The organism is Halovulum sp. GXIMD14794 (genome assembly GCF_054457455.1).
The window spans coordinates 1-56,867 of the sequence record NZ_JBTLNF010000005.1 but is presented as its reverse complement, the minus strand read 5'-3'; the positions used below and the strand labels follow the sequence as shown (position 1 = coordinate 56,867).

49 protein-coding genes (1 of these 49 running past the window's edge) are annotated in these 56,867 nt (G+C 62.9%); 13 read left to right on the top strand and 36 right to left on the bottom strand.

Translation table 11 applies throughout. The annotated features are described in order from the left end of the window. The 4 genes in view from ACW9UR_RS12035 to ACW9UR_RS12020 are tightly spaced (at most 13 nt apart) and all read right to left on the bottom strand, a layout consistent with a single transcriptional unit that may run on beyond the window. Positions 1-454: the 5' portion of a phospholipase D family protein gene (locus ACW9UR_RS12035; protein ID WP_458917234.1), read on the bottom strand. The gene continues 1,142 nt to the left of window position 1, outside the view; the window shows 454 of its 1,596 coding nt (coding positions 1-454); it begins with the start codon at positions 452-454; the stop codon falls past the left edge of the window. A 13-nt stretch (positions 455-467) separates the two neighbouring features. Further along, positions 468-2,192 carry a sensor histidine kinase gene (locus tag ACW9UR_RS12030; RefSeq protein WP_458917233.1) on the bottom strand — a complete coding sequence of 575 codons (1,725 nt, stop codon included), beginning with the start codon at positions 2,190-2,192 and terminating at the stop codon, positions 468-470. Continuing rightward, on the bottom strand, positions 2,189-2,773 hold the full coding sequence (locus ACW9UR_RS12025) for an RNA polymerase sigma factor (RefSeq protein ID WP_458917232.1): 585 nt from the start codon (positions 2,771-2,773) through the stop codon (positions 2,189-2,191). The genes ACW9UR_RS12030 and ACW9UR_RS12025 overlap by 4 nt, the downstream gene beginning before the upstream one ends. Next, positions 2,770-2,937 carry a NepR family anti-sigma factor gene (locus ACW9UR_RS12020; protein WP_458917231.1) on the bottom strand — a complete coding sequence of 56 codons (168 nt, stop codon included), beginning with the start codon at positions 2,935-2,937 and terminating at the stop codon, positions 2,770-2,772. Before ACW9UR_RS12020 ends, ACW9UR_RS12025 begins: the two co-directional genes overlap by 4 nt. Positions 2,938-3,035: 98 nt before the next feature. Between ACW9UR_RS12020 and ACW9UR_RS12015 the strand changes: the two genes are divergently transcribed. Beyond that, positions 3,036-3,848: a response regulator gene (locus ACW9UR_RS12015; protein WP_458917230.1), complete on the top strand. Its 813-nt coding sequence runs from the start codon at positions 3,036-3,038 to the stop codon at positions 3,846-3,848. Between the two features lie 84 nt (positions 3,849-3,932). On the opposite strand, the gene ACW9UR_RS12010 is transcribed toward ACW9UR_RS12015, so the two are convergent. The 3 genes from ACW9UR_RS12010 to ACW9UR_RS12000 all read right to left on the bottom strand — a co-directional run bounded on the left by ACW9UR_RS12010 (position 3,933) and on the right by ACW9UR_RS12000 (position 5,162). Then, a complete protein-coding gene (locus ACW9UR_RS12010; protein WP_458917229.1) occupies positions 3,933-4,205 on the bottom strand; it encodes a hypothetical protein in 273 nt (90 codons plus the stop codon). 157 nt (positions 4,206-4,362) lie between these two features. Beyond that, entirely contained in the window at positions 4,363-4,860 is a 498-nt protein-coding gene (locus ACW9UR_RS12005) for a Dps family protein (RefSeq protein WP_458917228.1), read from the bottom strand. 128 nt (positions 4,861-4,988) lie between these two features. Continuing rightward, on the bottom strand, positions 4,989-5,162 hold the full coding sequence (locus tag ACW9UR_RS12000; RefSeq protein ID WP_458917227.1) for a DUF1328 domain-containing protein: 174 nt from the start codon (positions 5,160-5,162) through the stop codon (positions 4,989-4,991). A gap of 168 nt (positions 5,163-5,330) precedes the next feature. Between ACW9UR_RS12000 and ACW9UR_RS11995 the strand changes: the two genes are divergently transcribed. Together ACW9UR_RS11995 and ACW9UR_RS11990 are read left to right on the top strand one after the other, a co-directional pair. Further along, positions 5,331-5,621: a DUF883 family protein gene (locus ACW9UR_RS11995; RefSeq protein WP_458917226.1), complete on the top strand. Its 291-nt coding sequence runs from the start codon at positions 5,331-5,333 to the stop codon at positions 5,619-5,621. Positions 5,622-5,629: 8 nt separating this feature from the next. After that, complete coding sequence (locus tag ACW9UR_RS11990; protein WP_458917225.1) at positions 5,630-5,947, top strand: hypothetical protein; 318 nt, start codon at positions 5,630-5,632, stop codon at positions 5,945-5,947. Between the two features lie 18 nt (positions 5,948-5,965). Here ACW9UR_RS11990 and ACW9UR_RS11985 read toward each other — a convergent pair whose 3' ends face one another. From ACW9UR_RS11985 to glpD, 8 genes are all read right to left on the bottom strand, one after another. Next, a complete protein-coding gene (locus ACW9UR_RS11985; RefSeq protein ID WP_458917224.1) occupies positions 5,966-6,628 on the bottom strand; it encodes a hypothetical protein in 663 nt (220 codons plus the stop codon). A gap of 136 nt (positions 6,629-6,764) precedes the next feature. Beyond that, positions 6,765-8,489: an ABC transporter substrate-binding protein gene (locus ACW9UR_RS11980; RefSeq protein WP_458917223.1), complete on the bottom strand. Its 1,725-nt coding sequence runs from the start codon at positions 8,487-8,489 to the stop codon at positions 6,765-6,767. A gap of 73 nt (positions 8,490-8,562) precedes the next feature. Next, positions 8,563-8,835: a DUF2160 domain-containing protein gene (locus tag ACW9UR_RS11975; protein ID WP_458917222.1), complete on the bottom strand. Its 273-nt coding sequence runs from the start codon at positions 8,833-8,835 to the stop codon at positions 8,563-8,565. Between the two features lie 12 nt (positions 8,836-8,847). Continuing rightward, positions 8,848-9,660, bottom strand: a complete 813-nt coding sequence (locus ACW9UR_RS11970) for a carbohydrate ABC transporter permease (protein WP_458917786.1) — start codon at positions 9,658-9,660, stop codon at positions 8,848-8,850. Positions 9,661-9,701: 41 nt separating this feature from the next. After that, positions 9,702-10,574: a carbohydrate ABC transporter permease gene (locus ACW9UR_RS11965; protein WP_458917221.1), complete on the bottom strand. Its 873-nt coding sequence runs from the start codon at positions 10,572-10,574 to the stop codon at positions 9,702-9,704. Further along, complete coding sequence (locus tag ACW9UR_RS11960; protein WP_458917220.1) at positions 10,574-11,662, bottom strand: ABC transporter ATP-binding protein; 1,089 nt, start codon at positions 11,660-11,662, stop codon at positions 10,574-10,576. Before ACW9UR_RS11960 ends, ACW9UR_RS11965 begins: the two co-directional genes overlap by 1 nt. Positions 11,663-11,672: 10 nt before the next feature. Further along, entirely contained in the window at positions 11,673-12,761 is a 1,089-nt protein-coding gene (locus ACW9UR_RS11955) for an ABC transporter ATP-binding protein (RefSeq protein WP_458917219.1), read from the bottom strand. 56 nt (positions 12,762-12,817) lie between these two features. Continuing rightward, positions 12,818-14,410 carry a glycerol-3-phosphate dehydrogenase gene (glpD, locus tag ACW9UR_RS11950; protein WP_458917218.1) on the bottom strand — a complete coding sequence of 531 codons (1,593 nt, stop codon included), beginning with the start codon at positions 14,408-14,410 and terminating at the stop codon, positions 12,818-12,820. A gap of 277 nt (positions 14,411-14,687) precedes the next feature. On the opposite strand from glpD, the gene ACW9UR_RS11945 reads away from it, so the two are divergent. Next, positions 14,688-15,455, top strand: a complete 768-nt coding sequence (locus ACW9UR_RS11945; RefSeq protein WP_458917217.1) for a DeoR/GlpR family DNA-binding transcription regulator — start codon at positions 14,688-14,690, stop codon at positions 15,453-15,455. Positions 15,456-15,465: 10 nt separating this feature from the next. Here ACW9UR_RS11945 and ACW9UR_RS11940 read toward each other — a convergent pair whose 3' ends face one another. Together ACW9UR_RS11940 and ACW9UR_RS11935 are read right to left on the bottom strand one after the other, a co-directional pair. Beyond that, the gene (locus ACW9UR_RS11940) at positions 15,466-18,894 is read right to left on the bottom strand and encodes a chemotaxis protein CheB (protein WP_458917216.1); all 3,429 of its coding nucleotides are present in this window, start codon (positions 18,892-18,894) and stop codon (positions 15,466-15,468) included. A 58-nt stretch (positions 18,895-18,952) separates the two neighbouring features. Next, the gene (locus ACW9UR_RS11935) at positions 18,953-19,507 is read right to left on the bottom strand and encodes a PAS domain-containing protein (protein ID WP_458917215.1); all 555 of its coding nucleotides are present in this window, start codon (positions 19,505-19,507) and stop codon (positions 18,953-18,955) included. Positions 19,508-19,669: 162 nt separating this feature from the next. Between ACW9UR_RS11935 and ACW9UR_RS11930 the strand changes: the two genes are divergently transcribed. The 3 genes from ACW9UR_RS11930 to ACW9UR_RS11920 are packed head-to-tail and all read left to right on the top strand — an operon-like array spanning position 19,670 to position 22,932. Then, a complete protein-coding gene (locus tag ACW9UR_RS11930; protein ID WP_458917214.1) occupies positions 19,670-21,865 on the top strand; it encodes a PAS domain-containing sensor histidine kinase in 2,196 nt (731 codons plus the stop codon). Continuing rightward, complete coding sequence (locus ACW9UR_RS11925) at positions 21,840-22,208, top strand: response regulator (protein WP_458917213.1); 369 nt, start codon at positions 21,840-21,842, stop codon at positions 22,206-22,208. Before ACW9UR_RS11930 ends, ACW9UR_RS11925 begins: the two co-directional genes overlap by 26 nt. Before the next feature lie 43 nt (positions 22,209-22,251). Beyond that, positions 22,252-22,932 carry an SDR family oxidoreductase gene (locus tag ACW9UR_RS11920; protein ID WP_458917212.1) on the top strand — a complete coding sequence of 227 codons (681 nt, stop codon included), beginning with the start codon at positions 22,252-22,254 and terminating at the stop codon, positions 22,930-22,932. A gap of 54 nt (positions 22,933-22,986) precedes the next feature. Here ACW9UR_RS11920 and ACW9UR_RS11915 read toward each other — a convergent pair whose 3' ends face one another. The 10 genes from ACW9UR_RS11915 to pobA form a co-directional block, all read right to left on the bottom strand. Continuing rightward, positions 22,987-23,931, bottom strand: coding sequence for an ABC transporter substrate-binding protein (locus ACW9UR_RS11915; RefSeq protein ID WP_458917211.1), 945 nt, complete (start codon positions 23,929-23,931; stop codon positions 22,987-22,989). Positions 23,932-23,961: 30 nt separating this feature from the next. Then, a complete protein-coding gene (locus tag ACW9UR_RS11910) occupies positions 23,962-24,966 on the bottom strand; it encodes an ABC transporter permease (RefSeq protein ID WP_458917210.1) in 1,005 nt (334 codons plus the stop codon). Beyond that, positions 24,963-26,483, bottom strand: coding sequence for a sugar ABC transporter ATP-binding protein (locus ACW9UR_RS11905; RefSeq protein ID WP_458917209.1), 1,521 nt, complete (start codon positions 26,481-26,483; stop codon positions 24,963-24,965). Before ACW9UR_RS11905 ends, ACW9UR_RS11910 begins: the two co-directional genes overlap by 4 nt. Continuing rightward, positions 26,480-27,616, bottom strand: a complete 1,137-nt coding sequence (locus ACW9UR_RS11900) for a Gfo/Idh/MocA family protein (RefSeq protein ID WP_458917208.1) — start codon at positions 27,614-27,616, stop codon at positions 26,480-26,482. Before ACW9UR_RS11900 ends, ACW9UR_RS11905 begins: the two co-directional genes overlap by 4 nt. A 3-nt stretch (positions 27,617-27,619) precedes the next feature. Next, positions 27,620-28,672: a sugar phosphate isomerase/epimerase family protein gene (locus ACW9UR_RS11895; protein WP_458917207.1), complete on the bottom strand. Its 1,053-nt coding sequence runs from the start codon at positions 28,670-28,672 to the stop codon at positions 27,620-27,622. A 26-nt stretch (positions 28,673-28,698) separates the two neighbouring features. Continuing rightward, positions 28,699-30,003, bottom strand: coding sequence for a xylose isomerase (xylA, locus tag ACW9UR_RS11890; RefSeq protein WP_458917206.1), 1,305 nt, complete (start codon positions 30,001-30,003; stop codon positions 28,699-28,701). Then, the gene (locus tag ACW9UR_RS11885; protein WP_458917205.1) at positions 30,000-31,061 is read right to left on the bottom strand and encodes a LacI family DNA-binding transcriptional regulator; all 1,062 of its coding nucleotides are present in this window, start codon (positions 31,059-31,061) and stop codon (positions 30,000-30,002) included. The genes xylA and ACW9UR_RS11885 overlap by 4 nt, the downstream gene beginning before the upstream one ends. A gap of 98 nt (positions 31,062-31,159) precedes the next feature. Further along, positions 31,160-31,810 carry a DUF6639 family protein gene (locus ACW9UR_RS11880; RefSeq protein WP_458917785.1) on the bottom strand — a complete coding sequence of 217 codons (651 nt, stop codon included), beginning with the start codon at positions 31,808-31,810 and terminating at the stop codon, positions 31,160-31,162. Positions 31,811-31,839: 29 nt separating this feature from the next. Beyond that, entirely contained in the window at positions 31,840-32,601 is a 762-nt protein-coding gene (locus tag ACW9UR_RS11875) for a hypothetical protein (protein WP_458917204.1), read from the bottom strand. Between the two features lie 104 nt (positions 32,602-32,705). Beyond that, complete coding sequence (pobA, locus tag ACW9UR_RS11870) at positions 32,706-33,872, bottom strand: 4-hydroxybenzoate 3-monooxygenase (RefSeq protein WP_458917203.1); 1,167 nt, start codon at positions 33,870-33,872, stop codon at positions 32,706-32,708. 84 nt (positions 33,873-33,956) lie between these two features. Between pobA and ACW9UR_RS11865 the strand changes: the two genes are divergently transcribed. Then, complete coding sequence (locus ACW9UR_RS11865; protein ID WP_458917202.1) at positions 33,957-34,796, top strand: helix-turn-helix domain-containing protein; 840 nt, start codon at positions 33,957-33,959, stop codon at positions 34,794-34,796. Here ACW9UR_RS11865 and ACW9UR_RS11860 read toward each other — a convergent pair. The 4 genes from ACW9UR_RS11860 to hmgA form a co-directional block, all read right to left on the bottom strand. After that, positions 34,793-34,996, bottom strand: coding sequence for a DUF2783 domain-containing protein (locus ACW9UR_RS11860; RefSeq protein WP_458917201.1), 204 nt, complete (start codon positions 34,994-34,996; stop codon positions 34,793-34,795). The two genes, ACW9UR_RS11865 and ACW9UR_RS11860, sit on opposite strands and share 4 nt — an antisense overlap. Positions 34,997-34,999: 3 nt before the next feature. Further along, complete coding sequence (locus ACW9UR_RS11855; protein WP_458917200.1) at positions 35,000-36,616, bottom strand: FAD-dependent oxidoreductase; 1,617 nt, start codon at positions 36,614-36,616, stop codon at positions 35,000-35,002. Between the two features lie 62 nt (positions 36,617-36,678). Next, on the bottom strand, positions 36,679-37,629 hold the full coding sequence (locus tag ACW9UR_RS11850; RefSeq protein ID WP_458917199.1) for an MBL fold metallo-hydrolase: 951 nt from the start codon (positions 37,627-37,629) through the stop codon (positions 36,679-36,681). A 20-nt stretch (positions 37,630-37,649) separates the two neighbouring features. Next, the gene (hmgA, locus tag ACW9UR_RS11845) at positions 37,650-39,011 is read right to left on the bottom strand and encodes a homogentisate 1,2-dioxygenase (protein WP_458917198.1); all 1,362 of its coding nucleotides are present in this window, start codon (positions 39,009-39,011) and stop codon (positions 37,650-37,652) included. Positions 39,012-39,166: 155 nt separating this feature from the next. Between hmgA and ACW9UR_RS11840 the strand changes: the two genes are divergently transcribed. Further along, positions 39,167-39,607, top strand: coding sequence for a MarR family winged helix-turn-helix transcriptional regulator (locus ACW9UR_RS11840; protein ID WP_458917197.1), 441 nt, complete (start codon positions 39,167-39,169; stop codon positions 39,605-39,607). A gap of 73 nt (positions 39,608-39,680) precedes the next feature. Then, entirely contained in the window at positions 39,681-41,330 is a 1,650-nt protein-coding gene (locus tag ACW9UR_RS11835) for an FAD/NAD(P)-binding protein (protein ID WP_458917196.1), read from the top strand. A gap of 58 nt (positions 41,331-41,388) precedes the next feature. Here ACW9UR_RS11835 and katG read toward each other — a convergent pair whose 3' ends face one another. Then, complete coding sequence (gene katG / locus ACW9UR_RS11830; protein ID WP_458917195.1) at positions 41,389-43,596, bottom strand: catalase/peroxidase HPI; 2,208 nt, start codon at positions 43,594-43,596, stop codon at positions 41,389-41,391. Between the two features lie 220 nt (positions 43,597-43,816). Between katG and ACW9UR_RS11825 the strand changes: the two genes are divergently transcribed. After that, positions 43,817-44,737, top strand: a complete 921-nt coding sequence (locus ACW9UR_RS11825; protein ID WP_458917194.1) for a LysR substrate-binding domain-containing protein — start codon at positions 43,817-43,819, stop codon at positions 44,735-44,737. Here ACW9UR_RS11825 and ACW9UR_RS11820 read toward each other — a convergent pair. Continuing rightward, positions 44,734-45,984, bottom strand: a complete 1,251-nt coding sequence (locus ACW9UR_RS11820) for an MFS transporter (RefSeq protein WP_458917193.1) — start codon at positions 45,982-45,984, stop codon at positions 44,734-44,736. The two genes, ACW9UR_RS11825 and ACW9UR_RS11820, sit on opposite strands and share 4 nt — an antisense overlap. Positions 45,985-46,170: 186 nt before the next feature. Here ACW9UR_RS11820 and ACW9UR_RS11815 point away from each other — a divergent pair, with 186 nt between their 5' ends. Continuing rightward, the gene (locus tag ACW9UR_RS11815) at positions 46,171-47,814 is read left to right on the top strand and encodes a thiamine pyrophosphate-binding protein (RefSeq protein WP_458917192.1); all 1,644 of its coding nucleotides are present in this window, start codon (positions 46,171-46,173) and stop codon (positions 47,812-47,814) included. 14 nt (positions 47,815-47,828) lie between these two features. Here ACW9UR_RS11815 and ACW9UR_RS11810 read toward each other — a convergent pair whose 3' ends face one another. The 3 genes from ACW9UR_RS11810 to ACW9UR_RS11800 all read right to left on the bottom strand — a co-directional run bounded on the left by ACW9UR_RS11810 (position 47,829) and on the right by ACW9UR_RS11800 (position 54,785). After that, complete coding sequence (locus ACW9UR_RS11810; protein WP_458917191.1) at positions 47,829-49,658, bottom strand: capsular polysaccharide export protein, LipB/KpsS family; 1,830 nt, start codon at positions 49,656-49,658, stop codon at positions 47,829-47,831. 73 nt (positions 49,659-49,731) lie between these two features. Next, positions 49,732-53,619 (bottom strand): capsular polysaccharide export protein, LipB/KpsS family, encoded by a 3,888-nt coding sequence (locus tag ACW9UR_RS11805; protein ID WP_458917190.1) that lies wholly within the window; start codon positions 53,617-53,619, stop codon positions 49,732-49,734. Then, positions 53,616-54,785, bottom strand: coding sequence for a glycosyltransferase (locus ACW9UR_RS11800; RefSeq protein WP_458917189.1), 1,170 nt, complete (start codon positions 54,783-54,785; stop codon positions 53,616-53,618). Before ACW9UR_RS11800 ends, ACW9UR_RS11805 begins: the two co-directional genes overlap by 4 nt. Before the next feature lie 1,298 nt (positions 54,786-56,083). Here ACW9UR_RS11800 and ACW9UR_RS11795 point away from each other — a divergent pair. Further along, positions 56,084-56,716 carry a sulfotransferase family 2 domain-containing protein gene (locus ACW9UR_RS11795; RefSeq protein ID WP_458917188.1) on the top strand — a complete coding sequence of 211 codons (633 nt, stop codon included), beginning with the start codon at positions 56,084-56,086 and terminating at the stop codon, positions 56,714-56,716. Positions 56,717-56,867 lie beyond the last annotated feature (151 nt).

The following is a 56,867-nucleotide window of genomic DNA, read 5'->3' as shown; positions in this document are numbered from 1 at the left end:
GCCAGAACACCAGCCGCGGGATCGGCGCGACCGCCGCGGGATGCAGGAGCGGGCGCACGATGAGCGGTGCGGCCCCCGGTCCCGCCAGTTCCCGCACGCCGGCCAGAACGCGCATGCTGTTCCAGCAGGTGCGGTGCAGTTCGGTCGCCATCAGCGGATCGAAGTCGCCGAGGTAGAGATCGACCTTCACACCGCGCGCCAGCGCGTGGGCCAGCAGATCGGCCCAGTCGCGCCCGACCGCCTTGCCCTGCGCGGACCGCAGCAGAGTGCGTGGATCGAAGATGCGGAAGCCCATCGTGATCTGGTCCCGCGCTTCGAGTACCGCCCGCTCGAAGGCGGGGTACGCTTCGCCGGCGGTGACGAGCACCTTCAGATCCCGGGGAGCTTCGCCTTTATCGAATTCTTGTGTGGCGGAAGCCGCAACCGGCTCCGCCATCGTATCGAGATCGCGCATTCTGCCGTCTCCTTCAGGCCGCGCCTTGATCGAATGGTTGCACCGGGAACCGCAGGACGACGACGTAGCTGGCATCCCCGGTCTCGTGCGAGACCGTCCCTTCGAGCTGCGCCGCGAAGGCGCGGATCAGCTGCTCTCCCATGCCGCTTCCGGCCGCTGGCTCCTTGCCGCCGAGGTCCGTCCCCAGCGAGTTGCCAACTTCCAGCACGGCGGTCGTCTCGTCCTCGCGGAAGAGCCTGATGGATATCCAGGGGGCGCCGTCGTCCGGCCTCCCGATGTATTTCAACGCGTTGGTGATGGTTTCGGTTGCAGCGAGAGTCAGTGGAACCGCCTGGTCGGGATAGAGCACCAGCGGCCGGTAATCCTGGGTCAATTCGATGTCCAGCGCCGGGTCCAAAACCGCGCCGGTCACATGATCGACGATGGTCGGCATAAGCTCGTCCATTCGCACGCGCCCCTCGTCGGAGGTCTCGTAGAGATGGCGGTGCACGGTCGCCATGCTCATCACGCGGTGCTGTACGTCCTGCAGCACTCCGCGCGCGTCACGCGACTTGGTTCGTCGAATACGCATGTTGAGGATCGAGGCGATAAGCTGGAGGTTGTTCTTCACCCGGTGGTGAACCTCTTTCAGCAGCACCGTCTTGTCGTGCAGCATGTCCTCGAGTTCGGCCTCGTCGCGGATCACGCTCTCGGCCATTCGGCTCCAGGTCTGGTCGATGTCGCGCATTTCGGACGACACAAGCCGGTCGAACTTCGGGGGGCTGACCTGACGCGAGCGCATGAAGAGCAGCATCCGCGCCCGCAGGTTCCGTGTCGGCCGGATCACCATGCGCCGGACGGCCATGAACGCGACCGCCAGGCTGGCCAGCCACATCAGCGCCGGGAACAGCACCGGCATGATAAGGTTCCGCAAGCTGGGCGCGTAGGCAAGCGCGTCGTCGTCCCAGCTGGAGATCGAATAGACTGTGTTGGTTATCAGCGGCACGACCGCGAATACCCGGCTTTGCCCGCCGCGGGTCCTGTCAGTGAAGGCCACGGCGGGCTCGCCGATAAAATCGGCCAGCTCGAACCCCGCCGGAAGCCGCTGATCGACCTGGTCGAGCCCGGCTTCGGATGACAACACGTTTCCCGCATCGTTGAAGGTCACAACGTCCACGGGCCGCTCGCTCGAGACTTCGTCGAGCCGGCTGAACAGGCGGGTCTGCGGTAGGGCCACGGAAACGTAGCCATCGAACTCACCGCTGTCAGCGCGCATCGGAACGAGGACCACCACCGACGGAACGCCGGCGAGCATATCGCCGCTGACCAGCTCGACTTGCGGACCGTTCGCTTCCAGCATCAGCTGGTGGATGCGGGCGCCGCTGACATCCCGCAGGTGGCCGCCGGAAGAACACAGCATTCCGTCAGGGCTGACATATGCGGCGAAGGAGTAGCTGCCGGAAATGCGGACGAAGTCGCCAAGCAGTTCATGACACGCCTCGGCATCGTCCCGCAGCGCAAGAGACATGGCGCCGATGGCTTGCCCGGCACCGATTGCGGTGCGGATCAGTCCTGCCTCGCGTGCGGCGGCGTCGGATGCAACCGCCAGCAGCGCGTCCTCGGCCTGCGCGTTGGCGCGCGCGACGACTTGCAGGGTCTGATAAACGGCAATGGCCCCGACGGGCAGAAGCGCCAGGGCCAGTAGAACTGCAATCCGGAACGCGAGGCCGCTTGTGACCTCTCGCAGCTGTTTTCTCAAACCTGTTCCTTGTTCGGCATGATGCGTGAGGTCACCACGGCCATCGTTGTCTTGTCCGTCATCTCGAGCGCTTCGTCGTCGCTGAGCTGAAGGATCTCGACCAGCCGCGCACGGCCCCGGTTCACCCGGCTCTTGATGGTACCCATCGCGCAGCCGCACATCTCGGCCGCCTCCTCGTATGAGAAGCCCGAGGCGCCGACCAGCACCAGTGCCTCTCGCTGCTCGTCGGTGAGCTGGGCGAAGGCGCGCTCGAAGTCCGCGAGGGCCAGGCGGCCATCATGTTCGGGTTTCTCGGAAAGCGTTGCGACCATCGCGCCGTCACTGTCCTGCACCTCGCGCTTGGACTTGCGCCGCGCCGAATAGAAAAGGTTGCGCAGGATCGTGAAGAGCCACGCCCGCAGGTTTGTCCCCGGCTCGAACTTCTCGATATTCTGCCAGGCCTTGACCACGGCATCCTGAACAAGGTCGTCCGCCGCCGCCCGGTTCCGGGTCAGGCTCAGCGCGAAAGCGCGCATAGCGGGAAGGTGCTCGACCAACTCTTCACGAGGGTCGAGGATGTCCTTGGCTTTTGCCGTGGTCATTGAGAGCTGCTTTCCTTGGAAAACTGGTTTTCCTGAGCTTTCAGCTTGGACAGAAGGTCCTTGAAACGGTCAGGGACGTCCTCTTCCATGCTTTGCTGGTAAACCCGGCGCAGGTTTTCCTCTATCTGCCGTTCCAGGCCAGACTTTTCTTCTTCATTTCCCATCTGCGATCCTGTCGAGTCACAAAAATCTGCTCTTGTCGGGAACCGAACGCATACTCCCTGCGTTAGGTTCCCGAAAAAATGCAAAAAGGGTCATATTCATGTCCGACGACGCACAAGGTGCCGTTTTCTCCGAAACCGTGGGGCAGCTGCTACCTTATCTGCGGCGCTATGCACGCGCCCTGACAGGCAGTCAGAGCTCCGGTGACAACTACGCCGCGGCCACGCTGGAAGCCATTCTCGAGGACCCGTCGATCATACAACGCGAACTGGCGCCGAAAGTTGCATTGTTCCGCGCATTCCACATGATCTGGAAAAGCGCCGGTGCCCCGGTCGAGGAATCCGAGACCGGTATCATGGAGCGCGCGCAGCGCCGGATCGCGCAGCTGACCCCCGACACTCGCGAGGCGCTGCTGCTGTCCACCGTCGAGGAGTTCACGAAGCCCGAGATCGCTTCGATCATGGAAATCTCGGAAAGCGAGGTCGAGCATCTGATCTCGGTCGCGCACCGCGAGATGGAAGAATCCATGCGCGGCCGCATCCTGGTCATCGAGGACGAACCGATCATTGCGCTCGATCTGCAGAGCATCGTCACCGAGATGGGCCATTCGGTCACCGGTGTCGCCCGCACCCACAAGAGCGCCGTCGAGCAGGTGTCGCGCGAGCGGCCCGACCTGATCCTTTCGGACATCCAGTTGGCCGACGGCTCGTCGGGCATCGACGCGGTGAACGAGATCCTGACATCTGCCGGCGATATCCCGGTGATCTTCATCACCGCCTACCCCGAGCGGCTGCTGACCGGCGACCGGCCCGAGCCGGCCTTCGTCATCACCAAGCCCTACTCCGAGGCACAGGTACAGTCTGCGGTCAGCCAGGCGATGTTCTTCTCGAGCACCGAGACCCTCCAGGCCTGACGGCGACCCCGTGTCGTCTCGGCGAACAGCGCCCCCGCAGATATCTGCGGGGGCGTTTACGTATGCGCGTCCGACTTCCCGAGGCTACTCCGGCGCCTCGCAGGTGAGATAGGCGATGATATCCGCACGCGCCGCTTCGTCCGGGGCATGGTGATCGGTGAGGAAAGTGTCGAGGTAGTCCTCGCCGTGCACGCTCGAACAGCGTTCGACGAGTTCCGGCAGAGACTTCTCGGTGTGGCAGAACGCGCAACGCGCATCGACAAGCCGGGCGCCCATCTCGAGGTCCGGCTCGGTGGTTTGTGCGTTCGTTGTAGCGGGCATCGCCACGATGCAGGCGGCCTTCAGCAGGTATCTCATGCCTCCCCCTCCGGAAACATCTGTTTTCCGGCATATTAACACGGAGGGCTTTGGCGGCGGAGCCCCTCGACGCCGCAGCAAGGGTACGAATGCCAAAGGGGATCGCGTCCAGCCGGACGCGATCCCGTTTTCAGTAAGTCGTACTCGCAGCAGCAGCTTACTCGGCAGCAGTTGCGCGCAGCATCCAGGCGGCTTTCTCGTGAAAGGCGGAGCGCGCAGTCGCCATGTCGGCGGTGACCGGGTCGTTCTGCGCCTCGGACAGCCGGATCAGCGCGTGCAGGCGTTGCGCGACACGTTCGTGATCGCTGGCAAGGTCCCGCACCATTTCACCGGCAGTGGGCGCTTCGACCGTCTCGCCGACCACCGAACCGCCGACGATGTCCGAGATGCTGCCCGGCGCCAGGTGACCCAGAGCACGAATGCGCTCGGCCAGTTCGTCCGTTGCGGCGAAGAGATCGCCATATTGCTCTTCCGTCATCGTGTGGATCGCATGGAACAGCGGCCCCTCGACGTTCCAGTGATAGCTGTGGGTCTTGATCATCAACCGGTACGTGTCCCCGAGCACGCTCGACAGAGCCTCGGCCAGAGTGTCGAAGTTCTTGGGGCCGGTTGCAGGATCGGTCGAAGACGGGGTGATCTGCAGCGGAGTGGTCATGTCTTGCTCCTTTCGGTCAGGGTATACGTCTAAACCGCTCGGCTTCGCGGACGGTTCCTCACGGGGTAATCACGAAAAAAGGCGGCCGGTGGGGCCGCCTTCTTCCGTTGGGGGTATCCGTTGATCCGTCACATCGGCGGGCGGCCACGTACGGCACGGGCGACGAGCGCGATGACGAACAGCAGTATGAACACGAAGAACAGGATTTGCGCGATCCCGGCGGATGCGCTGGCGATACCGCCAAATCCGAACACACCGGCGATCAGAGCGATCACCAGGAAGGCGAGTGCCCAACCAAGCATTGTCGATCTCCTATCATTTCTAGCGACGACTGACCGCCGACATGAACAGAAAACGCCGCCCTCGGTTATTTGTTCCCGAAGGCATGAAATCGGCGTATAAATAAACCCGGGAACTTTTCGCCCGCAGAGGCGTTAACAGAAAAATATTGTGTGCAACGGAGACCAGACATGGCGCGCGCCACCAGCAGCAACAGCGAACCGACCCTCGACGACCTTCAGGCGCAGATCAGCGCACTGAAAAACGACATCGCGACCCTGACCGAGACCCTGAAGGACTACGGCAAGGCGCAAGGCGAGCATCTGGCCGCCAAGGGTGAGGCCAAGCTGACCGAGGCGCAAGCGCAGGCGATGCGCGCCTATGCGGACGCCGAGACGACGGTGCGCGAGCATCCCGCGACGGCCGTCGGGGTTGCCGCCGGGCTGGGTTTCCTGGTCGGATTGATGACGGGCCGGCGCTGAGCAGCGCGGTGGGCCTCGGCAAACGCTTGCTGCGGCGCGGGCTGCTGGGCATTGCCGGCGGGCTGATGCTGGCGGTTGGCCTCGGGATCATGACCGCCGCCGCCTGGATCGCTTTGGCCGCCGTAGCTGGCCACCTCGTGGCTGCGCTGGCGATCGGGCTCAGCTATTCCGGCGTCGGGTTGATCCTGCTGGCGTTGGCCGGTGAGGAGGCACCCCCAACGCAAGAGACCCCGCCACCACAGCCGGACCTTGTGCAGGCTTTCTTCCGCGGTGTGGGCGCGGGGGCCGCGGCGCGACAGGGGTACAAGAAGGGGCGCAAGGGCTAGCCTGTTGGGATTCTTCCCTCACGCCGCCCGGCGTTCGTCCTCCCGCTCCTGAGCCTGCTCGCTTTCGAGGCGCAGGTTCGCCTCCATCCGCTTCTGGATATGCCGCCGCTTGCGCATGCTGCGCAGTTGGGTCGTCAGCATGCTCTGGGCAATGAACTTGTGCCGCCCGTCCTTGTGGGTGACGACGTAGTACTCCTTCTCGGCCGCGGCGATCTGATTTTCGTGCCCGGCGACCACCACCGTCAGTTTGAGCGTGTCGATTTCGTCCTGACAGTCGTTCAGGTCGAGATGATTGATCGCCCGCCAGACGAGATTGCGGAAATTTCCGACGGCGCGGTGCTCGCCGCTGTTGAGCGGCACCTGGTTCGATTTCTCCAGCATGTCCGAAAGATCGTCTTCGCCCAGCTCGTCGCGGTCCGTGACCACCGTGGAATGGGTCCCGCCGTCTATGCTCAGGTCGGCGATGATGTCGATCAGGTAGATCGGCTCGGCGCCCATGTTGGTGATGACGCACTCCGCCTCGTCGCCGTTGCCGGCAGAGCGATTTATATGAATGTTGGTGCGCCGTTGACGCCTTGCGCCAGTCAGCAGCAGGTGCAGGTAGATCAACCAGACCAGGGTCATCAACGCGTTCAGCACGATGTTGACCAGATCGCTGTTGGCGGACATCCAGTCCATCATGCGCTCGCTCCTGTCTCTTCCGTCATGGAAGACACAACGCGCCGCCCTGCCCCTTGTTTCACGCCGCGAGTCTTTCCCCGCAAACGCGAGCCGGGGCCCGAAGGCCCCGGCGGTTTTCACGCGATCAGATCCAGGCTTACTGCCAGGAGGCGATCAGCTCGTCATAGGACACTGTCTTGGGCTCTTCGTCCTCGTTCTCGAGCTTGGCCTTCGGTGCACCCGGCTGGCTGAGCCAGTGCTCGGCGTCCATTTCCTCGTTCATGACCGGGCCAATGTCGCCTTGGATGCCGGCACGCTCTAGGCGCTCCAGAACCCGCTCCTGGTCGGCGCAAAGCGCGTCGAGGGCCTCCTGCGGGGTCTTGGCGCCGGACATCGCGTCACCGATGTTCTGCCACCAGAGCTGCGCGAGCTTCGGGTAGTCGGGAACGTTGGTGCCGGTCGGCGACCACTGGACGCGGGCGGGCGAACGGTAGAACTCGACCAGACCGCCCAGTTTCTCGGCACGCTCGGAGAAGTGGTCCGAGTTGATCGTCGATTCGCGGATGAAGGTCAGGCCGACGTCGGACTTCTTCAGATCCACGGTCTTCGAGGTCACGAACTGCGCATAAAGCCAGGCGGCCTTGGCGCGGTCGACCGGGGTCGATTCCATCAGCGTCCAGGAACCGGCGTCCTGGTAGCCAACCTTCATGCCCTCTTCCCAGTAGACGCCGTGCGGGCTCGGAGCCATGCGCCACTTGGGCGTGCCGTCCTCGTTGAGAACGGCAGCCGCGCCGTCACCCACCATGTCGGCGGTGAAGGCGGTGTACCAGAACATCTGCTGAGCGATCTGGCCCTGTGCGGGCACCGGGCCGGCTTCGGAGAAGGTCATACCCGCAGCGGTCGGGGGGGAGTACTTCTCGAGCCATTCGATGGCCTTGGTGACGGCATAGACCGCCGCCGGGCTGTTGGTCGCCCCGCCCCGCGCCACGCACGAACCGACGGGCTGCGAGTTCTCGTTGACGCGGATGCCCCACTCGTCGACCGGCAGACCGTTCGGCTCGCCCTTGTCGCCCATGCCGGCCATCGACATCCAAGCGTCGGTGTAGCGCCAGCCGAGACTCGGGTCCTTCTTGCCGTAGTCCATGTTGCCGTAGACGTCACCATCGACGCCCAGATGGCTCAGGTCGCGGCCGGTGAAGAACTCTGCGATGTCCTCGTAGGCGGACCAGTTCACCGGAACGCCGAGGTCGTAGCCGTACTCGGCCTTGAAGTCCTCCTGGTTTTTGGGGTCGTTGAACCAGTCGTAGCGGAACCAGTAGAGGTTCGCGAACTGCTGGTCGGGCAGTTGGTAGAGCTTGCCGTCCGGACCGGTGGTGAACTGGGTGCCGATGAAGTCGTCGATGTCCAGCGTCGGGCTGGTCACGTCGGCGCCCTCGCCCGCCATCCAGTCGGTCAGGTTGCGCACCTGCTGGTAGCGCCAGTGCGTGCCGATCAGGTCCGAGTCGTTGACGTAGGCGTCATAGACGTTCTCGCCCGACTGCATCTGCGTCTGCAGTTTCTCGACCACGTCACCCTCGCCGATCAGGTCATGGGTGACCTGGATGCCGGTGATGGCGCTGAACGCGGGCGCCAGGACCTGCGCCTCGTATTCGTGGGTCGTGATGGTTTCCGAGACGACGCTGATCTCCATGCCAGCGAAGGGCTGGGCGGCGTCGACGAACCACTGCATCTCGGCTTCCTGGGCAGCGCGGTCGAGGACCGAGACGCCGGCGATCTCGTTGTCGAGAAACTCCATCGCCTCTTCCATGCCGGCAAAGGCAGGCGCGCCCAGAAGGCTCAGCGCCAGGCCCATGGCCGTGGTCGATTTCAAGGACAAGTTCATGTTTTTCCTCCCTTGGTATTGAACTTGGTAGCAAACGGCCGCGCCCGGGGACCGGACGCGGATCCCGGTGCGGTCAGACGAAGCGGAACACGGCCGCTGCGTAGACCAGGCAGACGATCAGCGCGCCCCACTGCGGCGCATCCACCAGCCCGAGCCAGCCGAGGTTGATGAAGGCCGAGCCGAGCAGCGTGATGAAAAGGCGATCGCCGCGGGTCGTCTCGATCCGCAGGACGCCCACGCGCGGCGTCTCGGGGAAGCGGATCGCGAGCACGCTGAAGATCACCAGAAGCACTGCGATGACGACGAAGAAGATCGCCGTGGGCCATGTCCATGCCATCCATGCCATAGCGGTTCCCCCTTACACGCGGCCCAGGGCGAAGCCCTTGGCGATGTAGTTGCGGACAAAGTAGATCACCAGCGCGCCTGGCACGATGGTCAGCACCCCGGCCGCCGCCAGCACGCCCCAGTCGAGGCCGGAGGCGGACACCGTGCGGGTCATCGTCGCTGCGATCGGCTTGGCGTCCACGCTGGTCAAGGTGCGCGAGAGCAGCAGCTCCACCCAGCTGAACATGAAGCAGAAGAAGGCGGTTACGCCGATCCCGCTTGCGATCAGCGGCATGAAGATCTTCACGAAGAAGCGCCCGAACCCGTAGCCGTCGATATAGGCGGTCTCGTCAATCTCTTTCGGCACGCCGCGCATGAACCCTTCGAGGATCCACACCGCCAGCGGCACGTTGAAGAGCGTATGCGCCAGCGCCACGGCGATGTGCGTGTCGAACAGGCCCACCGAGCTGTAAAGCTGGAAGAACGGCAGCGCGAAGACCGCCGGCGGCGCCATGCGGTTGGTCAGCAGCCAGAAGAACAGGTGCTTGTCGCCCATGAACGTATAGCGCGAGAAGGCGTAGGCCGCTGGCAGTGCCACGGTGATCGAGATCACTGTGTTCATCGTCACGTAGATGATCGAGTTGATATAGCCCCAGTACCACGCCGGATCGGTGAAGATCGTGATGTAGTTCTCGAACGTCAGGTTCCGCGGCCAGAGCGAGAAGCTGCCGAGAATCTCGGCGTTGGACTTCAGGCTCATGTTCACGAGCCAGTAGATCGGGATCAGCAGGAAGGCGAGGTAGAGCACCATCACCACCGCGCGCCCGTTGATCCGAGGCAGGCTCATGGACCGGCTGCGGGGCTGGTCGAGGGCCGTGTCGGTCGGCATCACTTGCCCTCCTTCTTGTCGAGGTTGGTCATCACGGTGAAGAACACCCAGGAAACCAGCAGGATGATCAGGAAGTAGATGATCGAGAACGCTGCCGCGGGGCCGAGGTCGAACTGGCCGAGCGCCATCTTCACGAGGTCGATGGAGAGCAGCGTCGTCGAGTTGCCGGGGCCGCCACCGGTGACGACGAAGGGCTCGGTGTAGATCTTGAAGCTGTCCATGAACCTCAGAAGGATCGCGATGGTCAGCACGCCAGACATCTTGGGCAGCTCGATATACCGGAACACCTTCCAGCGGCTCGCCTGGTCGATCTTGGCGGCCTGGTAATAGGCCTCGGGGATGGATTGCAGGCCGGCATAGGCCAGCAGCGCCACGAGCGATGTCCAGTGCCAGACGTCCATGACGATGATGGTGACCCACGCATCGACCGCGTTCTGGGTGTAGTTGTAGTCGATCCCCATCCCGGCCAGCGTGTGGCCCAGCAGGCCGATGTCGACGCGGCCGAAGATCTGCCAGATGGTGCCGACCACGTTCCACGGGATCAGCAACGGCAGCGCCATCAGCACCAGGCAGACCGAAGCCCAGACGCCACGCTTGGGCATCGAGAGCGCCACGAGGATGCCCAGAGGTACTTCGATGGCGAGGATGATGCCGGTGAAGAATATCTGACGCCCCAGCGCATTGCGGATACGCTCGGATTCCAGCGTCTCCTTGAACCATTCGAGCCCGGCCCAGAAGAACTGGTTGTTCCCGAACGTATCCTGCACCGAGTAGTTGACCACGGTCATCAGCGGTATCACTGCCGAGAACGCGACAAGGATCAGCACTGGCAGGACCAGGAACCAGGCCTTTTCGTTGCGGGTCTTCTCCATCAGGCGGCCCTCCCCTGCGCGATGGGCGCGACACGCCAGTCGTCGGCGTAGACGTTCACCTTCGTCGGCTCGAAGACAACGCGGTTCATGTCGGGCGAAACCGGCATGCCCTCGTGCGCGATGGCGTTGATCTCGGTGCCGAAGAAATCGGCACGGATGATGCGGTGACGGCCCACATCCTCGACCCGGCGCACCTTGACGGGCACGCCCTCGTCGCTGGTCAGAGTCACGAACTCGGGGCGGATACCGATCTGTACCTTGCCCTGCGGATTGCCGTAGGCGGCGCCCAGCGGGATCTGCGTGCCGTCGACGTAGGCCGAACCGCCGTCGACCTTCGCATCGAGCAGGTTCATGCCGGGCGAGCCGATGAAATAGCCGACGAACGTGTGCGCGGGCGTCTCGAACAGCTCTTCGGGCGTGCCCATCTGGACCACGCGGCCGTCGTACATCACCACGACCTTGTCGGCGAAGGTCAGCGCCTCGGTCTGGTCGTGGGTCACGTAGATCATCGTGTGACCGAAGCGGTTGTGCAGCTCTTTCAGCTGGGTGCGAAGCTCCCACTTCATGTGCGGGTCGATCACGGTCAGCGGCTCGTCGAAGAGGATCGCGTTCACGTCCTCGCGGACCATGCCGCGGCCGAGGCTGATCTTCTGCTTGGCGTCGGCGGTCAGTCCGCGCGCCTTGCGGTCGAGTTCGGCCTCCATGCCGATCATCTTCGCGATCTCGTCGACGCGCCGGGTGACATAGGCCGCGTCCGCGCCGCGGTTGCGTAGCGGGAAAGCCAGGTTGTCTCGCACGGTCATCGTGTCGTAGACGACCGGGAACTGAAACACCTGCGCAATGTTACGGTCGGCGGTAGTCTTCTCGGTCACGTCATCGTCACCGAAGAGGATCCGGCCCTGGCTCGGCACCAGCAGGCCCGAGATGATGTTGAGCAGCGTGGACTTGCCGCAACCCGAGGGACCCAGCAGCGCATAGGCCTCACCGTCCTTCCAGACGTGGTTCAATTCCTTCAGCGCAAAGTCCGCATCGCTTTTGGGCGAGGTCAGGTAGGAATGCGCCAGGTTCTTCAGCGTGATCTGTGCCATCGGTTCCCCCTCACGCCGCCAGCGCATAGGCCGCGGGGGCGACCAGCGCGCCGTCCTCGGCAAAGATGTAGACATGCGCCGGATCCAGGTACACGTCGATCGGCGCGCCCAGCGTCAGGTGTTGCACGCCGCCGACCAGCCCGACCCAGCGTTCCCCATGATGATCAAGGTGCACGAAGGTCTCGGAGCCGGTGATTTCAGTCACTTCGAGTGTGCAGCCGAATTTCATCGCATTGCCACTGTGGTGATTGAGCGCCAGGTGGTTGGGTCGGAACCCCGCGAGGTAGCGACCGTCTGAAAGCTCGGCCAGTTTGCCGGTCGCGTCGGCCGCCTGACCGTCGCCGAACATCAGTTTGTGCCCGGCCTTCGAGATCGCGAGGAAGTTCATCGGCGGGTCCGAGAACACCCGCGCGGTCGTCGCGTCCGCCGGTTGGCGGTAGACCTGTGGCGTCGGGCCGAACTGGGTCACCCGCCCTTCCCAGAGCGTCGCGGTGTTCCCGCCCAGAAGCAGCGCTTCCTCGGGCTCGGTGGTGGCGTAGACGAAGATCGAGCCGGATTCCTCGAAGATCTTCGGGATCTCGGCGCGCAGTTCCTCGCGCAGCTTGTAGTCGAGGTTCGCAAGCGGCTCGTCCAGCAACACAAGCCCCGCGTCCTTGACCAGCGCGCGGGCCAGTGCGCAGCGTTGCTGCTGACCGCCGGAAAGCTCCAAAGGCTTGCGGTCCAGCATCGGCGTCAGCTTCAGCAGGTCGGCGGTCTTGCGCACGGCGGAGTCAATCTCGGACCGGTCGCGGCCCATCAGGCGCATCGGCGAGGCGATGTTGTCGTAGACCGTCATCGAGGGGTAGTTGATGAACTGCTGGTAGACCATCGCGACCTTGCGGTCCTGGACACGCATGCCGGTGACGTCCTCACCGCGCCAATGAATCGAGCCCGTGGCGGGAACGTCGAGCCCAGCCATCAGCCGCATCAGCGAGGTCTTTCCGGCCAGCGTCGGCCCGAGCAGCACGTTCATCGTACCGGCTTCGAGTGTCAGGTCGGTGGGGTGGATGTGAGTTTCACCCCCCGACACCTTGCTGACACCCTTGAGTTCCAGCGTCATCTACGCTCCCCTCCCTATAGTATTGTTATTGTTATTCTTGTCGTCTTGTCTTGCTTCTATTCCGCCGCCGAGACCTCGGCCGCCCTTCGTGCCGCCATCCAGTCGTCGAGCGCCTCGATCTCCGGCGGCTGGAGCCTCAGGCCGAGTTTCGAGCGGCGCCAGACCACGTCCTGCGCGCTGCGGGCGTATTCCTTGTCCATCAGCCAGGCGACCTCGCGCTCGGTCAGCGTTGCGCCGAAGTCGCGGCCCAGGTCTTCCATCGAACTCGCCCCAGCGAGGATCTGCCGCGCCTCAGTCCCGTAGGCTTTCACCAGCCGCAGCGCGTGGCGGTCGGTCAGGAACGGGAAGTCGGTGCGCAGGCCGGAAACCAGATCGTCGCGGCCATCGACGGGAAAATCCCCGCCCGGAAGCGGAACGCCCGCGGTCCAAGGCTTGCCAGCGCCCGGCGTATGACCGGAGATCTTCTTCATAGCATCCTCGGCCAGCCTCCGGTGCGTGGTGATCTTGCCACCGAAGACGGACAGCACCGGCGCGGCGCTCTCGTCCAGCGACAGTACGAAATCGCGGGTCGCCGCCGTCGCCGAAGTCGCGCCGTCGTCGTAGAGCGGGCGCACGCCGGAATAGGTCCACACGATGTCCTCGCGCGTGACCGGTTCCGCGAAGTACTCCGACGCGAAACGGCAGAGGTAATCCTGCTCGGCCTCGGTCGCGTGGGCGGTCAGTGGATCATCCGTGTGCTCCTGGTCCGTGGTACCGATCAGCGTGAAGTCGGTCTCGTAGGGGATCGCGAAGATGATCCGCCCGTCAGTGCCCTGGAAGAAATAGCAGCGATCGTGGTCGAACAGTTTGCGCGTCACGATATGGCTGCCGCGTACCAGGCGGATCCGCTCGGATGTGTTGAGCCGAACGCGCTGGCGCACCACCTCTTCGACCCACGGTCCAGCGGCGTTGACCAGGATGCGTGCCTGCACGGTACGGGTCGCGCCGGTATCAACGTCCTCGACGGTCAGGGTCCAGTGATCCTTGCCCCGCTCGGCGGATACCAGCTTGGTGCGCACGTCGATGGTCGCGCCGCGCGCTTCGGCGTCGCGGGCGGTCAGCACGACGAGACGGCTGTCCTCGACCCAGCAGTCGGAGTACTCGAAGGCCCGTTCGAACTTCGGGTTCAGCGGCTTGCCTGCAGGATCGGTCTTCAGATCCACCGCACGAGTTGCTGGCAACACCTTCCGCCCGCCAAGGCTGTCGTACATGAAAAGACCCAGGCGTATCAGCCAGGCCGGACGGCGGCCCTTCATCCAGGGCATCACGCGGGTCAGCAACTTGGAGGTCGGCGTATCCGCGTCGAAACGCATATCTTCGTGGTACGGCAGAACGAAACGCATAGGCCACGAGATATGCGGCATGGCGCGAAGCAGGGTCTCGCGCTCCACCAGACTTTCGCGAACCAGCTTGAACTCGAAATACTCGAGATAGCGCAAGCCACCGTGGAACAGCTTGGTCGAGGCGGACGAGGTCGCCTGCGCAAGATCGCCCATTTCCGCGAGATAGACCGACAGGCCCCGGCCCGCCGCATCCCGCGCGATGGCGACTCCATTGATACCACCGCCCACGACGAAGATGTCGTGGATGGTCGGCGTCTGCACGCTCATTGCTGTTCCTCCCTGCCGAAAGAGAACATCAGAATCGGACACATTGTCAAAGGCCTCGTGTTCGTTTTCGTTCGCTTTCACGCAACGTCATGAAAGCACGGAAATTTTCAGTACGTGACCAACTGAGAATGGCACTTATCCGGGACGATGCCCTTCATTATCTGGGTTTCAATTGACATATTTTTCCAGTTCATGCCACCATTCCGCAAACCAGAATGCCGAAAACCGAAGATTTCGCGCATTTACGAACAGGAACGGTACGCGACGGAACACTGGAATGGCGCTGAGCTTTCGGAAATCGCAGATCCTGGAACTGGCGCAGGAAGCCGGCCGTGTCTCGGTCGAGGATCTGGCGAGCCGTTTCGGCGTGACGCTTCAGACCATTCGCCGGGACCTGTCCGAACTGGCTGATGACGGTATGCTCGACCGGGTCCACGGCGGCGCGGTGGTGCCTCCGGGTGCGGCGAACATCGGCTATGCCGAACGGCGCGCCATCAACAAGGAAGCGAAGGCCGCCATTGCGCGCATGTGCGCGGCGGAAATCCCGGACAATTCCTCGGTACTGCTGAACATCGGCACGTCGACCGAGGCGGTGGCGGTGGAACTGCTGGGCCATTCCAACCTGACGGTCGTGACCAACAACATGAAGGTGGCGAATATCCTGGCGGCCAACCCGAGTTGTCAGATCATCGTCGCCGGCGGCGTGCTGCGCCACAGCGACGGGGGTCTGGTGGGCGATCTGACCACGCAGGCGATCGAGCAGTTCAAGGTGGACCGGGCGATCATCGGCACCTCGGCGCTGGATCCGGACGGAGACCTGATGGACTTCGACATCCAGGAGGTGCGCGTCAGCCGCGTCATCATCCAGCGCTCGCGGCAGGTGTTCCTGGTGACAGACCAGTCCAAGCTGACCCGCTCGGCCCCGGTGCGGATCGCCTCGCTGAGAGACGTCGATGCGATCTTCACGGATTTCCTGCCCGAGCATCTGGTTGAGAAATGCAGAGACTGGGAAACCCGCGTCTGCCTGACGGCGCCAGAGGGTTGAGCTTCCGGTATCAGCCGGCCTGAGGCGCCTGGGGCGTGAAACTCAACCGGCTGACCCTCTGCGCGTCGGTGACCTCGGTTTCCACCGTCCCTTCGAGCTGGATCGCGGACATCTTGGCCAGCGTCGAGCCGAAGCCCGGGGTGCCCTGCTCGGTCGTCTGCGGGGTGGCGTAATGCTCCGACCAGTCCAGCAGCACCTTGCCGTCGTCCTCAACCGACCAACCGATCGCAAGCTCCCCTTCGAGCGGACCGAGCACGCCATACTTCCCGGCATTGGTCGCCCATTCGTGCAAAAGCAGAGACAGCGGCGTAAGCTCCTTGGATGTGACGCTGACTTCGGGTCCGTCGATCGTCATCCGCGCGTGCCCCTCGTAGGGTCGCAGCGCCGCTCCGATAGCATCTCTCAGCGAGATCCTCCGATCGGTGGGATTGCCCTGTGTCATGTCATGCGAGCGCGCCAGCGCGTCGACCCGGCTCTGCACGCCCTGCACGACTTCGGACACGCTGCCCGAAGTACGCCCCACGCCGCGCAGGATGCCCATGATGATCGCGAGGTTGTTCTTCACCCGATGGTCCATCTCGCGCAGCATCAGGTCGCGCAGGCGCGCGGCCTCGACCTCCGAGGTGACATCGAACATCACGCCCAAGAGCGCGGCGTCGGGACGGTCCATGACCCGGCGCCCGACGAGATGCAGGATACGCGAAGCGCCGTCGTCGAGCTCCAGCCGAAGGTTGACGTCGATTTCGCCGCGCGCGCCGGCCTTCTCGATGGCTTGCCGGGCCTTCGGCTGCTCGCCAGCCGGGAAGCGGTTAACCAGACGTTGCGCCGATACCTCGCCGCTGGTGCCCCGCCCGAGGTGTGTCGCGGAGGTTTCGTCGATCAGAAAGCGGCCAGAGCGGGGATCGAATTCCCAAACGCCCAGACGGGTGACCTCCAGCGCCAATCGCAGCCGCTGGCTTTCGGCTTCGAGAGCGCTGTGCAGGCGTAGCGCGTCGGTGATGTCGGTGAACACCAGTGTGGCGCCCTCGACCCGCCCCTCGCGGGTCCGGTAGGGCGTCACCAGCAGCTTCCAGGTTCGGGCGCCGTCACGATCACTTACCTGGAGCGTCCGCGCTTCGCCGGTGTCGATGACCTCGGTGACCACCGCCAGGATCGCGTCGCCATGCTCAAGTGCCGGCGTTACATCCGAAAGCGGGCGGCCTCGGTCGCTTGAGCGGAAGGGGTAGATTGCGAGGATCGCCTCGGTGAAATTGCGAACCCGCATGCCCTGGTCCAGCACCACCAGCGGCAGCGCCGTCGAGGCGAAGAAGTTCATCAGGTCCGCGTTAGCGACCGACAACTCGTCGACCTTGGTCTTCAGCTCATCGTTGACCGTGGCCAGCTCCTCGTTGGTGGACTGGAGCTCCTCGTTCATCGACATCATTTCTTCGTTCGAGCTTTTCAGCTCCTCGTTCGCGGTCTCGAGTTCCTCGACCGTGGTGTGTAGCCGCGAGCGGGTCGAGCGCAGCTCTTCCTCGAGGCTTTGCACATGGCTGTCCGAGGGCTGGATTTCGTCGAGGTCGTCGTCCTCGATCGGCTCGAACCGATCGCGGTCGCGAAACACCATCAGTACCGAGCCGTCCGCAAGCGGATCGGCAATCAGGTCGAACTTCTGCCGCCCGTACTCCGATTGCACCGCCAGATCCCGAACAACCGAACGTTTCCGGGTCTCGAAGGTCTCGCGCAGGACGGCGGAGAGCGCCTCGCGCAGGCCGGGCCGAGCCAGCGCCTGGACCGACTGCCCCTCGTTGCCGGTCGGCGCCAGGTCGAGATAGCGCCCGAGCCGCCCGGTAAACGCCTGGATCTCGCCTGAGGGCAGCACCTGAAGCGTCGGCGGCGCGTAGTGGCGCAGCACGTGGTCAGAGACGTCCGAACGGTTCCATTCCACACGGGTCGGCAGATCCGGCGCAGAATTGGGCGCGCGCACCGCCGTCCCGCGCTGCGACTGGCTTCGAAGATGCGCCGGATAGTCCGTCCTACGGCCGATGCGGCGGTAAAGCCGTGCTTTCTGGTCGGCGATCTCGAAGAGGTTCTCGAACCGGCCCACCGTTTCGGACGGCCCCAGGAACAACATTCCGTCTCGCCTCAGGGCGTAGTGGAAAACAGGGATCGCCCCGGCCTGAAGCGTGTCCCCGAAATAGATCAGCAGGTTGCGGCAGCTAACCAGGTCGAGGTTCGAGAACGGCGGATCGCGCACCACGCTGTGAAGCGAGAAACGCACCATGTCGCGGATCCGGGCGGTGAACTGGAACTGCCCATCCCGGGCGATAGTGTAGCGGTCCTGCATCGCTTCGGGGATGTCGGCCAGCGCTGAACGCGGATAGGCCCCCTGCCGGGCGATGTTCAGCATCTGCTCGTCGATATCCGTAGCGAAGATCTGGATCATGATCGACTTGCGCTGCTTGCGGACCTCCTCGGCGAAGAGCATGGCGATGGTGTAGGCTTCCTCGCCGCTCGAGCAGCCGGGCACCCAGACGCGGATGTCGCCCTCGCCCGCATCGCGGACCAGCGGCTCGATGGCGCGGGCGCGCAATGCGTCGAACAGCGCGCCGTCGCGGAAGAACCGGGTCACGTTGATCAAAAGCTCGCGGAACAGCTTGTCGCATTCCTCGGGCTCACTGCGGATCAGGCGCAGGTACTCCCCGGCGCTGTTGAGGTTGAGCACCTGGATACGCCGCTCGATCCGGCGCGAGAGCGTCGAACGCTTGTAGCCCGAAAAGTCGTGGCCGACGGTCTTGCGGACCACGGCGCAGATGTCGTCGATACTGTCTTCGACCGTGCGCGCAAGCCCGGCGTCGGCCTCGACGGCGGACTTATGGGTGTGGAACTGCACGATGGTGTCGACGATCTGGTCGGGCTCGCGGACGAAATCGACGAGACCCGTGGCCTTGGCCGCCGACGGCATGCCATCGTATCGGGCGGTGTCGGGATCCTGCGCGATGCAGAGCCCGCCATGTTCCTTGATCGCGCGCAGTCCCGAACTGCCGTCCCCTCCGGTGCCGGAGAGGATCACGCAGGTGGCATCGGCCCCCCGGTCCACCGCGAGACTTTCAAAGAAGTCGTCGATCGGCCGGCGCAGGCCGCGCGGTTTGGCGAACTCGGTCAGCACCAACTGACCGCCCGAAATCGACAGCCCGTGACCCGGCGGAATGATGTAGACATGCCCCGGCGAGACCTGCTCGCCGCCAGCCACCTGGTGCACCTCCAGCGCGGTATGCCGACTTAGCAGTTCGGCCAGCAGGCTTTCGTGATCCGGATCGAGGTGCTGGACGATCACGTAGGCAAGTGCGGACGAAGGATCCGCAGGTGCGAGCATCTCGCGGATTGCCTCGAGCCCGCCGGCGGAAGCCCCCACGCCAACGACACCCAACGCCCCTGCTTCGCCCTTGCCATCATGCATATTGACCCGCGCCCTCTCGCAAGTGACCGGCGCCGGAACGGCCGGTCCGACCCCGGTCCTACGACAGCCGGTCCGATAGCGCCAGCCGCGCCAGCATCGCCGCGGAATCCGCAAGGATCTGGGCCGAGCCCTGCATCGCCATCCCGTAGTCCCTACCGATCGCCTCGATGTCAGTCAGACGGCGTCCCAACTCCCCATCGTTCTCGGCGAGCCGGGCCTGCCGTTCGACATTGGTCATGTCGAACTGCGACGCCACGAAATAGCGCGTCGCACCAGTTCCGTCCCGAAGCCGGTTCATGAAAACAAAGTTCCGGAACCGGCTGCCGTCCTTGCGGTAGTTGAGGATCACGAAGCGGCCGGCCTCGGCCGTCTCGTCCTCAATGAAGGCCCGCAGCGCGGCACGCTGTTCCTCGGGAGTATCCGGGCCCTGAAGGAAACGGCAGTTGTGACCGATGCAATCTTCGGCCGCATATCCCGTCAGCCCGCAAAAGGCGTCGTTTACCAAGAGAAGCGGAACATCGCCCTGCCCGTCGGACAATGCCAACGCCACATTCGATCGCGCGAACTGCCCGGCAAGAGCCTTCGGCAGGTCCCCCGAGTCCTTGAGGGTCATTTATCGGTTATCCAGTTGCCTAAACATGTTCCTACGGGCCATAAACTGTTGTGCCCGTAATTCCGATCAAGTGCATTGTGCGATGAAGTCCAGCAAATTTTCTCAGTGGGTCCGTATCGAAGCTCACGGAGGCAGTCGGGCAACCGTCTCAAGGCGCGAGCGATGACCTTGCCCTTCGATCAGCAGGCTCTGCTCGAAGCCGTGAACGACAGTGCGGCGGTCATCGCTACCGACGGCCGTATCGTCGCGGTGAACGCGGCCTGGCGGACCTTCTCGTCGGAGAACGGCGGTCCTAGTGACGGCTTCATGGGCGGCAACTACCTTCAAATCTGCAGCGCAACCACCGGCGAAGACAGGGAAACCGCCCGATCCGTCGAAAATGGATTGCGCGAAGTGCTGGAACTGGGCCGCAACTTCCGGACCGAGTATGCCTGCCACTCCGGCACCGCCCGGCGCTGGTTCGAGATGACGGTAACGCGGATCGAGACCGACCTGGGCCCGCATGCGCTGGTCCTGCACCGCAACATAACCGCGCAACGGCTCAATCGGATCGACATCGGCGTGGCCGAAATGAACGCGCGGCACCTGGCCGATATCGTCGCGACGATGCCGGTGGCGCTGGTGGGTTTCGACCTCGAGGGCACGATCACCAGTTGGAACAGCGCGGCCGAAGACCTCTACGGCTATACCCGCGACGAGATCCTCGGTCACTCGATCGCGACCCTGTTTCCGCCCGACGAGCCGCGGTCGGTCCCGGCCTATATCGACGATATCGTCGTCGGCGGGCAGCGGCATTTCCTGGCGATGCGACGGACCCGTGCCGGGGATCGCCGCACAATCTCGGTCAGCGCGGCGCCTGTTCGGGACGCGTCCGGCAATATCGTCGGCGTGTCCAACCTGAACCGTGACGTGACCGAGCGGCGGGACGCCGAGGAACGCTTGCGAAGCGTGCTCGACAATCTCTTCGCCTTCGTCGGCGTGCTCGACCTTGACGGCGTACTGATCGAAGCGAACCGTGCCCCGCTGGAAGCCGCGGGCCTGTCGTCCGAGGACGTGATCGGGCGCAAGTTCTGGGATTGCCACTGGTGGAGCTACGCACCCGAGGCGCAGCGGCAGCTCAAGGCCGACATAGCCCGCGCGCTCAAGGGAGAGGTTGTCCGCCACGATGCGCAGGTGCGCATGGCGGGCGGGTTGATCTGGATCGACTTTCAGCTGTCTCCGCTACGGGATGCCAACGGCCGCGTCGTACAGTTGATCCCCTCGGGCATGGACGTCAGCGACCGTCGCGCGGCGGCGGCGGCGCTGGCCGCCTCGCACGACACCTTCCGCAACCTGGTGGAGCATTCGCCGTTCGGCATCGTGGTCGTGGACGCCGATTTCCGGGTCGCGCAGGTCAGTGACGGTGCAAAGCATCATTTCCGCAACGTCGATCCGCTGATCGGCCGCGATCACGCCGAGGTTTTGCGCACGATCTGGACCGAGCCCTTCGCAACCGAAGTGATCGAGCGGTTCCGACAAACGCTAGAGACCGGCCAGCCCTATCACTCTCCGCAGTCGACGATCACGCGACAGGACAGCGACGAGTTGGAATCCTACGATTGGCGCATCGACCGGATCATACTGCCGGACGGTCGGCCCGGCGTGGTCTGCCATTTCTACGATCTCTCGGAAAGGCAGCGCTACGAAGAACAGATCCGCCTGTTGATGCGCGAAGTAAACCACCGCTCGAAGAACCTGTTGACGGTGGTGACCTCCATGGCGCGCCAGACCGCGCGGGACTGCTCGCCCGAGGATTTCGTCGCGCAGTTCGGGCACCGTCTGCTGGGGCTATCGGCCAGCCAGGATCTGATCGTCGAGGGCAACTGGCAAGGCGTCACCGTCGAGGGCCTCGTGCTATCGCAACTCAAACATCTGGGTGAGCACAGCCTGCGGGACCGCTTCCGGCTCAGGGGCGAGCGCATCCTGTTGACCCCCGCTGCAGCGCAAGGGATCGGCATGGCCCTGCACGAGCTCGCGACCAACGCGATGAAGTACGGTTCGCTCAGCGTGCCGGAGGGGCGTGTGGATATTGACTGGACTGTCCCCCCTTCGCAGGATAAGCCGCGTTTCCGGATCAGCTGGACGGAAACCGGTGGGCCGCGCGTCGAGGCGCCCCAACGAACCGGCTTCGGCCGAACGGTCATAGAACGCATGGCGGCAGTGTCCGCCGGCGGCGACGTGGAACTGGAATATGCGCCCGAAGGTCTGCGCTGGCAGCTTCAGGCACCCATGGACAGATCGGTGATGCACGGCCAGGCTGCCGGGATCCGGGTCGCGGGCAAGGAGGTCGAGCATGTCCGTCCGAATTCTCATCATTGAGGACGAGCCCCTCGTGGCGCTGGAAATCGAGCAGGTGGTGCAGGACAGCGGCGCGATCGTCGCCGGGATGGGCCATACACTGGACGAGGCGCTGGAGCTGGCCGAGCGCGGCGGCTTCGACGCTGCGATCCTCGATGCCAACCTGCGCGGGGAAAGCGCCGAGCCCTTGATCTCCCGCGTGCAGGAGATGGGCGTTCCGCTGCTGGTCGTTTCTGGATACACGCGCGACCAGCTGCCCTTCCTCGACGATGGCGTGCCCCTGATGGGCAAACCTTTCGGCTTCGACGCCCTGATCGACGCGATCGAGACGCATCTGCGCCCGAAGGACCTCAAGGCAGGCTGATGCCACGCTGGACACCGGAGCTGCCCGCGATATCTGCGCGGTCATGAAACACGCGATCATCACCGGGGGCGCAGGCCTGATCGGCGCCGGAATCTGCCGCAAGCTGACCTCGGCGGGCTGGGCAGTGGCCTCGTTCGACCTGAGCCCGGGGCCCGAGGGCATTCGACACGTGCCTTGTGATGTAGCCGACGAAAGCGCGGTTGCCGAGGCGTTCACTGCGCTGGGTTGGGACACGTTGGATCTACTGGTCAACAACGCCGGGATCGCGGGGCCCGAGAACGGCCCGATCCACGAGTTGTCCCTCGCCGAATGGCGGCGTATCACCGACAGCCACCTGACGGGTGCCTTCCTGATGACCCGCGCCGCAGTACCCCTGCTGCGTCCGGGCGGCAGTATCGTGAACATGGCCTCGACCCGCGCCTTCATGTCCGAGCCGGACACCGAAGCCTATGCCGCTTCAAAGGGCGGACTGGTCGCGCTGACCCATGCGCTGGCCATCAGCCTCGGCCCGCGAAAGCTGCGGGCGAACGCGATAGCGCCGGGCTGGATCTCTTCTGGCGAGGGCTTGCGCGAAATCGACCACGCGCAACATCCTGCGGGACGCGTCGGACTGGCCGAGGATATCGCGGAGGCTGTGCTCTACCTCGCCGAAGCGGGGTTTGTCACCGGGCAGGTGCTGACCGTCGACGGCGGAATGACGCGGAAGATGATCTACGCCGAGTGATCTCGGCTGGATACCCGGCGACACACGCCGCCGGGCAGTTTCTCGGCTTTCCGATCAGAACGGGCTGTCGGGGAAATAGAAGCTCTCGGCGTTCTCGGGTGTCACCAGAACCGAGCCGATGATGAAGTTGCCCGAGACCGGCGCACTCGACACGAGGCCAACGGCGGTGATCTCGATGGCCGTGGCGATCATCGACGGCGGATAGGTCACGTTGGCTGGTATCATCTCGTCGCCGTCCATGGTGCGCTTGACCATTTCCTTCATGCCGGCACCACCCAGCACGAATTTCACGTCATCACGCCCCGCCGCGTCGATAGCCGCCAGAACGCCAACAGCCATGTCGTCGTCGGACGCCCAGACCGCGTCGATCTGCGGGTATTTCGACAGGAAGTCCTGCATCACGGTGAAGCTGTCGTCACGGTTCCAGTTGCCGTGCTCCATAGCCAGGATCTCGATCCCCGAGCCTTCGATGGCCGCCTGGAAACCTTCCACGCGTTCATTGTCGATGGTGGTCGGGATGCCGCGCAGCACGACGATCTTGCCGCCGTCGGGCATTTTCGAGGCCATGTACTCGCCCGAGACACGGCCGAATCCCGGGTTGTCACCGGCGACGTAAAGATCCTCGATCCCGTCCTGGCTGAGGCCGCGGTCGACGACGGTGACCCAGGCGCCGCTTTCGGCCACGCCCTGCACCGGGCCGGTCAGCGGCTCGGATTCGAAGGGCAGGACGACCAGTGCGTCGATGTTGCGGGTCGCGACCATGTCCTCGATGTCCGAGACCTGCTTGGCCGGGTCAGAGGCGGTGGCCAGAACGAAGTCCAGTTCTTCGTATGTCGCTTCCAGTCGCTCGACGGCTTCCTGTGCGAAATAGTTCATGCCGCCGGCCCAGCCGTGGGTCGCCGCGGGGATCGAGACGCCGATCACCTTGGTATCCTGAGCAACAGCCGGGGCCGCAGCCAGAAGCGCCCCCAGTGCCAGACCAGTCATAAGTTTCGTCATTGTAGTCCTCCCAAGTGAAATGAGGCCGGATCAGTTGCCGGCTCTGCCCTCGCGCTGCAGGATGACAGCGAGAATGATGATTGCGCCCTGGATCGCGCCGTTCAGATAGGGCGAGACCAGGTCGGTCAGGTTGAGAATGTTGCCGATCAGGCTGAGGATCAGCACGCCGATCACCGTACCCCAGACCCTGCCGAAGCCCCCCTTCAGCACGGTGCCGCCAATGATGACGGCGGCGATGGCCTCCAGCTCCCACAACAGGCCGGTAGAGGCCGAGGCAGACCCCAGCCGCGGCACGTACATGATCGTCGCGATGCCGACAAGCAGGCCGAGGAAGACATAGGTCAGCAGCCGCACGCGGTTCACGTTGATGCTGGAATACTTCGCCACCTGATCGTTCGAGCCGATGGCCGCGCAATGCCGACCGAAAACGGCGCTGCGCATGGCGATCTCGCCCAGGATCACGACGAGCGCGAAGACAATGATCGGCCAGCTGATCCCGAGGAGGCCGTCGTAGTAGACCGGCCGGTAAAAAGTGCGCAGCCCGAAGTCGAGGCTCAGCGTTCCACCGTCGGCCAGCCAGGTCACGAGGCTGCGGTAGATGCCCATCGAGCCCAACGTGACGATGAACGCCTCGATCCCTAATGTTGTGATCAGGAACCCGTTAAGAAAGCCCGCCGCCAGTCCGGCGACGACCGCCGTTGCCATGCCTAGCAGGATGATCGGAACACCTACCCCCATGCTCGGCAATGCCGCGTTCATCACCAGGATCATCAGCCCGGCGATGAAAGCCGCCATCGAGCCGACCGACAGGTCGAGCCCACCCGCGGTAATCACGAAGGTCATGCCGACCGCGATGATGCCGATAAAGGCCGAGCGCGCCAGCACGTTGGTTATGTTGGCATAGCTCAGGAAGTTTTCGTTCAGGAACACCCCGATTGCCAGCAGCACCAGCAGCGCGAGGATCGGCCCCAACACCGTCATCGACGGCAGGCCCCGCCGCGCCGCGCGGGCGGAAGTGGTTTCGGTCGCGGTCATCTCGCCTCCATCGGGGCGGCCTCGCGCCCCTGCCCCTCGACGCCCATGGCCAGGCGCACGATATTGTCCTCTGTCATCCGCTCGCCCGAGACCTCGCCCGCGATGCGGCCAAGGCGCATCACCAGGACGCGATCGGCGAGGCCGATCACTTCCTGCATTTCGGAGGAGATCACGACGATGCTGCGCCCCTGCCCGGCAAGGTCGCGGATGAAATCATAGATCTGCTGCTTGGTGCCGATGTCGATGCCGCGCGTCGGCTCATCGATGATGATGATCTCCGGCTCGGCCAGCATGGTCTTGGCCAGCAGCAGCTTCTGCTGGTTACCGCCTGAGAGGTTGCCGACCTTGATCGCCCGATCACCGGCGCGGATGTCGAACTCGCGGATCGCCTGGCTCAAGGCCTCGTCCTCGGCTTTCTGGTCGATCAGCCAGCCCGAGAACTTGCCCAGCGATTGCAGCGTCAGGTTCTCGCGCATGGACTTGCCCAGAAGCAGGCCACGCGTCTTGCGATCCTCGGTCAGGTAGCCCAGCCCGTGGGCCAGCGCATCCCAGGGATGGCGAATTTGCACCGCCTGTCCGTCTATCTTGACAGAACCGCGATGCGGGCGCAGGCCGCAGAGCCCCTCGAAGGTCTCGGTCCGGCCCGAGCCGATCAGCCCGGCGATCCCCAGGATCTCGCCCTTGTTCAGGGTGAAGGAAATGTCTTCAGCGTAGCCAGGCACATGCAGGCCCTTAACCTCCAGCACCGGTTGCGGCGCAGGCGTTGCGGGTTTCGGCGGGAACAGGTTCGAGACGTCACGCCCCACCATCGCCTCGGCCATATGGTGCTCGTCCAGATCAGCTGCGGGGCCCGAATAGACCACGTCACCGTCGCGCATGATGGTCAGATCGTCGGCAATCGCCTTCACCTCGTCCAATTTGTGCGAGGTGAACAGGATCGCGGTTCCATGTTCGCGCAGGGCCCGGACCTGCTCCAGCAATATGTCGGTCTCGGCATAGGTCAGGACGGCGGTCGGCTCGTCCATTATCAGCACGCGGGCGTCGCGGGACAGCGCGCGAGCGATCTCGAGCATCTGCTTGTCCGAGTTGGGCAGGCTCGACACCACCCGGTCGGCGTCGGCGTGACAGTTCAGCCGGTCGAGGTACGTCCGCGCCTCTGCCCGCATACGGGTCTTGTCCAGAAGCCAGCCCTTCTTCAGCTCGCGGCCCAGGAAAAAGTTCTGCTCCACCGTCAACTGCTCGGCCAGGTTGAATTCCTGGTGGATCATGACGATGCCGCGCGCCTCGGCCTCGGCCATGCTGGCAAAGGTCGCGTCCTGCCCGTCCACCCGGATCGTGCCGCTGGTGGCGGGCTGATAGCCCGCCATGATCTTCATCGTCGTGGACTTGCCCGCGCCATTCTCGCCGATCAGCGCATGGACCCGGCCCGGCCGCAGCGCGATGTCGATGCCGTGCAGCACCTCCACCGCGCCGAAGCTGCGGCTGACCCCATGCAGCGAGAGGATCGGCTCGCTCACAGTTTCACCCAGGCCGCGTTGTCCTTCGAAGAGCGCACGCAGGCGTCGATGAAGCGCATCCCGGCCATGCCGGCCTTGATCCCCGGCAGGTGTCCAGGTGCCTTGTCGCCACCCGAGGTCCACTCGCGGATCGCCTGCGCGGCCTCGGTGTAGATGTTAGCGAAGCCTTCCAGGTAGCCCTCGGGATGACCGCCAGGGATCCGGCTGACGGCGGCGGCGGCGTCAGTCGCCCCGGCCCCGTTGCGGGTAAGCAGTCGCTTGGGCTCTCCGAACGGCGTGTACCACAGGTAGTTCGGGTCCTCCTGGCACCATTCCAGCCCGCCCTTCTCGCCATAGATGCGCAGGCGCAGGGCGTTCTCGTTGCCGGGCGCCACCTGGCTGGACCACAGCATCCCGCGCGCGCCGCCCTTGAAGCGCAGCATCATGTGGGCGTTGTCGTCCAAACTGCGTCCCGCGCCGAAGCTTTGCAGGTCGGCGGCCAGCTCCTCGACCTCCAGCCCAGTGACGAAGCAGGCAAGGTTGTGCGCGTGCGTACCGATGTCCCCGATCGAGCCGCCGGCCCCCGAGCGCGCCGGGTCGGTGCGCCATTCCGCCTGCTTTACGCCATCCTTTTCCGGCGTTCCGGTCAGCCAGTCCTGCGGATACTCGACCTGCACGACGCGGAGCTTGCCCAGTTCTCCGGCGGCGACCATCGCCTGCGCCTGCCGGATCATCGGGTAGCCAGTGTAGTTGTGCGTCAGGACGAACAGCGCATCGGCCTCGGCAACTGCCTTTTCCAGACGCGCCGCATCCTCCATGGTCGAGGTCAGCGGCTTGTCGCATATCACATGGATGCCACGCTTGAGGAACGCTTCGGCAGCGGCGGCGTGAACGTGGTTGGGCGTGACGATGGACACGGCTTGAATGCCATCCGCGCGGCCCGCTTCGGCCTCGGCCATTTCCTCGAAACTGCCGTAGCAGCGGCTCGGGTCCAGCCCGAGCGCCGCGCCGGAAGCCTTTGATTTTTCGGGTGTCGAGGACAGCGCCCCGGCCACCAGTGAGAAATGTCCGTCGATCCGGCTGGCGATCCGGTGGACCCCCCCGATGAACGCGTCATTGCCGCCACCGACCATGCCAAGTCTGATCTGTTCCATGGCTCAGATCCCCAGCATGCGGCGGTTGGCGGCATCGTCCGTGCCCGCACCGGCGAAATCGTCGAAGGCCTTCTCGGTCACGCGAATGATGTGGTCCGAGACGAACTGCGCCCCCTCGCGCGCCCCGTCCTCGGGGTGCTTGAGCGCGCATTCCCATTCGACCACGGCCCAGCCGTCGAAATCAGCGGCGGTCAGCTTCGAGAAAACCGCCCCGAAATCTACCTGCCCGTCGCCCAGGCTGCGGAACCGCCCGGCGCGATCCACCCAGCTTTGGAAGCCGCCATAGACGCCCTGCCGCCCGGTCGGATTGAACTCGGCGTCCTTGACGTGGAACATGCGGATCACGTCCTTGTAGATGTCGATATTATCAAGATAATCAAGGCACTGCAGGACGTAGTGCGAAGGATCGTAGAGCATGCACGCGCGGCTGTGGTTGCCTGTCCGCTCGAGGAACATTTCGTAGGTGACGCCGTCGTGCAGATCCTCGGACGGGTGAATCTCGTAGCAGATGTCGACGCCGCATTCGTCTGCGTGGTCAAGCAGCGGCTTCCAGCGCTTGGCCAGTTCATCGAAGCCCGCCTCGACCAGCCCGGCCGGCCGCTGCGGGAACGGGTAGAGGAACGGCCACACCAGCGCCCCCGAGAAGCTGGCCATCGCGCCAAGTCCCATGTGCTTGGACGCGGTCAGCGCCTTCTTCACCTGGTCGACGGCCCATTCCTGCCGGGCCTTCGGGTTGCCGTGAACCTCCGGCGCAGCAAAGCCATCCATCATCTCGTCATAGACGGGATGCACGGCAACAAGCTGGCCCTGCAAATGCGTCGATAGTTCAGTGACCTCCACGCCGTTCGCGGCGGCGACGCCCTTGAACTCGTCGCAATAGTCCTTGCTTTCGGCGGCCTTGGCGAGGTCGATCAAGCGACCGTCCCAGCTGGGAACCTGCACGCCCTTGTAGCCGCAATCGGCGGCCCATTTGGTGATGGAATCCCAGCTGTTGAACGGTGCCTCGTCGCCTGAGAACTGCGCCAGAAACAGCGCCGGCCCCTTGATGGTCTTCATGCTAATCCTCCCCTTCGCTTTCGTCTTCAGACGAAGCGGTTCACGATGTTCTCGAGCTTTTCTTGCCGGCCAGAAACCGGCTGCGGATCCAGTCCTGCGGCTTCGGCCCTGTCTGCAATGTCGGCAAGCGTTGCCCCCGGCGCCAGCATTGCGCGCGCTTCGGGCGTTTGCCAACCGGCATATCGCGCCTTGCGGGCCTCTTCGAGCGTGCCGTCCTCCAGCATCGCCGCCGCCGCCTTCAGACCACGGGCACAGACATCCATCGCCCCGGCATGAGCGGCGATCAGGTCCTCGGCGTCCAGGCTCTGGCGGCGCAGTTTGGCGTCGAAATTGGTGCCACCGGTGGTAAACCCGCCGCCCTTCAGGATCTCGTAGTAGGCCAGTGCCACCTCGGGCACGTTGTTGGGGAACTGGTCGGTGTCCCAGCCGGACTGGTAATCGTTCCGGTTCATGTCGATCGAGCCGAAGATGCCAAGTGCGTTCGCCAGCGCGATCTCGTGCTCGAAACTGTGGCCGGCCAGGATGGCGTGCCCCTGTTCGATGTTGACCTTGACCTCGTCCTCCAGCCCGAAGCGCTTGAGGAAGCCATAGACCGTCGCGACATCGTAGTCGTACTGGTGCTTGGTCGGCTCCTGCGGCTTGGGCTCGATCAGGATCGCGCCCTTGAAACCGACCTTGTGTTTGTGCTCGACGACCATGCTCAGGAAGCGGCCCATCTGCTCCAGCTCTTGGCCCATCTCGGTGTTGAGCAGCGTCTCGTAGCCTTCGCGCCCACCCCAGAGGACATAGTTCTCGCCGCCGAGGCGCTGGGTAACCTCCATGCAGGTCCGCACGATCGAGGCGCAATAGGCGAACACGTCCGGGTCCGGGTTGGTCGACGCACCCGACATGTAGCGCCTGTTCGAGAACATGTTGGCCGTGCCCCAGAGCAGCTTAGGCCCGCCGGCTTCCATCTTCCGCGCGAAATAGTCGGCCATCTCATTCAGGCGCTTATGGCTCTCGGCAAGGCTTGCGCCCTCCGGGCGGACGTCGTGGTCGTGGAAGGCAAAGTACGGGACGCCGAGGATACGGAACATCTCGAAGGCCGCGTCGGCCTTCTGCTTCGCCAGATCCATCGTATCGGCGGGAAACCAGGGGCGCTCAAAGGTCTGCCCCCCGAACGGATCGTTCCCTTCCCAGACGAAACTGTGCCAGTAGCATACGGCGAACCGCAGATGGTCCTCCATGCGCTTGCCCATCACGACTTCGTCGGGGTTATAGTGGCGAAATGCCAGCCCATCCGATTTAGGGTCGAATGCTACGGGGCTGATATCGTTGAAATATCCGCTCAACTCATGTCTCCTTCATGTGCAGGCGCAAGCGGCGCCGGCAAGTTGTCTTTCAGATAGATTGTCGGGGTGATGCCCGGCAGGCCTTCGGGCACTGCCAGTCCGTCCGCAAGCGCCCGCATGATGTCGAGCGCTGCGGCGATTTCCTGTTCCGGTTTCTGGTCGATCACGGCGTCTATCAGTCCGGCTTCGAGCGCCGCGCGGCTGTGCGGGACCAGTTCGTGAACCACGACCAGCGGGCGTGCTTCCGGGGCTAGATGCTCGAGTGCGGCGATCAGACCCCGGTTGCCGGCGCCCGCCGAGTAGATCCCGGTCAGATCGGGCCTCTCGGTCAGCGCCCGCTCGACGGCGGCGCGGATTCTGGCGGGATTGTCGAATGCCTCGACCGGGGGCAGCAGGTCGATACCGGCGGCTTCCGACAACACGGCGGCCACGCCCCGGAGCCGGTCCTCGTGGTCCTGCGCAGCGTGGGTCCCGATCAGCGGCATAACAACACCGGACCTTCCCGTGTGACCCAGCTTTAGCAGCCGCCCTGCCGTCCGCCCCGCCCCGACGTTGTCGATCCCAACGTAGGCGGCACGCTCGGGCAGTGGCGCATCGGAAACGAGGGTCAGGACCGAGACACCGCCCGCCGCCAGACGACGCGTCTGCGTGTGCACCTGCGGATCGTCGAGCCCGAGTAGACCGACGCAGTCGCAATCGCCTGAGGAGAGACCCGCCAGGGCCTTCGCAAGCGCTTCGGGATCAAAGGCTGGCACGGACTGTACCGTCACGGCCACCCGATCCGCGGCACGGCGCTCGGTCTCGGCTTCGGCGGCAGCATGAAGCGCGCGGAAGAAGCTGTGATCCCCCGAAGGCAACAGGAACCGGAAACGGTACACGCGCCGCCGCGACAGGTTCGCGGCATGCACGTCGCGGCGATAGCCGAGCCGATCGATCGCGTCGCGCACCCGTGCCTCGGACTTCGCCGAGACGCCGCCGCGTGCATTCAACACCCGATCCGCCGTTGCATAGCTGACGCCCGCGGCCTTGGCCACGTCGTGCAGGGTTGGCTTTCGCATATCCCTGTTTTTCCTCCCGGCGGCAGTGTGCGAGCGAATCTGATAGACGTCAATCAGAATTTGATAGACGTCTATCAGAAAGCATCGACACCCTCGGCTCAGGGCCGTGGTCTGTCGAGGAAGTCCTCTCCGGCAATCAGCGATCGAATGTAGTCGCAGCCGCGCGGATGGTTCGAGAAATGGCGCCAGGCATCCTGAGCGAACCGTTCGGGTGACAGGCCCAGTAGCACGGTACTGAAATCCGAGCGGCTGACCTCCAAGTCGGGAATACCGGCCTCGAAGGCAGTGCGATCCGCTATAGGAAGGGAAAGCACCTGCATGGCATAGGCGATGTACTCGGCGGTCACCCTGCAAGTTTTCAGCGGGCACGGAACTGAGTCATAGGCCGCATGGGCCAATTCGTGCGCGATCACGCTGTCGAAGTAGGAGCCCAGCGAAACGGAAGAAAAGGCCCCGTCCCTGCTCCGCGAGTCGTCTAGGGCGTTCGGAGACAGCGCTTCGATCCTGCGCTCACCACAGTGGTAGACGCCGACACAGCCGGCCTCCAACGCGTCCACCAAGACGATATCGATCGACTGGTCCGGTGCCACCCCGCACGCTTCGAGGGTCGGCGCCACGCGCGAGACGGCTTCGCAGACCCTTTCGGCCAGCACGCCGGTTCCAGCCTGTGCGGTGATCCCCGCTGAGCATTGTCGCTCGGCCGCGTGGAGCGCCCCCGCAGTTTCGGCGAACAGCACCGCGCAAGCCATCAGCTTCGGCCACGCAGCATGCAAAAGTCTCATCGCTCGTAAGTGTACCCGAACCGCCGCTCCTGTTTCATGTCCAGTTTGGAGAGCATGAACGCCCTATCCTCGTCGGACAGGGTTTCGGGCGGCAAATCGATCTCGTCGTCGCGCTTGCGCCAGAACATGTGGTGGCCATAGGTTCCGTCTGCCGGACGGAACGGACTGCGCGGGGTCAGCGCGAAAGCCTCGGCGGTTTCGGTGATGAAGCGTTCGGGATCGTCCGCGACACGCTCAAGCGGGACGACCAGAACATTGCCGGCCCGAAACATGTAGCCCATATGCGCCGAGAGCTTGGCGTTGCGCAGCATGAAGATGTTGCCGAAAGACCGGCCGGTGAGCGGATGCCGGTCCCATTGCAGCGCCTGCCCCATCCGCGCGTCCCACGGGGCGAGCCGGGCCCGCACGTCCAGCCGCACCTTGGTCCGCCAGGCCGATCTGATGAATTCGGGGAACCCGTGCTTCGTGACCCCCGGGTTCGCATGCCAGGGGCGCGCGTAAAGACTGCGCGCCCAGTCGTCCGCCCGGCGCGCCACCACCACCACCAGAAGATCGGGTGCGACCGCGACGGCTGAGGGGAACCCGTGTTTCCAACCCAACGCACTGCTCGGCTTGAGCGGCAGGTTCTTCCGAACAAGGTGATGCAAGTAGTTTGTGCCCGAACAGCGCTCGCCGATCACCTGGAACCGCCGAGGCCGTGTTTCGCCCCGGCGCAGAGCGACGAAGACGCCGTGCTGCCGAAGCCGCTCACCCTTCATTCCCGTCCCGCTGCATTGCGATCCCCGATCGTCAAATCCCCTTAGAGCCGGGGCCGTTAGCGGAAATAACTATAGCAGCTGCAACCGATTTCCAAGTTGCCGCCTCAGAACGGTAGCCCGGTGTAGTTCTCGGCAAGGTCGCGCCTCGCGGTCTCGGACTGCGCCAGATGGTCGAGCGTCGCGCGCCGCATCTGCCCGGCGAACTCGTCTTCGCCGTCGAACGCATGCATCATCGTCGTCATCGACCAGGAGAAGCGCATCGCCTTCCAGATCCGCCGGAGGGCGCGGTCCGAATAGGCGTCGATCCCGCTGCGGTCTCCTTTCACTGCCTCTATCAGCGCCTCGTGCAGGTAATGCACATCCGAAACCGCCAGGTTCAGACCCTTGGCACCGGTGGGCGGCACGATATGTGCGGCGTCCCCTACGAGGAACAGGTTGCCCCAGCGCAGCGGCTCGGAGACGAAACTGCGCAGCGGGGCAATGGATTTCTCGATCGACGCGCCCGTCACCAGCGTAAAGGCGACCTCGGACGGCAAGCGGCGCTTGAGCTCGGACCAGAAGGCGTCGTCGGACCAGTCCTCCGGTTTGTCGGACAGCGGCACCTGCACGTAGTAGCGGCTCAGCGAAGCCGACCGCATCGAGGCCAATGCGAAACCGTATTGCGAGTTGGCGTAGATGAGTTCCTCGTTTGCGGGCGGGGTACGGGACAGTATTCCCAGCCAGCCGAACGGATAGACCCGCTCGAACTCCCGGCGCCTCTCTTCCGGGATCGTCTTTCGGCTGACGCCGTGGAACCCGTCGCAACCGGCGACGAAGTCGCAAGTGATCGTCTTGCGCTCACCGCGTTGTGTGAACGTGACCGTCGACTGCGCCGCATCCAGATCACTTATCACCACATCCGAAACCTCATGCAGGATCGTCGTGCCCATCCGGTCTTGGGCCTCGTAGAGATCCGCCGTCACCTCGGTCTGGCCATAGACCATGACCTGCCGTCCGGTGAGCGCCTTGAAGTCGATGTGCACCATCTGCTCGTCGCTGGTCAGCCAGCAGCCGTCATGCGGCAGCCCCTCGCGGTCCATGCGTTCGGACACGCCCGCCTCGCGGAGCATCTGCACGGTGCCCCACTCCAGCACGCCGGCACGGATCCGCCCCAGCACATGCTCCCGGGTGGTGCGTTCGAGGATGACGGTCTCGACGCCCGCGCGGTTCAGCAACTGCGACAGCAGCAGACCGGACGGTCCGCCGCCGATGACGACAACCTGGGTTCTCAATCAAGCCTCCCTTTTCGGGCATGCTAGTCGCAGGCGGTATCGCCTTGAATGGACCGGCGCGGCCATCGCTGGTACGAATCGTGCATGACTCAACTCCGTATCCCCGAGTTCGCCCTGTTCGGAGAGACCTCCGCGTTTCCGGATGTCGTGCATTGCGAACGGATCGGCGACCGGGCACCGAAACATGGCTGGGTGATCGAACCGCACCGGCACGCCGAGATGGCGCAGTTGTTCCATATTACCGCTGGGCAAGCGGACGTGCGCATCGACGGGCGGGCGGGTCAGATGGGGCCCGGAAGTTATCTTTTCGTGCCGCCAACCATCGTGCATGGCTTCGCGTTCGAGCCGGAAACGGACGGGCTGGTGATGTCGTTCCCGCAGCCGGTGGTCAACGGAATAGCGGGCATGAACCCTGCCCTTGCACGCGCGCTGTCGCAGCCGTTCGCGGGGTGCGCCGATACCGATCTGGCCGCCCTCTTCGAGCAGTTCCGGACCGGGTTCGCTGCCACCGGCCCATTCCGCGCGCAAGTGCTTGTGGGACTGGCACACGCCCTGCTGGCCCGTGCCGCCGAAAATGCGCCTCAGGCCGGAGAAGCCGCGGCACCCACACTACTGGAGCGTCTGGATACGCTAATCGGACAAAGACATGGGGGGCCATGGCGGCCCCGCGATTATGCGGCGGCTCTGGCAGTAACGACCGGGCATCTCAGCCGGGTGTGCCGCGCCGCCTCGGGAATGGGCGCGGCAAGCTATATCGAGCGCGCGACCATGACCGAGGCCTGTCGCCTTCTGGCGTTCACGCAGATCCCGGTCGCCGAAGTCGGCTATCGCTTGGGCTATGCCGACCCGTCCTACTTTTCGCGCCGGTTCCGCACGCGGGTTGGGCTGCCGCCTTCGGATTATCGGGCGCGGTTCGTCGGCTAGGGCGTCCGACCAGAGTTTCGCGCTTCGGCCACAGCCTCGGAGAGCACCGCGCGATCCCCGATGTGGTTCGCCAGCAGCAGCACCAGCCGGGCGTTGAGCGCTTCGCTTTCAGCCTCGCTCAGCCCTTCGTGGGCGGCGAGAAGTTCGGCGTAGAAACCGTCAGGGTCAGGGATGTTCAGCGTTGTGATCAACTTGGTCATGGTTCAATTCCCGCAGGCGGTCCGCAGGGCATGTTTCACCGCATCCGCCTCGAAATCCTTCCAGCGCGCAGCGACATGCTGGTCAGGGCGGATCAGGTAGACGGCGCTGCTTGCCCCACCAAGGTAGCGTTCGGCCAGCATACCGCTGGGATCCTCTGTAGCCGAAAGCGAAACGCGTTTTGCCGCGGTAGCCCCATTTGCGATCTCTTCGGGGGCTACCACGTCTATGGTCAGCAGCGTGAAGCCATTGCCCAGGCGCTGTAGCAGGAAATCAGAACCAAGGGGTACATCGAGACAAGGACTACCGGGCCGGGTGCGTTCAGGCCCGCCGGGTAGTGCGTCCTCCCCGTTCAGGGGTGATCCGTCGTAGGTACAGGGCACGCTCAACCGGCCGGAATTCACGAGCGGCCGCGCGAACGGGTGATACTCGGCGAGGTCCAAGACGGCATTGCGGAATACGTGGCTGACCTTCGACTTCGGCGTTATGAAGTCCGTGGAGCGCGTTGAATTAAGTATATTTTCATCCGCCCCATGCTGCCGTTCGACATCATAGCTGTCGAGCAGGCCGTCTGGCGCCTCGCCCCGGATCACCATTCCCAGTTTCCAGCCGAGGTTGTCCACGTCCTGCATTCCCGAGTTCGCTCCGCGCGCCCCGAAGGGCGAGACCTGGTGCGCCGCATCCCCCGCGAAGATCACCCGTCCGTGGCGGAACTTCTTCATCCGGCGGCACTGGAACGTGTAGATCGAGGACCAGACCAGCTCGTATACCACCTCCGGCCCCAGCATCGCGTCGAGCCGGCGGCGGATGTTCTCTTCCTTCAGCTCCTCCTTGCGGTCCACGTCCCAGCCGATCTGGAAGTCGACCCGCCAGATCCCGTCCGGCTGCTTGTGCAGCAGGGCCGAAGCGCCGGACTTGAACGAAGGCTCGAACCAGAACCAGCGCTCGGTCGGGAAATCCGCGCTCATGCGGATGTCAGCAATCAGAAAACTGTCCTGAAAGACCCGCCCCTCGAACTCGAGGCCCATCATGCCGCGCAGCGGCGAGCCGGCCCCGTCGCAGCCGATCAGCCAATCGGCCTCGATCTCGTAGGGCCCGTCGGGCGTGGTGATTGAGAGGCGTACGTGGTCCTCATGCTGTTCGACCGCTTCGACCCGGTTCTTGCCGCGCAGTTCAATGGGCGCGCCCGCCACCTGCGCTTCGCGGATCCGCTCGACCAGAATGCGCTCGAAATTCGGCTGCTGCAGGTTGATGAAGGCCGGGTATTCGTGACCCGCCTCGGGCAGCAGGTTGAACTCGTAGACCTTGCGATCATCGTGAAAAACCTTGCCGAGGTTCCAGACCACGCCTTTCTCGACCATCGGGCCGGCGCAGCCGTATCGAGCGGCGATCTCCAGCGTCCGTTTCGAGAAACAGATCGCGCGGGAGCCCATGCCTATGCCCTCGTGATCATCGAGCAGCACGACCGGGATGCCTTGCAGCCCCAGGTCCAGCGCGGTCGCGACGCCAATGGGGCCGCCGCCCATGACCACGACCGGATGTCGGGCTGGCGTAGCGGCGTCCTGGTCGGCCGATCGCTCGTAGGGATAGAGCCTGAAGGCGAGGCTGTAGCGCTCCTGCACCCTGCATTTCCTCCGCAAATTCGGGGCACGAGACCTTCTGCGTGTCACACCGCCCGAAAGGATCAGCCCTGCAGGGCCGCCCACATGTCCTTGTCGCGTTGCGCTGTCCAGATCCGCGGCGTGTCGATGCCACGCGCCTCGTCATAGGCGCGGGCTACGTTGAACGGCAGGCAATGCTCGTAGATCGCGTAGTCGGAAAACTTCGGATCGCATTCCGCGCGCACCGCGTCCCACGCCTCCCTGAGCGAGCCGCCGCGTGCCACCACACGTTCGACCGGCTTGTAGGTCGAGCGGACGAAATCCGCAGTGCTGTCTATGGCCTTCTCGACCATCTCGGGGCCGATCAACGCATCACCCCTGCCCGGCGCGATGGCCTGCGGCTCGAAAGCGGCGATATTGGCAAGGGTCTCGGGCCAATCCTCGAAATGCCCGTCGCCGCAGTAGCAGGCCGAGTGGTACTCGACGATATCGCCGGTGAACATCACCTCCTGATCGGGCACCCAGATCACCGCGTCGCCGGCGGTGTGCGCGCGGCCGAGCTTCATGATGTCGACCCGGCGCGTGCCGAGATAGACGGTCATTCCTTCCGAGAAGGTCGTGGTCGGCCAAGTCAGGCCGGGGATTTCCTCGTGCCCCTGGAACAGACGCGGGAAACGCTCGAACTCGCTGTCCCAGTCTTCCTGACCGCGCTCGGCAACCATCGCACGCGCGGTATCGGACATGATGATCTCGCGCGCGCCATAGGCGGAAGCGCCCAGCACGCGGACCGCGTGGTAATGAGTCAGCACCAGATGGCTGATCGGCTTGTCAGTAACCGAGCGGACGCACTCGATCACCTTGCGCGCCAACCGAGGCGTGGCCTGCGCCTCGACGATCATTACTCTATCGTCGCCGATGATGACGCCTGTGTTCGGGTCGCCCTCGGCGGTGAAGGCGTATAGCCCCTCGCCCACTTCGGTGAAGCTGACGGTCTTTTCCGCCATATCGCCGGCGGATGCGAACGCCTTGGTCATTCGGTCTCCTGTTCTTCTTGTCACTTGCGGCCGGGCGTGCCGTCGAATTTCTTCTCGAGGCTGTCCCAGCAGTCGATGTAGTCGTCCTGCAGCGGCGCTTCCTTCGCGGCGAAAGCGGTGAGGTGCTGCGGGAAGCGGGTCTCGAACATGAACGACATCGTGTTGTCGAGCTTGTCGGGCTTCAGATCGGCGTTCGAGGCCTTCTCGAAGGCCTCGCGGTCCGGACCGTGCGGCAGCATCATGTTGTGCAGGCTCATTCCCCCCGGAACGAACCCCTGCGGCTTGGCGTCGTACTGGCCGTAGATGTTTCCCATCAGCTCGGACATGACGTTCTTGTGGTACCAGGGCGGGCGGAAGGTGTCCTCCATGACCATCCAGCGCTCGCGGAACAGGACGAAGTCTATGTTCGCGGTTCCCGGCATCCCCGATGGCGCCGTCAGTACGGTGAAGATCGACGGGTCCGGGTGGTCGAAAAGGATCGCGCCGATCGGGCAATAGGTCTTGAGGTCGTATTTCACCGGCGCGTAGTTGCCGTGCCAGGCGACCACATCGAGCGGCGAGTGTCCGATTTCGCAGATGTGGAACTGGCCGCACCACTTGATGGTCAGGGTCGAGGGCACCTCGCGGTCCTCGAACGCCGCCACCGGCGTCTTGAAGTCGCGCCGGTTCGCCATGCAGTTTGCACCGATCGGGCCGCGGCCCGGCAGTTCGAATTTCTGGCCGTAGTTCTCGCAGACGAAGCCACGGGAAGGCCCCTCGAGCACCTCGACCCGGTAAACGAGGCCGCGCGGGATCACGGCGACCTCCTGCGGCTCGAGGTCGATGACCCCCAGTTCGGTGCAGAAGCGCAGCCGCCCCTCCTGCGGGACGATCAGCAGTTCGCTGTCGGCCGAGTAGAAATAGGCGTCCACCATGGACTCGGTGACCAGGTAGACGTGGCTCGCCATTCCGATCTGCGTATTCACGTCACCGGCGGTCGTCATGGTCCGCATCCCGGTAAGCCAGGTCAGCGGCTGATCGGCGTGCGGCACCGGATCCCAACGGTACTGACCCAGCGAGATCACGTCGGGGTCGATCTCGGGCGCGGTCTTCCAGTACGGCAGATCGATCTTCTTGTAACGGCTGGAATGTTTTACCGATGGCCTGATCCGATAGCACCAGGTGCGTTCGTTCTGGTGGCTGGGCGCGGTGAAGGCCGTGCCGGACAGCTGCTCGCCATAAAGGCCGTAGTTGCATTTTTGCGGGCTGTTCATTCCCTGCGGCAGCGCGCCGGGCAGCGCCTCGGTCTCGAAATCATTTCCGAAGCCCGGCATGTAACCTTCGTGGGTGCCTGTGGTGTCGGTCGCCCGGATCATGCCTTTCGGCAGCTCCTGAATCGTCATGACCCCTCTCCCCGTGATGTGCCGTTTTCCAGGGCCCTGCCCCGGACTCAATCTGTTCAGATCATTCGTTGCACATGCAACGATGTCAAGCTATCGCTTGCATTACGGGCTTCTTGACGCCAGCAGAACAGGATCTGGTAACCCAGCGAGTTGACATGACCAGCCAAGCCCCCGCGTTCGATCTCTCGACCTATCTGCCGTATCGGATGACAGTGGCGGCCGAGAAGCTCAGCACGAGCCTTGCGAAGCGGTACCGGACGCAGTTCGGCATCTCGATCGCCGAGTGGCGGGTGCTCGTGCACCTGCTTCACTCCGGCGAGGTTTCGGTGCGCGATCTGGAGCAGCGTGTGAACCTGGAAAAATCCAAGGCCAGCCGTGCCGCCACCCGGCTCGAGGCCGAGGGCTACATCACCAAGGACCGCAACGCCGAAGATCGGCGGCTGATCAAGCTTGCGCTGACCGAAAAGGGCCGCGCACTCATGTGCGAACTCGTGCCCCTGGCCACCGCGTTCCAGGACCGGCTGCATGAGGTGATCGCCGAGCACATGGCCGGGCTAGACGCCGCGCTCGATGCGATCATCGACGAGGACCTCTAAGCGGCCTGAGCTTGCCAAGCGGGCGCCGCGCCACAGTTCACCGGGCAGACCGCAATTACGGTGGATGCCGCGCATGTCCGAGTCTCACTATTGCCGTATCGCCATCATCGGAATGGGCCCACGCGGCCTCGGCGCCGTTGAGGCGCTGGCCGAACGTATGAATGACGCAGGTACCACGCTTCGGATAGACGTTTTCGACCCGACCGCCGCGCCCGGCGCGGGGCCGAACTTCTCGCCCCGACAGAACCCGCTGTGCCTGCTCAACGTTCCCAACCGCGAGATTGCAATCGCTGCACCCTCCTACCCCGGCGCGCGGCTTCCGGCATTCGCCGATTGGCTGCAGGAACCCGCGTGCGATCCCGAACGGTTCCCGGCCCGCGCCGAGCTTGGCGGGTATTTCATGACCCGCCTGCAGCAGATTTCGGAGCGTGCGCCGGCAACGCTGCGGCTGACGCTTCGAGCCGAGGCGGTGGAAGAGCTAGAGCGCACACGCCACGGCTGGTGGCTGATCGCGAACGGCGAGCGACGCGGGCCATTCGACGAGGTGCTCATGACGCCGGGACAGCCTCGCACCAAGCCGGACACGCAGCTGGCACGCTGGCAGGACCACGCGGAAAGCAACGGGCTCGACCTGCTGCCCGCCTATCCCGACCATGCGCTGCTGCGCGCCGCGCAGGGATGGGCCGGGAAGCCGGTGGCGATCCGTGGGCTGGGTCTGTCGACGCTCGACGTGCTGCGGCTTCTGACCTGTGGCTGCGGCGGGCGGTTCGAGGGCGGACGCTACGTCGCCTCCGGCCGGGAGCCCGCGCGCATCCTGCCGTTCTCGCTCGACGGTCACGCCCCGGTGCCCAAGCCGGCGAGCGCCGAGATTGACCAGCTCTTTGATCCGCTGACCCAAGAGACAGAAGCTTTCGCAAGCGCCCTCGCTGACGCAATACGGCAAGAGCCGGACGAGGCGCTTCAGACCATCTGCGACGCGATCCGGACACCCGTGACCCGGATCCTCTGCCATCGGGGTGTGAGCGACGATGTGGTTGCATGGCTCGAGACCGAGCGTGACAATCCGGGCGCGCAGGAATCCCGCTCGGCCGTCGCCGCGCTACGCGCAGGCATCGCCATGGCGCACGGGGAACAACCGCCCTCAGCCGGTTTCGCGGTCGGTCAGGTCTGGCGGAAATGGCAGGATACGCTGCGGCGCGGGTTCAATCCCGGCAGCGCCGCCCCCGAGACAGCCTCGGCGCTTGTGCGCTTCGACGAGCGTCTCAAACGCTTCTCCTACGGCCCGCCGGTCCGCTCGGCCGAAGAACTGCTGATGCTGATAGAGGCGGAGATCGTCGATCTGCGTGCCGTCGAGGACCCTGACATCGCCCTGACGCCCACCGGTTGGAGGCTGGTCGAGGATGATACCAGCGCCGAGGTCGTGGCGATGGTCGATGCGGTGTTGCCCTCGCCGGATCTTGGCGCTGTGACGGACCCGCTGATTGCGGGCCTTCGCGATGCGGGCACGCTTTGCCCGGTAGTCGACGGGCTTGGCGCACGGCTGACACCGGACGCCCAGGTCGTTGGGCGCGATGGCACCCCCGCACCGAGTCTCTCGCTGCTGGGACGCATGGCGCTCGGCAGCGTGATCGCGGTCGACTCGATCCACGATTGCTTCGGCGCCGCAGCCGACCGCTGGGCGGATGGTGTGCTGGCCCGCGCACGCGCCAAAGCCCCCGCCTGAACGCAAACGGCGCCCCACGAGGGGGCGCCGCCACTGTGTTGAAGAGCTACCGCCGGGATCACTTCAGATCGAAGCGGTCCAGGTCCATCACCTTGGTCCAGGCCTTCACGAAGTCCTGCACGAAGGTCTCCTTGGCATCGTCACAGCCATAAACCTCGGCCAGCGCCCGCAATTGGGAGTTGGAGCCGAACACCAGATCGACACGGGTGCCAGTCCACTTCGGCGCACCGGTCGCCCGGTCGAGCCCTTCGTAGATGCCCTTTTCGCCGTCCTTCTCTTTCCACATGGTGCCCATGTCGAGCAGGTTCACAAAGAAATCGTTGGTCAGCTGGCCCGGACGATCGGTGAACACGCCGTGCTGAGTTCCGCCGAAGTTGCTGCCCAGCATCCGCAGGCCGCCGACGAGGACGGTCATTTCGGGTGCGGTCAAGGTCAACAGCTGCGCGCGATCGACCAGCAACGCCTCGGTCGGGACCGAATAGTCGACCTTCAGGTAGTTGCGGAACCCGTCGGCCTCTGGTTCGAGGAAGGCATAGGAGTCGACGTCGGTCTGCTCCTGGCTGGCATCCATACGGCCGGGGGTGAAGGGCACCTCGATGTCGTGACCGGCATCCTTCGCCGCCTTCTCGACCGCGGCCGAGCCGCCGAGGACGATCAGGTCCGCAAGCGAGACCTTCTTGCCGCCCGACTGCGCGGCGTTGAAGTCCGATTGGATACCCTCGAGCACCGACAGTACCTTCGAGAGCTGGTCAGGCTGGTTGACCTCCCAGTTGCGGGCCGGTTCCAGCCGGATGCGGGCGCCGTTGGCCCCGCCACGCTTGTCCGAGCCGCGGAACGTCGCGGCCGAGGACCAAGCGGTGTAGACCAGCTCGGACACGCTGAGATCCGAGCCGAGGATCTTTGCCTTCAAATCCGCGATGTCCGCGGCGTCGATCACCGGGTGATCGCAGGCCGGGATCGGGTCCTGCCACAGCAGATCCTCGTCCGGCACTTCCTCGCCCAGCAGACGGACGCGCGGGCCCATGTCCCGGTGGGTCAGCTTGTACCAGGCGCGGGCAAACGCCTCGGCGAACTCGTCCGGGTTCTCGTGGAACCGGCGCGAGATCTTCTCGTAGACCGGGTCCATCCGCATCGCCATGTCGGCGGTGGTCATCATCAGCGGAACCTTGCCCTCGCCGTCCACCTGGGGCGCCATGTCCTCTTCCTTGAGGTCCTTCGCGGCCCACTGCTTGGCGCCGGCAGGGCTGGTGGTCAGCTCCCATTCATAGCCGAACAGCACGTCGAAGTAGCCGTTGTCCCACTTGATCGGGTTCGGGGTCCACGGGCCTTCAAGGCCGCTGGTGATGGTATGACGACCGCTGCCGGTGACATGGGTGCTGGTCCAGCCCAGACCTTGCTCGGCGATGTCTGCGCCTTCCGGTTCGACCCCGACCAGCGACGCATCGCCCGCACCGTGGGTCTTGCCAAAAGTGTGGCCGCCGGCTGTCAACGCAACGGTCTCTTCGTCGTTCATGCCCATGCGCGCGAACGTCTCGCGGATGTCGCGTCCCGAGGCGACCGGGTCCGGATTGCCGTCGGGACCTTCCGGGTTCACGTAGATCAGGCCCATCTGCACTGCGGCCAACGGGTTTTCCAGCACGCGGTCACCGGTGTAGCGGCTGTGAGGCTTGTCGCTTGTGGCGAGCCACTCTTCCTCGCTGCCCCAGTAGATGTCCTCTTCCGGCTCCCAGATATCCTCGCGGCCACCGCCGAACCCGAAGGTCTTGCCGCCCATCGACTCGATGGCGACGTTGCCGGCGAGGATGAACAGATCGGCCCAGCTGAGTGACTTGCCGTATTTCTGCTTCACCGGCCACAGCAGGCGGCGGGCCTTGTCGAGGTTGGCGTTGTCCGGCCAGCTGTTCAGCGGGGCGAAACGCTGCGAGCCAGAGGACGAGCCGCCGCGGCCATCACCGGTCCGGTAGGTGCCGGCACTGTGCCAAGCCATGCGGATGATGAACGGGCCGTAATGGCCATAGTCCGCCGGCCACCAGTCCTGGCTGGTGGTCAGGGCCTTCTCGATCTCCTGCTTCACCTCCTTGAGGTTCAGTTTGTTGAACTCTTCGCCGTAGTCATAGCCGTCGCCCATCGGATCAGTCAGCGAGCTGTTCTGCGACAGGATCTTCAGGTTCAGCTGGTTGGGCCACCAGTCCCGGTTCGAGCGGGCCCCGAAATTGGTGTGGATGACCGGGCACTTGCCGGTGCTGGGGGCGTCGTTGCCGTCCATGGTTCTCTCCGATCTGGATCTGGTTCGCGGTCGATTTGGCGGATGGGACAGGCGCTCAAACCAACGATCCACCGCCCGGGCCACCAAGCCTAATCTTGCTCGGCGCACAGACGGGTCCGACACGGTTTTGGCGTCTCCCCCGAATCCTGTTTTAGAACCGTACCAAACCAGACCCATCAAGCTAAGTTGAATTTCCTAATCACCGCGATAAGCTGCGCTTATGAAGAATCTGACATTCAAACAGATCCGCTATTTCGAGGCGCTGGCTCGGCATGGCCATTTCGGGCGGGCCGCCGATGCCTGTGCCATCTCGCAGCCAGCCCTCTCGATGCAGATCCGCGAGCTCGACGATCAGCTGGGCACCGCGCTTTTTGAACGAAGCGCGCGGCAGGTCCGGCTGACCGGTTTCGGCGAGGAGTTCGCCACCCGTGTCCGCGATGTGCTGCGCGCGGTCGAGGAGCTGGGCGATCTCGCCGACGCCTCGCGCGAGGGGCTGGTCGGCCCATTCCGGCTTGGTGTGATCCCGACGGTCGCGCCCTACCTGCTACCCCGGATCATCGGCGACCTGTCACGGCTCTACGCGGGCCTCGATATTCGGGTGCGCGAGACTGTGACCTTGCGGCTGATCGACGAGTTGGCGGACGGTCGACTCGACGCAGCCATCGTCGCCCTCCCCGTCTCCGAGCCCGCCTTCACCGAAGTGCCGCTGTTCTCCGAGACCTTCGTGATGATCCGCCCGCTCTCCGACGCCGAGCGCCCGGTCCCGAATGTCGAGGCGCTGCGCGAGATGCGGCTGCTCCTGCTCGAGGAGGGCCATTGCTTCCGCGACCAGGCGTTGAGCTTCTGCAACCTGCAATCCAGTCGCCCGCGCGAGGTGCTGGATGCGAGTTCCCTGTCGACGCTTGTGCAGATGGTCGGCGCAGGGATCGGCCTGACACTGATCCCGGAAATGGCCGTTCCGGTCGAGACGCGCTCGGCCGCGGTTTCAGTCGCGCGCTTTCAGGATCCCGAGCCGGAACGGACAATCGGCATGATCTGGCGCAAGTCCAGTCCGCTCGCCGACCGGTTGGAGCAGATCGCCGAGTCCGTCCGGCAAAGCGGCGAGGCCATGCGCGCGGAGCACCGGGCCGCGGCGCTCTAGCGCTTCGAGACGGGTGTCATCTCGACACTGGTGGCACCGCCCGGGACATGCCGGGCGCGCTCTGCCTGCTCGGGCGCGTCGCGATGGCGCATCTGGTAGAAGGCGAAGACTGCATGTGCCAATGTCACGACCGCCATGAACCATGTGGTCGAACGGTCTCCGAAAACGGCCGAAGTCGCACCGGCCAACAGCGGCCCCATCACGCCGCCGAGGGTATACACGAATAGCAGCGTCACAGCGGTCGAGGCCACATAGACCGGCACCGTGCGGTCCATCGCATGAGCCGTAAGCAGCGAATAGAGCGTCAGCACCGCGCCACCCAGGATCACCATCAGCCCAAGCACCAACCACATCGGAACCTCTTGGAAGGGCGCCTCGGGGTCCGGTGTCCGGCCCGAAGCGAGGAAGGCCAGCACTACCAGCGTGGCCCCGCAGACCAGCGTCACTGCGAGGATCACCAGCCGCCTGTCGATACGGTCGGACGCGCGCCCGAGCGGGATCTGGAACAGCACGCGTCCCACGTAAACCGCGCCGATCACCAGCGCGATAGTCGCGGTCCCGATCCCGAGCTCCGACATTCGGAACGGAAACACGTTCAGAAGTAGGGTGACTACCATGCCGTTGATGAACGCCCCGGTGACAGCCGTCGGCGACTCGCGCAATGTCGCCTTGATCCGCACGACCGCCTTGGTCGCCGAAGCCGGTGGCGCGGTGCGTGTCGAGGTCAGCACAACGATCGCAAGGCTGAAGAACATCGTCGTCAGAACGAACGACCGTTCCAGGTGAACGACAGCGGCCACGCCGAACTGGCTTGCGATCGACGCGACACCAAGGACCACGGAGTAGATCGCCAGCGTCCGGCCACGCACCTCCGGCCCGGCGGTATCGTTGATCCACGCATCCCCGATTGCATAGAGCCCGGCCGTCGCAAGGCCGGTGACGAAGCGCGCGAGCAGCATCGCGCCGATGCTGTCCGACAGGGTCAGGCTGAGCGTCGCCATGGTGCAAAGTGCCGCCGCCGCAGCGAAGGCGCGGATGTGTCCAATACGTAGTAGCGGGCCGCCGATGAAGAAGCAGCCGATCAGGAAACCCAGCGAATACGACGAGGCGACCAGCGACGCCGCCTCCTGGCTGCCGCCGACATCCGAGACGCGCAGCGCGACGAGCGTTCCCAACGCCGCGGTGGCGAAATGGATCGACCCGACCGAGGTAAAAAGCGAGCGCAGCGTCAGAAGCTGTACGTTCATGGGCGGTGCAACCTTCCGGTTCCTGGATCGTGCGCTGGCCTGCCGATCCTAAGCTGCCGCCCCCCGGAAACAAGCGCACAGGATGCCGCGCCGGCGTGTCGGCGGTTGTATACCCGCCGGACACATGCTCAAGATCAAGCACGGCTGTTTGGCCGGCATGAAATTAGCTGCAATCGCGGAGGCACCATGTCCAACCCTGTCCGGAAGCACGGTGGTCAGCTTCTTGTCGAATGCCTGAAGGCGCAGGGCACGGATCGGGTTTTCTGTATCCCCGGCGAAAGCTACCTTGCCGCGCTGGACGGTCTGCTCGATTCCGGCATTCAGACCGTGGTCGCCCGCCAGGAAGGCGGCGCGGCGATGATGGCAGAGGCCGACGGCAAGCTGACCGGACGCCCGGGCGTCGCCTTCGTGACCCGCGGCCCCGGCGCGACCAACGCCTCTTCCGGCGTACACGTCGCGATGCAGGACTCGACGCCGATGATCCTGTTCGTCGGTCAGGTCGCCAGCGACCAGCGCGACCGCGAGGCGTTCCAGGAGGTCGATTACCGCGCGATGTTCGGCCCGCTCGCCAAATGGGTCGCCGAGATCGACCGCGCCGACCGGATCCCCGAATACGTCAGCCAGGCCTTTCACGTCGCGCAATCCGGACGTCCCGGCCCAGTTGTCCTGGCGCTCCCCGAGGACATGCTCTCGGGTCCGGCAGAAGGGGCTGCCGTCCCGGCGGCCGTGATCCCCTCGGGTGCGGCTGCCGAGCGCGATCTCGACGCAATCCTGGCGCGCCTCGACCAAGCCGCGCGCCCTTTCGTCATCGTCGGCGGCAGCGGCTGGTCCCCCGAGGCCGCCCGTGCCCTCGGCGAGTTCGCCGAAGCCGCACAAATCCCGGTCGGCGCTTCCTTCCGCTGTCAGGACTTTCTCGACAATCGCCATCCGAACTACGCCGGAGATGTCGGCATCGGCATCAATCCGGCCCTGGCAGACCGGGTACGCAATGCCGATGTGATCCTTGCGCTGGGCGCACGGCTGGGAGAGATCACCACCAGCGGATACACCCTGTTGGAACCGCCGGTCGCCGCGCAATCCCTGATCCACGTCCACCCGGATCCGTCGGAACTGGGGCGGGTGTATTACACTACTCTACCCGTCGCGGCCCGGGCAGGCATCGTGGTTCAGCAGCTCGCCGAACGACGCTGGACTCCCTCAGCCGACCGAACCGCGCAGGTGCGCGCGGCCCGCGCCGACTACGAAGCGTGGCAACAGCCCCAGGAAACTCCGGGCAGCCTGAAGATGGAACGGGTGATCGCCCATCTGAACCAGGTGCTCCCGGACGATGCGATCCTGACGAACGGAGCTGGCAACTATTCCGCCTGGCTTCACCGCTACTACCGCTACCGGGATTTCCGCACCCAGCTTGCACCGACGTCCGGTTCGATGGGCTACGGTCTTCCGGCGGCGATTGCCGCCAAGTTGCGCCATCCGAACCGAGATGCGATCTGCCTGGCGGGCGACGGCTGCTTCCAGATGGTCTCGCAGGAGTTCGCAACCGCCTGTGAACAGGGCGCAGCGGTGATCGTACTGGTATCGAACAACGGCATCTACGGCACGATCCGCATGCACCAGGAACGCACGTACCCGGGACGTGTGTCAGGCACCAACATGGGCAATCCGGACTTCGCCGCCCTCGCCCGCGCCCACGGCGGCTTCGGTGTAACCGTCTGCGGGGACGATGAGTTCGCAGATGCTTTCGCAGATGCCCGTGCGTCCGGCCTGCCCGGCATTCTGGATCTCAAGGTCTCTTCGCACGCCCTGTCTCCCAGAATGAGCCTTTCCTGAGTGCAGTTAACGGACTAGCGCACCATGAATAGCGGTCCGAATGACAAGCGTTGACCTGCACCGGTCGGTAGCCCGAGGAAATATTGCAGGTTTACAGCCGTTCCGAGGACTGCGTCGCTGAGATATACCGAGAACTTGAACACTCTCGGGTGCACACCGAAGATCAGCGGCTTCTCGTAGAGAATGCGCCTGTCGCCACTGGCATCGTCCCTATACACCCCAGTGAAGAGCGTCACAGCCTCGGAAGCGGACCCGACAAAGAATACATGCAGCGGCCCCGGCATGTTTCTGCGGAAGAATTCAATATCCAAGGTAAAGTCGATCTGCGACCAGCGTGGAGCCGTGGAGAAGCTACCGCATTCGAAATGAAGCGGAGCCGGCGCGGCGGAAGTGCCAGTCTCCTCACGGCGGACCCGATACACGATCGGCGGACTGTACGCCGGCTCGTCAAATGACACCGTCACTCCGGGAGCAATGTCTGCAAGATCCGACATCGCTACTTCCCAACCGGCACCCGCCCTGAACAGGCGTGTGGCTCCCGGGGAGACATCGTCTGTCACGACGCGTTCACCCTTTGCACTCATCCACCGGAGCATCGTCGAAAGCTTGTCGGCAGATGCGGGGCCGGATCCAAGATGCGCATCTTCGCGACGAGGTTTAGCCTTCCAAACGGTCCCCTTGTCTCGTTGCTCCCTGAGGTATTCCACCGCATCCTCGACCTCTACCCGGCCATCGGATCCCGGAAGGGCATAGATCGCCCAACGGATCAAAGCCGCATAAACGAGATCTGCAAGACTTCGGCGCCGTGAACGGTGCGGGATCGTCAGGCGGTCGTCGGTGAGCCCCCACCCGGCGTAGAACGGAGCCCCAAACACTGTCACCTGTCGCCCGGCCAGCAGCGCTTCGAAACCGATCTGGCTCGAGCAGACATAGACCTGGTCCACCGCGCGGAGCAGGTCGATCGGGTTGGCCTCTTCCCTCAGGACCGTAACGTTGGGATGCGCCAGATCTTCAGCTGCGAAGTGCGGTTTGTAACGGGTCGAATTGGCAATGCTGTCCGGATGAATCTTGACGTAGATTTCCGCTTCCGGGTGTTCCGCAATTGCAGCCGAAAGCATCCGCGTGAAACTTTCGGGCGTCGCTCTTCCAAAGAGGATGGACGCATCACCCCCTGCTTGATCACAGACGAGTACCTTGCGCCGTCCCCTTCGGCCCAGTGACAGCTTGCGACGCGGCTGGTGATTATACTTGGTAATCGCGAGTTCAACGATCCTGTCGCGCAGATTGAGCGCTCGCCTGCGCTCCGGCAAGGTAAGCTCGCCAAGCCCGTTCAGATCCCGGATCATCCGGCTGGGATAGTCCGCCATGAAGTAGTGAGACCGATCGTCGAGCATGTACCCGACACAGGCGTTTTCGACCTTTTCAGCCCCCTCACCGCCGGCCCAGCCCTTCGTTGAAGCTATCAGTCCGGTTTCAACGAAAGCGAACTCGCCCCCCGTCGGCATAGTAGAAAGAAACTTTGTCGTCATCGAACGACCAACCGCGCCCGGCGCGACACTTCCGTAGATCAGTCCGTGTTGCCGGGCACACCAACCGCCGGTATCAAATGTGGAAAGGTTCGCGAAGACGTTCTGCAGGTTCCGGTGATACCCGTGATCCGCGATGCTCGCTTCGATATTCGTGACGAGAGGTAAAGCAGATAAGCGCGCGGCGATAGCTGAGGCGCTCGGCGGAACGTCACCTCGTCGCACACTTTCGAGCAACTCAATGAATCGACGCCGCCCAAGCGTTGCCTCGTTGAATTTGCCGGGCACAGCAGCCATGGGCGGCAGCACCGATCGCATTACATCTTCACGGGGCGAGAACCAAACCGCGGGTATCGCCATATGGTGTTTGGAGTGTAATTGAAAACAGCCATCAGTTCGGTCTGATCCGGGCTCCGAGGATTGAGAACGTAGCCTTCTGATAAGCGGAAACGACGACCTCCACGTCTTTCCTGCCGGCACTGCTTGGCAATTCGAATCCGAGCACGACCTTCGTGCCTCCTCGCACACTCAACTCGCTGTCAACCTCACCAAGTGTAGTATTCCCGCCATCGCAAATTACACGCAGCCGAAGCCAATATGGCGTCTTCCGCAGAAGGCCCGAAATCGGTCCGTGGTCGGCCGAAAAAATCATCTCAAGGCTGTATTGCCCCGGATCGAGCACAAAGTACGGCCCAGCCAGCACCCGGCGCGCTTTCCCGGGAGAAACCCGTATGAAACCGTTGCCGCTTCTTCGTGCCCGGGGCCGAAGGTAGAGGTTCTCAAGAATATCCAACCCACTGCCATTTGCAAAACGGGCAGAACTTCGATCTGCGTACTCTACGCTTGGGACCCTCTGCTTTTCGCCGTCGTTCTGATCTAGGCGCGGCGCATTACGGCTGTAAGCATCTAGGACGGTTTGGAAACCTAGCTCTTCTACCGGCTCTTCGTCGACGATCAGTTCTGCGGGTGGCTCGCGAAACAATACACCATCCTCGCGGCCGAGGTAGGTTTCTGCAATCCGCCGATTACCCTCTGCGACACTCTCGCGAATTCGGGTACGAAGCTTTGGCCCGAACATGTCAGGCGCACCACGCTGCACGCGACCCCGCTGCTTATCAAGATTGACCAAGCCTTGCGTCGCTTCCTCAACAAAACGGAAATACGCGTCCGCATCTTGGTACGGCAAAGTATTGAACCGACGCAGAATCTTAACGGCGCCTGCAGAAAGCGACGCCTCATTCCTCTCGCGCAAAGAAAGCGGCGGTAGATCACGCAACTCCGGAAGCTTGGCAGCCTCCGCGAAATCGGCGACGATGTCTCCATTGACCAGGGCTGAGCGCTCATAAGGGCGAACGACTATGCGATCTCTCCCTACAGCATCCGCCCAATGCTCAAGAAGCCCTGCATAGTCCAGAAGCGACTGTGTTTCGCGGCGCATTAGCCACTCTTCGGGCTCAACATCAACCCGGTTTACCGCTCCTCCCGCAACAAACTCACAGTACTGGGAGTTTGCCCAAACGTCTTGTTGGCGAAGATAAACAACTACTTCCAAGTCGTATTCGGAAAGCCAACCAGCGATCAACGATGACCTACGGTTCAGAAAGAACGCCTCGCTTGACAGAACGACCGTATGAATGCTGTCACCGAGCATACTAAGTCCGGCTTCGAACTTATCCCTCAATTCTTTGTCGCGACCGGCTGCCGCGCGAGTAAACTTCGAATGCCCCGCTCGCTTGTGTGGCCGGTCGGGCTGCCAAAAAAGGCCGATTTCCGGGAACCAGATACCTCGCCGCAATAGGTCTGGCCGGTTCCGCTCCATCAGATTTTGCAGGTATGTGCTTCCGGTCTTCGTACTGCCGATGTGCAAAATTACCCTTGGGCGTCCGGTAGGCTTGAGCCCAGACGATTGGACCAAACCGACTCGCTCATTAAGTGCATATTGGTTCAGAGCTCGTTGCCACTCCGCTTGACCGTCGTTTTCCGGGCTTGACAGATATTCACTGTAAAGCTTCTTTTGGGACACAGGTCGGAGTTCAAGTGCCGCGTCAATCATTTCTGCCTTTCCAGCCCTGATCGCCGCAACAAGTAATGGGTAAGCACCAGCCCTGACATGGTCTCGCGACAGTTGCTCCGGTCCAAAATTAAAGTCATCAGGCAGAAAATCAGCACGAACAAAGATATCCCTGATCAAAGAAATATACTCGTTCAATCCAACATTGACCGCCCCAGACATCACGCTCTTATAGCAAAACCCGAAGAACTGATAATGGGTGTACTGGGAAAATATGAACTCCATATGCTTGCGCAGAGGACTATTACGTTCGAATGCGTTAGATTCTTCGAGTAGATTCGCGACCTCTTGAAAATTTCGAATCTGCAAATCAAAATCACGCTGACCCTTGGTCCGGCGCGCGGTCGAATTCGGCCGGACGCGGTAAACCATGGCCTCGCTCTGCGATATCGCGATATGCTCCGCCTTCAAGAGCGCCTTCAGCAGGAAGGGCCGCTCTTCCCATTGAGTATTTATGAAGCGGATCTCGTGGCGGTTCAGAAACTCCCTTCGATACAGCCATGTCCAAAAATGTCGGTTGTGTAGAAGGTTAGGTGCATCGGAGAACGATGTATCCCCGACCGAGTCCACGAAATGACGCTCCGTGTCGTCAGCTCGCCGCCGCACCAGACGCCCTTGCGCGTCTTCGACGCGCTCAAACATCTTTTTGCCCCTAACCATATCGCTCTGATTTTCAACAGCAATTCTGTAGACTGTTTCGAGATGATCGGGCGAAGCAAAGTAGTCATCGGAATCGAGGAACCACACGAACTCACCGCGAGCGGCATCTATCCCGTGGTTCCTGGCAAAGCCTTGGCCAACATTCTTATCAAGTACGATTGGACGGAAACGCGGATCTTCGGCAGCAAACCGATCGATGATCTCTTGGCTGTTGTCCGGACTACAATCGTTAACAGTAATGATTTCAATATCACGAAGCGTCTGCTTCTGTATTGAAGCTAGGCATACTTCTAGTACCCTCTCTACACCGAACACAGGCAAGACCACCGATACCTTCGGAGCAGTTTCCTCGGTGCAAATCTGTAGAGGCAAGGATACTGGACGATTTTCGACGACGAAATCGATCACATCCTCGATTTCGCACGGAGCTGGCATGTCCGGACGGTGATAAATTGAATACCAGATGTAGAATGCGTGGAAAACCTCTTCCAGCGTTCTGCTCCGCTCCCGGTGCGGAACCGGCATCCGATCGTCGGTCAAACCCCAGCCGGCATAGAACGGTGCTCCAAAGCATACCACTTTCTTTCCGGCAAGCAGTGCTTCGAAACCCATTTGGCTCGAACCAACATAAACCGTGTCGACAAGTTCGAACAGGCTGTGGGGGTTGAGAGGCTCTCGCAGGATCCGAACTCGATCACTGTTCTCCAGATGCGTAAAATAGCCCTTTCGCTTGTCTGGTTCCCACGCGGTGTCAGGGTGCACCTTTACGAGTATTTCAGCATCGGGGTTTTCGGTGACCGCTGACAGAAGCATATCCTCGAAGCGGCGTTCATCCAGCCCACCGTACAGAACTGAAGCATCGGCGAAGGTTTGATCACAAACCAGCACCCTTCGTGAATACCCTTCCCCCATCACGGGGACACGGAGCGGCTGCGCATTGTATTTCGAAATACGCTCGCTCACGATCCTGTCGATTACGCCCCGCGCTCGTAGCGCCTGGAGAGCATCGAGATCCTGGAACCGATTCAAATAACGGATAAGCCGGTTCGGATAGTCCTTCATAAAGTAGAAAGACATGTCATCGTAGACATATCCTAAGCAGGCATTTGTCCCGTTCGCGTCATGAAATCCATGAGACCAACTCTCGGTCGCCGCAACGAAGGCCATCTCTATAAAGAAGGCTTCTCTTTCCGGTGAGGTCGGATCTGCAAAGTGCGCCACGGCGCCGGGATGCGAATGTTTCTCGCTAGAGAAGACCGATCCGGTTATCAGCCGCGTCCTTGTCTGTTCGAAGCGAGAAGTGTCGTTGAAGGGAACGAGCCGGGGAAAGACCATACCAAGGTTGCGTGGGAATCCTTCGGCAAGATTTCCTCCAATATAGCCGATACCAATTTCCTGATCGAGCAGGCCAAGGACGCGGGCGCGAGGACTTACATTCTCGAAAGGTGCATTCTGCCGCTGCTCGAGATACTCGAGGAAACGTGCGTACGCCTCTGGCGTCCATCGACGTTGTTCAGTGGCACCGACGCGCGTGTTCATTTTGTTCATAAAGCTCCGCTCCCAGCCTGCAGCAAGTTCTTCAGCCGCACCTGAGCGACTGCTTCAGGCGAAGGATTCATCGCTGCAGGTCCAGCTGTGAGTGCTTCCTCAAACATTGCCATCCACTGCTGAGAGATCCTGTCCGGATGGTAATGGTCGTTGTACCTATCATGAGCCGATTTCCCAAGCCGCAAGCGCAAAGAGGCATCAGCCATAAGACTATCAAGACACTCAGTAAGAGACAGCTGGTGCTCCGCATCACCGAAAATCATCCCGGATTGACCGTGCACCAGTGCCTGGGTTCGCCCAACGGCTCCGTCGAAAGCAACGATCGGAAGCCCATGAGCCATAGCTTCGAGGACATTCATCGGGAAAACTTCGGCTCGCGATGCAGATGCAAATATCTGCGCCTCGCTGTAATGTTCATAGGGATCGTTGCTCTTGCCGGTAAAAATCACACGCTCTGACAGACCAAGTCCATCAACCAACTCCTTGAGCTGCCTTTCCTCTGGTCCGTAACCAACAAGTCGAAGGTCCCAGTTCGCATAGCGGGAAGCCAGTGAAGAGAACGCATGGACTAATCCCGCTGTGTTCTTCCGCGCCACAAAGCGACCAACCGCTATTATTGTCATTCGGCGATCTTCTGAGCCTTTGGTATCGGCTATGCTCTGCGCAGGCTCCACACCATTCGGAACCACACAAATTCTCTCCTGAAGAAAATCAGGCAGGGTCCGTCTCAAATCGTTCAGCAAAAGGTGGATGCGCGTTGCCCCAGAAAATACAGCTATGCGTTCTTCAGGAGCGAATGTCTGATGGATCGCGGTCCACTTAGGATCCGCATGCTCCGAGACAACAACTGGAACACCCAACCTATAGCCAATATACACCGCGTTAAAGAACCGCCGGTTCATATCCAACGCGACGATCAGATCCGGTGCGGACTGCGATACCTCCAGTAAACACGGAAGCTCATTCTTCTTAGACATCTTTTCTGGAAGGTAGCGGAACGCAATCTCCGGGCTCAATGGCCACTGCGGCTCCCCCCTGCTATCGTCGTACGTGAAAACCGTTACAGTGTGACCATGCGCGACAGCGGCATTGGCCATCATCGAACCTACTTTCTCGGTTCCACCTCGGCTCTTCGATATCCAGGGTATAATAAAGCTGATATTCATCTGATCATCCTCAACATCGTGAGCACTAACTAAACTGCATCGTCGGTGCAATGCGTCATCCGGAAGCTGAATGCCACGTTGCGATTCCGCCTCGTTATGCTCGAAAAGCAGTTGGCACGAACAACACGGGATGCACCAAAGGCATCACTGAAGAAGGCCAAGATCGACGAGGAGACAGCGCGGTCGCTGGACACCAGGATCGTATGAATTTCGCCAGAGTACACCACCGGTCCGAGAGAACCCGCCAATGCCGTCGCAAAGTTTTTTCGGCACGAAAGCCCGAGCCCTGGATTGGCAATTGAGGTGCGGAATGATCGTGCGCTCGTACCCAGCGCTGTCGGTCGGTAGCGCAATGCCGCTTGCTGTCGATCCATCAAAAGCCGAACACCAGCAATCCTGCCAAAGGGCGCAAGACCTACCCCAACCTGCTAGGCGGGCTGCGGGAAGGTCGCCCAGCCATCTCTGGTGCGCCGATTTCCCCTACCAGCCGATGCGGCGAGGCTTACACTATCCGAGCAGGGTCACGGATTGGCTTACTGGCAAGGTCCTGGCCTGTCGCATCTCAAACACACTGGAGGTGGATTTCTGCGGCGAGGCCCTGAACGAGGAGGTCCAGCGCTTCGGCCCACCCGGGTTTATGGACACAGATAGTAGCTCACAGTTCACGTACTTTGCCTCAACCAATCGGATGAAACGGATCGGCACTCGGATCTCCATAGACGACAAGAGGCGCTGCCTCGACAATATCTTCATCGAATGTTTTGGGCGCCATCTGAAGTATGAGTGTGTCTATCTGCATGCGTGGGAGAACGGCACACAGGCCTAGGTCGGGATTGGCCGGTGGACCACCTACCACAACTACCAGCACCCCCATGCCGCCCTTGGCGGACAACCGCCTGCCGCGGTCTACTTTAACCAGATTGAAACAGACCAGCATGAGCGGACAGTAGCCATAATCACACCAATTCTGTCCAGCAGATGGGGACTAGCTCACTGCAATATCCAACGAAGATACAGCACGATAGGCTACAAGTCCCCGGCCGCGCACATGAATTCTACCCGCGGACCTGCTGCCCGCCAGCTTCGGGCGCGGCCAATCACATACGGCAGCGGTCACGGGCGGTGCAAATCTTGCGGCTATTTTTCAATGCCTTAAATGAAAAATTTCGCCTATACTGAGCAAACTACCTTGCCAGCGCACTCCACGAACCCGAGTTCCTTTCAAGCGCGGCTTGCTCCAAAAGCGCGTCCACAATACAAGTCGCGACCACCGCCATTCAATATGGAGCATCCCGCGCATGGGACTTTACCGTTTCGAAAGCATGATCCTGTTCTTTGTGCACATTCCCAAGACAGGCGGAACAAGCCTTGAGGCGGTTTTCAGAGAAATGGGGGCGAAAGAGGCACTTATTCACAATAAAACGTATGGGTACTCCAAGTGTACGCCACAACATATGCACGCAGACATATACACAAACTTTGTTGATAGCTCTTTCTACGATTATGCTTTCGCTGTTTGCAGACATCCGGTCGATCGCATCGTTAGTGAATTCAGGATGCGACAGAAGGGGCTACCCGTCGGCACGACCTTCTCCGAATGGTTAACCACCACCTTGGAACGCTACGAACGCAACAAGTACATTTATGACAACCATATCCGCCCCCAAGTCGACTTCATCACTGAGAATTTGGATGTCTTCAAATTGGAAGATGGCTTAGCGCAGCCAATAGAAAGGGTCGCAGATCTCACAGGCGCGCCAAAGCCTGAGTCCGTTCCGACGAAACGAAAAAGTTCGCGAGGGAACGTACGGATTTCCGACACGGACCTCGAAATAATCCAAAACCTTTACCGGAGAGACTTTGAGCGCTTCGACTATACGATCACGGACAGCCCGGCATTGGCTCACCGGCACAAATCCATAGCCTCCTGATCTTCACAACAGCCAGAGGCTTTGAAATCAGGTGACCTGAGACCCGTTTCTTCCTCCAGTTTCGGGTAGAGTCCGCCCCAACCAGGAGACGGACGATGAAGCGATCGAGGTTCACGGAAGAGCAGATCATCGCGATGCTGAAGGAGCAGGA

Excerpts from the sequence above, each read along its gene's own strand:
- ACW9UR_RS12025 (WP_458917232.1), bottom strand. The coding sequence starts at position 2,773 with ATGACCACGGCAAAAGCCAAGGACATCCTCGACCCTCGTGAAGAGTTG.
- ACW9UR_RS12020 (WP_458917231.1), bottom strand. The coding sequence starts at position 2,937 with ATGGGAAATGAAGAAGAAAAGTCTGGCCTGGAACGGCAGATAGAGGAA.
- ACW9UR_RS12015 (WP_458917230.1), top strand. The coding sequence starts at position 3,036 with ATGTCCGACGACGCACAAGGTGCCGTTTTCTCCGAAACCGTGGGGCAG.
- ACW9UR_RS12010 (WP_458917229.1), bottom strand. The coding sequence starts at position 4,205 with ATGAGATACCTGCTGAAGGCCGCCTGCATCGTGGCGATGCCCGCTACA.
- ACW9UR_RS12005 (WP_458917228.1), bottom strand. The coding sequence starts at position 4,860 with ATGACCACTCCGCTGCAGATCACCCCGTCTTCGACCGATCCTGCAACC.
- ACW9UR_RS12000 (WP_458917227.1), bottom strand. The coding sequence starts at position 5,162 with ATGCTTGGTTGGGCACTCGCCTTCCTGGTGATCGCTCTGATCGCCGGT.
- ACW9UR_RS11995 (WP_458917226.1), top strand. The coding sequence starts at position 5,331 with ATGGCGCGCGCCACCAGCAGCAACAGCGAACCGACCCTCGACGACCTT.
- ACW9UR_RS11985 (WP_458917224.1), bottom strand. The coding sequence starts at position 6,628 with ATGATGGACTGGATGTCCGCCAACAGCGATCTGGTCAACATCGTGCTG.
- ACW9UR_RS11980 (WP_458917223.1), bottom strand. The coding sequence starts at position 8,489 with ATGAACTTGTCCTTGAAATCGACCACGGCCATGGGCCTGGCGCTGAGC.
- ACW9UR_RS11975 (WP_458917222.1), bottom strand. The coding sequence starts at position 8,835 with ATGGCATGGATGGCATGGACATGGCCCACGGCGATCTTCTTCGTCGTC.
- ACW9UR_RS11970 (WP_458917786.1), bottom strand. The coding sequence starts at position 9,660 with ATGAGCCTGCCTCGGATCAACGGGCGCGCGGTGGTGATGGTGCTCTAC.
- ACW9UR_RS11965 (WP_458917221.1), bottom strand. The coding sequence starts at position 10,574 with ATGGAGAAGACCCGCAACGAAAAGGCCTGGTTCCTGGTCCTGCCAGTG.
- ACW9UR_RS11960 (WP_458917220.1), bottom strand. The coding sequence starts at position 11,662 with ATGGCACAGATCACGCTGAAGAACCTGGCGCATTCCTACCTGACCTCG.
- ACW9UR_RS11955 (WP_458917219.1), bottom strand. The coding sequence starts at position 12,761 with ATGACGCTGGAACTCAAGGGTGTCAGCAAGGTGTCGGGGGGTGAAACT.
- glpD (WP_458917218.1), bottom strand. The coding sequence starts at position 14,410 with ATGAGCGTGCAGACGCCGACCATCCACGACATCTTCGTCGTGGGCGGT.
- ACW9UR_RS11945 (WP_458917217.1), top strand. The coding sequence starts at position 14,688 with ATGGCGCTGAGCTTTCGGAAATCGCAGATCCTGGAACTGGCGCAGGAA.
- ACW9UR_RS11940 (WP_458917216.1), bottom strand. The coding sequence starts at position 18,894 with ATGCATGATGGCAAGGGCGAAGCAGGGGCGTTGGGTGTCGTTGGCGTG.
- ACW9UR_RS11935 (WP_458917215.1), bottom strand. The coding sequence starts at position 19,507 with ATGACCCTCAAGGACTCGGGGGACCTGCCGAAGGCTCTTGCCGGGCAG.
- ACW9UR_RS11930 (WP_458917214.1), top strand. The coding sequence starts at position 19,670 with ATGACCTTGCCCTTCGATCAGCAGGCTCTGCTCGAAGCCGTGAACGAC.
- ACW9UR_RS11925 (WP_458917213.1), top strand. The coding sequence starts at position 21,840 with ATGTCCGTCCGAATTCTCATCATTGAGGACGAGCCCCTCGTGGCGCTG.
- ACW9UR_RS11920 (WP_458917212.1), top strand. The coding sequence starts at position 22,252 with ATGAAACACGCGATCATCACCGGGGGCGCAGGCCTGATCGGCGCCGGA.
- ACW9UR_RS11915 (WP_458917211.1), bottom strand. The coding sequence starts at position 23,931 with ATGACGAAACTTATGACTGGTCTGGCACTGGGGGCGCTTCTGGCTGCG.
- ACW9UR_RS11910 (WP_458917210.1), bottom strand. The coding sequence starts at position 24,966 with ATGACCGCGACCGAAACCACTTCCGCCCGCGCGGCGCGGCGGGGCCTG.
- ACW9UR_RS11900 (WP_458917208.1), bottom strand. The coding sequence starts at position 27,616 with ATGGAACAGATCAGACTTGGCATGGTCGGTGGCGGCAATGACGCGTTC.
- ACW9UR_RS11895 (WP_458917207.1), bottom strand. The coding sequence starts at position 28,672 with ATGAAGACCATCAAGGGGCCGGCGCTGTTTCTGGCGCAGTTCTCAGGC.
- ACW9UR_RS11885 (WP_458917205.1), bottom strand. The coding sequence starts at position 31,061 with ATGCGAAAGCCAACCCTGCACGACGTGGCCAAGGCCGCGGGCGTCAGC.
- ACW9UR_RS11880 (WP_458917785.1), bottom strand. The coding sequence starts at position 31,810 with ATGGCTTGCGCGGTGCTGTTCGCCGAAACTGCGGGGGCGCTCCACGCG.
- ACW9UR_RS11875 (WP_458917204.1), bottom strand. The coding sequence starts at position 32,601 with ATGAAGGGTGAGCGGCTTCGGCAGCACGGCGTCTTCGTCGCTCTGCGC.
- ACW9UR_RS11865 (WP_458917202.1), top strand. The coding sequence starts at position 33,957 with ATGACTCAACTCCGTATCCCCGAGTTCGCCCTGTTCGGAGAGACCTCC.
- ACW9UR_RS11860 (WP_458917201.1), bottom strand. The coding sequence starts at position 34,996 with ATGACCAAGTTGATCACAACGCTGAACATCCCTGACCCTGACGGTTTC.
- ACW9UR_RS11850 (WP_458917199.1), bottom strand. The coding sequence starts at position 37,629 with ATGACCAAGGCGTTCGCATCCGCCGGCGATATGGCGGAAAAGACCGTC.
- hmgA (WP_458917198.1), bottom strand. The coding sequence starts at position 39,011 with ATGACGATTCAGGAGCTGCCGAAAGGCATGATCCGGGCGACCGACACC.
- ACW9UR_RS11840 (WP_458917197.1), top strand. The coding sequence starts at position 39,167 with ATGACCAGCCAAGCCCCCGCGTTCGATCTCTCGACCTATCTGCCGTAT.
- ACW9UR_RS11835 (WP_458917196.1), top strand. The coding sequence starts at position 39,681 with ATGTCCGAGTCTCACTATTGCCGTATCGCCATCATCGGAATGGGCCCA.
- katG (WP_458917195.1), bottom strand. The coding sequence starts at position 43,596 with ATGGACGGCAACGACGCCCCCAGCACCGGCAAGTGCCCGGTCATCCAC.
- ACW9UR_RS11825 (WP_458917194.1), top strand. The coding sequence starts at position 43,817 with ATGAAGAATCTGACATTCAAACAGATCCGCTATTTCGAGGCGCTGGCT.
- ACW9UR_RS11820 (WP_458917193.1), bottom strand. The coding sequence starts at position 45,984 with ATGAACGTACAGCTTCTGACGCTGCGCTCGCTTTTTACCTCGGTCGGG.
- ACW9UR_RS11815 (WP_458917192.1), top strand. The coding sequence starts at position 46,171 with ATGTCCAACCCTGTCCGGAAGCACGGTGGTCAGCTTCTTGTCGAATGC.
- ACW9UR_RS11810 (WP_458917191.1), bottom strand. The coding sequence starts at position 49,658 with ATGCGATCGGTGCTGCCGCCCATGGCTGCTGTGCCCGGCAAATTCAAC.
- ACW9UR_RS11805 (WP_458917190.1), bottom strand. The coding sequence starts at position 53,619 with ATGAACAAAATGAACACGCGCGTCGGTGCCACTGAACAACGTCGATGG.
- ACW9UR_RS11800 (WP_458917189.1), bottom strand. The coding sequence starts at position 54,785 with ATGAATATCAGCTTTATTATACCCTGGATATCGAAGAGCCGAGGTGGA.
- ACW9UR_RS11795 (WP_458917188.1), top strand. The coding sequence starts at position 56,084 with ATGGGACTTTACCGTTTCGAAAGCATGATCCTGTTCTTTGTGCACATT.